Source organism: Streptomyces sp. CA-135486, from assembly GCF_050936555.1.
In the GTDB taxonomy this organism is placed as follows: Bacteria; Actinomycetota; Actinomycetes; order Streptomycetales; family Streptomycetaceae; genus Streptomyces.
The window spans coordinates 4,046,320-4,102,142 of record NZ_JBNJMM010000001.1 but is presented as its reverse complement, the minus strand read 5'-3'; the positions used below and the strand labels follow the sequence as shown (position 1 = coordinate 4,102,142).

The following is a 55,823-nucleotide window of genomic DNA, read 5'->3' as shown; positions in this document are numbered from 1 at the left end:
CGCACGCACCTTCATCTGGGACTCCAAGCAGATCGACGCCAAGCTCGCCGACCGGGAGGTCCCGAAGCTGCCGGAGAAGGAGTCCCCAAAGGACCTGCTGGACCGGGAAGAGGCCCGGCAGGTACTGACCAAGCTCGGTGTCGAACTCAAACCCGAAGCGTGGCGCGCGTACATCAACCACGGCTACGCCCCCAAGCCGGACAAGGAGGTGTGCGGGGTCGCGCACTGGTACCGGAGCACCATCCTCCAGTGGCCCGACCAGCGTCCCGGCGAAGGCGCCGGCGCCGGCCGCCCAGAGGGAACGGGCAAGCCGCTCGACCCTTCCGCCAAGCGGATCGTGCGCAAGGAGGAGCGCAAGGAGCGCATCCGCACGATGCTCAAGGACGCCGACGGCAAGGTGACCGCGAAGCAGATCGCTGACGCCGAGCGCATCACCGAGCGCCAGGTCCAGCGCCTTCTCAGCGAGATCCGCGCCGAGGCCAAGTGACCGGTCGTGGGGCCAGCGGCTCGCATCGCGGTTGTACCGCGTGCCGCAGTGCTGCGACCCTCCGCCGCCAACGGCTCCCCCACACCTCCGAACATCAGGACTTCCCGTAGCGATGCAGACCGAGTGCACATCCTCGAAACGGCTATCCGCGACGAACTCGACCTTCTGTGGAGAGACCTCGACTTGACACAGAACGACGCCATCAACCGATCGATGCGATGCGACTTTCTGGTCGAGAGCATCAAGAAGCTGACACAGCTCGTAGGACCCATTCCACGGGAAGACCTTCCCCCTTCCCTCGTCGAGTCCGGGCTGAACCAGCGCCTCCATGCCGAGACTGGAATCGCTGCCCCGGTGAACGTGGAACAGGTAGCGACGGAGCGGGCCGCCACCGAATCAGCGCGCTGAGGACCCGGGCGCCGTACGCAACTGGCCCCGGCGCTCTGCCCACACGGATCGCCGGGGCTTTCCCCTGTTCCTCGGGCTGGGTGACAGGACGTAGCGGCCTCGCGGGGGGACGCAGCGATTGCGCGAGCCCGGCACACTGGCACCAGCCGTACCGAAGTTGCGTGCGGCGATCGTCGCGCAGAGGGTTCCGGAGGCCGGTCAGGGGATGGCCGGCGCTGGGGACGGTCGCGGCCCCGCTGAGGATCGGGCGACCTCTTGGGCCGCGGTCCCACCTCGCGTTACGCAGTGCGCGGCCGCCGAGCTGGGTGTGCCGTCACGGCCCCAGCGCAATCTCCTTGCCAGAGTGTGCAATCGGGCTGCGCAGTCGGCCGCAGCGGATCGTGCGCACGACCGCGGCTCGCACCGACGCGCAGATGCGCAAAGAAATCCTGCGCAGACGGGACCACGGAGGAGACGGCCCGCGCACAGCGACTCCGTGGTCAAGAACGGTGAACAAAACAGGGCGAGGCCAGTGCCCGGAACCGCCTCCACCGTGGTGAGTTCCGCATTGGGTCGCGGTGAGTTTCCCGAAGCCGCGGCCGGCTGGCGGTGAGTTCTGCTGCGGCTCGCGGTGAGTTTCTGTCCGCGGGCCTCGAGGTGGACCCGATGCCGCGGTGAGTGCACATATTTCTTGGGTTCCGGCCGGGCTGTCGCCTCTTCGTCGTCTCCGGACCCGGGCGAAGGAAAGGGCCTGTGACCTGCTGCGGTGAGTGCCGCAGCCTACTCACCGCCGGGCCGCAGAAACTCACCGTGGAGCCCGTTGCCCAACTGTGATTTCAAGGGGTCTCTGGCGGTGAGCGAATCGGTGAGTGGTGCGGGGTTCCTTTGGGACGACGCCTGATCGCCCCTCTCTCAGGAGCCGCACCATGCCGACTCGAACCCTACGCAGGCCAGCCCCTGTGGCGCCGTCTGCTTCACCGCCCCTGCATAGGGCGAGCGCCTCCGTCGACACCCTGCGCATTGCGCGCCGGCGGGTCTCCGTGACGCGGATCGGGGTGTGGGCGGCGCTCGCGGCCGGCCCGCTGGCTCTGGCCGTGGCGTGCGCAATGCCCCGCACGGTTGTGGCCGCTGCGCAGCCCAAGGCGGCTGCATCGACCGGACTGCGCACCGCCGACCCTGCCGGGGTGGCTGCGTTGTTCTGTGACGTGTGGCTGCGCAGCGATGCCGGTGCGGCCGACAGCGCCACTGCGCAGGCTGTGCACGCGCTGGCGCCCGACGTCGCGTTGCCGGCCCGGTCCGGCGCGGCAACGGTGCAGCCGCCGCAGAGCACCGTGGCCCTGCGCAGTGTGGCGTTGGGCGGCGGCAGTTGGTCGGTCATCGTCGTCGCACTGTTCACCGCCGGTAACGATGCGGGCCGTTCCTCCGGGGCAGCGGATGCGCAGTCGGTCGTGCGGTACTTCGCCGTCCCGGTTGCCGTCGATGAGAGTGCGGGCGGGCCGGGCGCGTTCACGGTGACCGCCGCCCCGGCTCAGGTCGCCGGTCCCGCCAGGGCCAAGGCGGCAGGATCTCCCTTTACTCATCCTGTTCCGTCCGGTGGTGCGCTGGTGTCCTCGCTGGGCGAGTTCTTCAACGCCTACCTGACCGGCATCGGCGAGGTAGGCCGCTACCTGTCGCCGGGGACCAAGCTCACCGCGGTGAGCGGCTCGGGTTACACGAAGGTGAGGGTCGAGGAGGTGGCGTCCGACTCTGAGGCGGCCGCCGGTGCGGTACCGGCTGACGGCACCACCGTGCGGGTCCAGGCCCGCGTTACGGCGTCGGACGCGAGGGCCGGTCGCTGGCCGCTGGTCTACCAGCTGACGTTGACCGCCCGCTCCGGCCGCTGGGAGGTCACCGTCCTGCACGCCGGCGCCCCGGCGAAGACCCCACCGGCCAAGCCCACCACCGGCCATGCGACACCCGGGGGTACACGGTGAACTCCACCCATGTACAGCTGGCCGGAAAGCTCGCCGACCTCGGCGACTCCTGGCTCACCACGCTCGGAAGCTGGGGCGACAAGGGCCTGCAGGTCTCCCTGATCGCGATCGTCGTCATCACTGTCGTGCGCAAGGTCAGCCTCAAGGCCGGGATCGGCGCCCTGATCGGCCTGGTGCTGGCACTGGGCATCTACAACTCCCGCACCACCCTGGCGAATGTTTTCAAGGATGAGGTCAACAACCCGGCCAACGGCGCCGGGAGCGTCACCGTGGTTGTCTCCGGGCAGCCGGAACGGCTGCCGGGTGTGCGGGGTGGTGGGGCGTGAGCGCCCCAGCCGCTGAGCGGCCGCGTATCGCCCGCGTCTACACCGCCGGCCGCCGACACGCCTGGGTGCTGGGCAGGCTGGGCGACTGGGTGATCCCTTTCGGCCCCTACACCCCCGCCCAGCTGGTGGTGATGGGCGGCGGCGCCCTCCTGCTGATCAAGACGTTCGCATGGTGGTCCTGGCTCGGACCGGTGCCGATCGTGCTGTGGCTGGTGTCCGTCTGGGCGGTACGCGGCGCGAAAATCGGCGGCCGCACCCCGTTCACCGCCGCCCTCGGCTGGCTCGCCCTCCTCGCGCGACACCCGGCAGGCCGGATCGGCGGCCGGGCCGCCCGCGACCGCCGACCCAGCTTCCTCTCGGGCACCTTCGTCATCGAACCCGCACCAGCAGCCCGGGGGCTGGCCCGTACCACGGCGCCCTCCCGCCGACGTTGCTCCCCCACCCCGGTTGCCGCGTCGCGCAGCTACTGGCTCACCTCCAGCTCCGAAGGCAGCGCCCTCGTCCACATCACGGACGGATGGACGGAGGGGTGGTGTTCTGCTTCTGGATATTCTTAAGCCCGGTGTTCTTTGTTACCGGCCCAGCCAACACAGGCTCACCCACCACAGGAAAACCCGGCACTGGCAAAGCCCCACCCGCTCAGCCACGCACACAACCCCGAGCCTCACCCAGCCCACCCCCGCCCAACGAGCCATCCACCCGACGCGTGCGGCCCGTTCACCTGACAGCTCGCCGACCACGAGCAGCACCTCGACGCACTCGAACAGGGCCGATGGCCGCTCCCGAGCGTCCCCGCACTGGAGGCCGCTGTCGCATTCGCAGCTCGCGATCCTGAACGCACCGCACCCCCGTGAACGGCCCCGAGGCCCGTGACGGAGCGCCGTTCTGCGTGGTCCGTGTCCCTAGGCTGCGACGACCAGTTCCCGGGCGCGCTCGTTGAAGTCAACGACGAGACGGTCCGGGCCGAACGGCTTCATCCGGCGCTGCAAACCCTGCACAGCCTCGACGCAACGGGAGCTCTTGACCTGCCTCGACAGAGTCAGTGTTCGCACCCCCGCGGCGTGGGCCGCCTCAAGGTCGCCCCGTTGAAGATGGGAAACCGCGAGGGCCGCCTGCGACATCGCGCCCCGTCGTGCCCGGCGCTGCTGACAAGCGTGGTCAATAGACTGGCGTGCGTGCTCCTCCGCGGCCTCCGCCTCGCTGAGGTCGCGGACCTCGCCCGGCGCCTGGGGCCTGCCATCCGTCAGGGCCTGGGCAGCGGCAGGCCGGACATGTGCGGGTGCCGCAGATGCTGCCCGCCGTCGTAGACGTACAGGGTGAACGTCTCCGGCTCCGGCCGGTCGGCCTCGTCGTAAGGCGTCCAGGACGTGCTCGATGCGCTCCCACAGGCGCACCGGGCCGCCCTCGCGCACCCGCCAACCGCCGTTGTGGGGGGTGAGGGTGGCGGCCGAGCCGGTCACCACTCGACCAGGTGCACCACTTCGCCAGCCGTCGTCATCTGCGCGTCCGGCACCGCGCTCTGGGCGAGGAACCGCAGGTGGAACGCTTCCTCGGTGGCGGCGGTGATCCGCTTGGGGCTGTGCCGGGCCAACCTGGGCCTGTCCGGGAGGCCCGCGGCCCAGTGGGCGGGGTTGCCGAATGCCAGCGCCGCGTGCGTACGCGCCGACATGAACGACACTATGCCGGGCAGCAGCGGGCCCTCGGCGGTGCCTTCCTCGGCGACGGTGAGCAGGACGCGGGCGTACCCGTAGAGCCAGCCCGAGACGGTGAGCAGGATCTTCCCGCTTGGCCGGGCCTGGGCCAGCAGGGCGGGCGGTACGGCGCGGAACGAGCAGGCGGCCACGATCCGGTCGAACCGCGCCTCGGGCCAGTACCCGTACAGCCCGTCCGCCACGGCCCGGTGAGGCGGCGGGCCATCAGGTCGGTCATCGCGAGGTGGATCATGGCTTCGGAACGGTGTGGGTGGGTTTCGTAGTCGCGAGCCAGGGATACGGCTTCTCGCATCTGAGCAGAACTCACACTCCCACGAGGCTCAAGCGGTTGTAGCGGTTCGCGGCCTGCTTGTCGCAGATCGTTGAGCGCCCCGTGGTGCGAGGCGGTGCACGCGCCCTTCCGGTTGGCCGCCATCTCCTTGTCGGTGTGGCGAAAGGTCACGTGTGGCAGCGCCAGGCGCTGTACCTGATCAGCTGTGACGACCTTCAGCACGCCCAGCACACGCAGCATGTCCCCGCGCAACGGGTTCGAGGATCCTGCCGCGTTCGTCTCCCTCGTCCCGGCCTCAGCCCCCCATCATCCGTCCGTGCCGCCCCACGGTCGGGCGCAGCCACCCCACCGGCGCTGGGAAGGCATCCGGCGCTCCCGAACCCGATATCCCTGCCCCCACTGACAACAAAGAGAGGAGACGAAAAGGGTTGTGACGAAGCCTCAGCAGCCCGAAAGGCGCGGTGACCAGGGAAATGCGGGCATTCAAAGGGTGGCGGCCGTAACCGCGAGGACGATCGGGTCCTCCTCGAGGAGCTTCACCGCCAGGGACCCCGTTGATCTGTTACAGGTTCCGTCGGTGCCAGCGTCATTCCCAGCCGTGGACGGAGAATGATTCGCCTTTCAGCCAGTGTGAGATTCCGATCGCGTTGTACGGGACGGTGTTGTCTGGAAGCTGGTCAGGAAGGTGCCACGACAGGCCCGCGCACTTGTGCGGCTCCGCGTTGTACGGCTCGCCGTCCCAATGAGAAGCCGTGAAGAACCAACCGATGCGCTGCTCGCCCTCTGGGTTCAGGTATTGCATGACGTGCACAGGCCGCAGCGCTACGAGGTCGACGCGTACTCCGATCTCCTCAAGGACTTCGCGCGCTGCAGCCTGGACGACGTTCTCGCGGTCGTGGTCGACCTTGCCGGAAGGGAGGTTGAGCATTCCGTCGGCGTACCCAGTGTTCTCGCGCTCAGCGAGCAGGATGTGCCCGTTGCGCTTCAAGATCACCATGACGTCGACGATGGGGCGCGATGGCGTAGAGTCCCTTCACTGCTATTTGTGTGGGGCAGGAGGGACCCTAGCGCTGCTTTAAGGGCTGTCCCGCAATGACCGCTGAACCTGGGACGGAACTATGTGGTGGGCTGGAGACTGGCTCAGCCGACGGCTCGAGAAGTGTCCAAGGATCGGGCGAAGTCGCTGAGAGCTTGGAAGTCGTCCTCGCGCAGACCGATCCGCGGGTTGACGTGGTGCAGGAGCCCACGCCCGCGGTGGTGGGCGGTCACATACACCTGGTCCAGATCGCTCTGCTCATCGTCCACCCAGGCGAAGCCACGGCCGTTGGCATAGTCCACCAGGGGACGAGTCTTCCAGTGGACCCCGTCGGGGCGGTCTTGGAACAAGGCGTCGCCGAAGTCGACGAATGGGAGTTCGGGAAGGCCGAGCACCGGGGCGATCCACCGGTTAGCGTCGTCCATCCATGTAGTGGCCCAGCAAAGTTCGAAGTCGAGCCGGAGCAGGGCTTGCCCGTGTTCCGGGTTCAGCCAGACCCGGAGGGGTCGCCGACGGCGCGAGAGTCCTCTCTGTTCCTCCGGGGTTCCGCTGTCTTGGGGCACTCTGATTGTCGTGTAGCCGGCGGGGCGCTTCTCTGGCTTGGCCGCATAGGGGTTGAGGGGCCCGTCCACGTCGAGGAACAGCAGTGGTCGGCTCACGATCTCCCCCGGTCTCGCGCTGTATCAGGTCTGTGGAAGCGTAGCTGCAGCCATCGTCTCGGCTTTGGGCTGCTTTGATGTGATGATCCCGGCGTGGTGGGTGTGATCACGGCCTCGGAGCCGTCCTAATGGCCCCGAACCCGGAGGTGGACATCGCCGATCTCGAATCGGCCGCCGAGGACGTCCAGCGGATGAACCGTCTCTTCGAGTGCCTGGAGCGAGCGTTCGTCCGGCCTCCGGACGATCTGGAACGGCGGCTGGACAGGCTCGTCTCCCTCGGCCTCATCGCCCGCGTCGATCCTCTCGACGACGTTTCGCCCGAGGGCCCCAGGTACATCGTCCACCGGTGGACAGCCGAGGCCACGGCCCGCCCTGAGAAAACGCCCCAGCTGCGAATCGAGGCAGCGCACCGAGCGGCTTCCGAGTACTGGCTGTGGCGCGCCCAGTACTTGGCGCAGAGCGCCGAGCGCGACTTCTCGGATCTTCTAGAAGCGCGGTATCACCTCCGCGAGGCCGCCGAACTCACCCGAGCCCTACAGTTGACCGAGGTAATCGCCGAGCAGTTGCACGTTTGGGGTAACTGGTCGTACGAGGAGAGCCTGTGCGTCGAGTCTCTCGGCTGGCTGCCCGCTAACGACAAGCGCAGTATCGGCTTGGTCTTTCAGTTGGGAAAAATCGCGGAGCTGCGCGGAGACCTCGACGGTGCCCTATTCCGCTACAAGGAAGCTCTGCTGAGCGCTGAGGCGCTCAGCGATCCGGATGCCATGGCTCGCGGACATCACCATCTCGGCAACGTCGCCTACCAGCGTGGAGACTACGAACAAGCCGAACAGTCCTATCGTCGCTCCCTCACGCTCTTCGAAGAGTCCGGCTCCTCGGCAGGCCGGGCCGTCGCCCTGCACCAACTCGGGATGGTCGCGCAGGTACGGGGCGACTACAACGATTCGCGCCAGAGGTACCTGGATGCGCTGGCTAGCTCCGAAGAGTTCGGCGATCGCGCCGGGCAGGCTGCCTCCCTGCATCAGCTCGGCAACCTCGCCTACCTGCGCGGCGCTCTGGAGGAGGCGACAGAGCTGTATCAGCAGGCCCTGCAGATCACCGAGGAACTGGGCGACCGAGCAGCGACCGCGCAGACAGTCCAGAACCTCGCGGTCGTGGCGCAGCGCCAGGGTCTGCTCGACGAAGCACGCTTCGGCTACCAGCATGCGCTGACGGTCTTCGAGGAACTGGGCGACCGGGCGGGCACTGCCGCCGGCCTCCGCAGCCTGGGCGACCTGGCCTGGGAGTACGGAGAGGGCGATACGGCTCTGGAGTACTACCGGAAAGCGTTGACGGCATTCGAGGAGCTCGGCGACCTGGCCGGCCTGGCTTCGGCCTGCCAGGGCCTAGGCATCGTCCTCACGGAACTCAGCAGAACTGCCGAGGCGCTGCCCTTTACCGCTCGTGGCCTGCTGATCCAAGTGGAGCTCCGGTCACCCGGCATGGGCGTGAGCCAGCACTGGCTCGAACGACAACGTGCACCGAACTCGGCCACGAACGTTTCGAGCAGATCCTCCGTGCAGCACTCGCTCACGAAAACCTCGAACCCATCCACCGGTTTCTTGGCTGAGAAGGTCAGTCGGCCTTCTGCAAGCCTTGCAGCGCCTCGCCCGCCAGCGGCCGCTGTCGCGTCTGCCGCTGCCCGCCGAGCGCCGGAGCCCGCCCGTCCAACAGGAAGTCGATGGTGAAGCCCGGCGACTTCCTGATGGTCAGGAGAAGCACCACGAGATAGGCGAAGAATCCGGCCGCTACCCCAATGGAGTACCAGCCGAAGAGCCGCCCCCCATCAGGGAACAAAGACATCATTGCGCCGCCACCAAGCGTACTGATGAGGGTCCCGACGTCTCGCAGCCCGATCTTGTCGTCGCGGTGGCGGTTTACGTAGTAGAGGAACCAGCCCAGCACCACGCCGAAGAGTAACGCGCCGACCTGCTCGACGATCCCCGGCCCGGCAACGCCGGTCGTCGGTGCAGCAAGCGCCATGTTCCAGATCACGCCGGCACTCCCCCTCGTCTCGGCCTCCCTGGCGGAGGCCCCGTAGGCCGCGAGTTTCGCATATGCCGTCGGACAGCAGGGCCGAAATCCCCACAACAGGGTCTGCCGGCTGGTGAGTAGGCCGTCGCCGAATGCCTCGCCCCTGACCTCCGACTTCTCCCACGTCAATCGCGCGGAGGCGATGAGGAGTGTCTCAGCGAGGCCCCACGCCTCCTTCAGGGTCTTGCGCCGCTCCTGTGGGTCTTCGATGACATTGAGGACGTAGGTGAGGAGCACGACTTCCGCCGGCTCCAGCCTCGTATCGGCTTGGAACGGATCTCAGCCGACCGCTTGGCAATCCAGCTGCTGGAGTGCACGCACATCGCCCCCACGGCCACAGTCGTAGTCAAGGACGGAACGCCCGGGGAGCACCTGCTTATCAACCATGGCCTGTCGTGCGGGGACTGAGAGACTTGCTCTGCTGATCGCGGTCAGTCTGCGAATGCTGCTCCATGTCCGCTGCACCGTGATCACGCCCTCACACAACCGAACAACAAGCGGAAGGTAGCGGCGGATACCCCCACGCGAGGCACGAAGGGAAGACGCCGACCGAACTGATTGGATTCTGCGAACCACGGCCTTCCGCGAAACGTCTCCGTCCGATGTTGTCGATCACGGTCAGTGCCTCGCTGCCTCTGCAGTCGACCAAGCACTGACATCTGATGCACATCGCCGGGGCATCGTCGACAGAACCCGCAATGACGTGGAACTTGTGCGTTGCCTGCCTTTCGACATAACCAGTTTCAGCTCTGCCAGCCGTTCCAGCAGCAGATCCAGGATCTTCCCCTCCAGGCCATGGGCCAGGAGCCGGTCACGGAACCCTGCCAGCACGGTGAAGTCAAAGCCGGAATCGGCCAGTTCGAGGCCCAGCAGGTACTTCCAGTCGATCCTGGCCCGTACTGCATGCGCGGCCTGGTGGTCGGTGAGGTTCTCGGCGAACTGCAGCACGCTGACCAGCGCGAGCTGGCCAGGCGAGACGCCAGGACGGCCTCGGACACCGAAGGCGGATCTGAATGTCTCATCGGCAAACAGCGGGCCGAGCTCGTCCCGGACCCGCATCGCCAGGCACCCCTTTTGAAACGCCGCATGGGCGACGACCCGTGTCGCCTCCGGAACCTCCCGGCCCGAGCCCGCCCCCATCGACACGTCGTCACCCCGTCCCGCGACCACATGACGATCACCCAAACTTGGCCGCCGACTCGAAGCCTCCATCCCTCCGACCTCACCCAGGGGCAAGATCGCGCCCATTCACCCAATTGAGCAACAGGGTCATCGAGGGCTGGTACAACTTGCACCGACTACACAGCAGCCTCGGCTACCGCAGTCCCGCCGAATACGAGACCGCACTCGCAGCCTGACCACCACACCGATGGTGTCCGTCAAAGCGGAACAAGCTCACACAACCGTCTTCCGGCAGTCAGGATGGCTGGACCTGGTCGAAGAGGGCGAGGGCTTCGGCGGGGTCCGGGCTCACGAGGCGTTCCAGACCGGCCGTCGTGATCTTCGCCCACCTGCCGGCCCGTGCCCACATCTGTTCCTCGAACGCGCGGACGGCCTCGTCCAGATCTCCAGGGCCGGTGGCGATGGACTCGGCGAGTTCGGCGCCTTCCAGCATCGCGAGGTTCGCGCCCGCCCCCAATGGGGGCATCAGATGGGCGGCATCGCCCAGTAGCGTCACCCCGGGGACGTGGTTCCAGGTGTGGGACACGGGCAGGACGTAGAGGGGGCGGTGGACGAAAGCGGTGCCGTGGCGGAGGAGGTCGAGGACGGGAGCGGCCCAGCCGTCGAACAAAGCCAGCAGACTCGATCGCACGGCCTCGACGTCGGCCAGGTCCAGGTTCGTGTGCCAGTCCAGCGGTGCGCGGAACTGGGCGTACACCTTGACGTGGCCGCCGCTGGTGCGCTGGGCGACGAGAGCTCGGTTTACGCCGTACACAGCCACGGAACCGTCGCCGGTCAACCGGGCGAGGTCGGGGTGGCGGGTGTCGACGTCGTCCAGGGAGCTCTCGACCAAGGTGACGCCGGCGTACTGCGGCGCCGCGGACGAGACCGCCGGGCGGACCCGGGACCAGGCGCCGTCCGCGCCGATCACGAGGTCGAACGTCTCCTGTCGCCCGTCCGCGAAATGGACCAGCACGCCATCCCGACTCTCCGCCACCACCTGCGTCACGCCCCGCCCCCACCGGACGTCGAGAGGGCCGAGCAGCAGGTCACGGAGTTGCCCGCGGTCGATCTCGGGATTGGCCCGGTCGTCTGGACGGGGTCGCCAGTCGCGCAGGACGGTCCCGTCAGCGTCCAGGATGCGCATGGCCTGCCCCTCGGGACGAGACAGCGCCTGGAACTCTGCCAGCAGCCCCGCCTTTTCCAGCGCGAGCTGGCCCAGCCCTTCGTGCAGGTCCAGCGTGCCGCCCGGGGGGCGGGCGTCGCGGGCGGGATCGCGTTCAAGGACGGTGACGGGGTGACCATGACGGTGCAGGACGCGGGCGAAGGTAAGGCCGGCGGGGCCGCATCCGACCACAGCGATACGGTGTCTCATATCGATACACTGTATTTCTCACTACGATGCATCGCAACAGTTCGGAGTGACCATGACCGTGTGGGACCGGCCGGAGCCGCCGACTCGCCCCGTGCCGCTTGACCGGGAGCGGATCGTCGCCGCCGCCATCGCGCTGGCCGACGAGGGCGGCCTTGCGGCGGTGTCGTTGCGCAAGGTCGCCGCCCGGCTGGAGGCCGGCCCGATGCGGCTGTACGGATACATCTCCACCAAGGAGGAGCTGTTCGACCTCATGGTGGACAAGGTCCAGGCCGAGATCCTCCCCGAGGAGCAGCCCGGCGACTGGCGGGAGGCGCTGCGCATCCTCGCCCACCGCACCAGGCAGGCCGCCCTCCGTCACGAATGGCTGGCCGACCTGCTCGGCGGCCGCCCGACCCTGGGCCCGAACGGCCTCGCCGTGGCCGAGTCCACCCTGTCCGCCCTCGACGGCCTCGCCGACATCGACACCGTCATGCGCGCAGTGGAAACTGTCAGCGCCTACTTCACTGGCGCGATCAGGCGCGAGATCACGAATCTGCGGGCCGAGCGCGCCACGGGCCTGTCCAAGCACGAATGGCAGCGCGCCCGCGGCCCGCACCTGACGAGAATGTTGGCCACGGGCCGCTTCCCGGCGCTGACCAAGGCCGTGTACGACGGTACGGACGTGGACGCCGAGACATCCTTCGCGACCGGCCTGGACTGGGTACTCGACGCCGTGGCCGCCAAACTCACCCGGCCGCCGGCGTGACGCTCAGCTCCTGGCGAATGTGAGCGAGGTCTGGGTCGCGCGGACCTGACCAGTGGTGAGCGACCCGGCGACGTGCAAAGCCGCTGCTTTGATGGGCGGCTCGAAACCGTCACGGACATCTACGCGACGCATCGCCTAAGTTCAGAGTCCACCCGCACACATCGAGAGTCGGTAAAGGGGACAACTTCGAGCAGCTGCAGGAGCTCGCTCCGGAGATCCCGTGGATGCCCGTCCTGCAGGGCTCCACCCTGGCCAGCTACCTCGAATGTGCGGAGCTGTACGAAGCCGCGGGGGTGAATCTGGCTGCCGAACCCATCGTCGGTCTCGGATCCGTCTGCCGACGCCAGGCCACCGGCGAGATCGGCGCCATCGTCACCACCTTCGCCGACCGCGGCTTGGCCCTGCATGGCTTCGGGGTCAAGGTCCACGGCATCACCAAGTACGGCCACCTGCTCGCCTCGGCCGACTCGATGGCCTGGTCGACCGGAGCCCGCCGAGCACCTCGCATGGCCAGCTGCACCCATCGCGCCGCCAAGTGCCAGAACTGCCCCCGCTACGCGTACGAACGCACTCGCCGCCTGGGCTCGTGACCAGTCTGCTTATTTGAGTAAGGCGTCGAATTGTTCGTTCCGCTCGCGCGCCATAATGCGCCCCCGCACTGTTGATGATCTTGAGTCACGTTTGTCAACATGGGCTTGCAGGCTATGCCCGGGTCGAGTCGTCCGTGCCAACTATTGGTCAACTGGGCATGCGGCAGCTGGAACTGGCGCCAAGTCAGTTCGGGTGTCCGCCCGGCCGGACCGGGAACGATCTTGTGGCACGTTTGGCAGCCGCGCCTCGCTCAACCCTATCCACGCTCCGCTTACCACGGTTTTCTTGATGTGTTCGCCAACGAGCCGTGTGAGGAGAACCTGATGGTTGAGCTGCATAGCCTCCCAGGAGCGTGGAATGGCGTGGCTCTCACCCGGCGCCGCGTGAAAGACATGCTCGAGTTTGGTCGGGTGCATGGTCAGTGGCCCGGATTATGGCCGTCCACCAAGGCATTACGGAGAGTCCTGACGTGAATCTCCCAACGCCGGCGTGGCCACCGTCGTCGACCGCGGTGTTCCGTGGCGAGGTGGTGATGCATACCTGTTTCGCGGTCAGCCCGTGTGTTGACCGCAGCGGGGTTCCGGAGGAAGACACACGCCGCGTGGCAAGTATGAGGCGCTTGGTCCGGGACCATGTGGCCCGCTGCGGACTCCGCGGCCTTCTCGATGACGCGGAATTGATCGTGAGCGAGCTGCTCACCAACTCCCTGCTGCACAGCCGCGGGACGGAAATCACCCTGGTGCTCTGTGTCGTCGACGACGAGCTGCGTATCCAGGTCGGCGACGGCATCCCCAGGGTGCCCAATTTTCCGAGCCAGCCTGGCGACGACGCGGAGAGCGGTCGAGGGCTCGATCTCGTGGGCTATCTCGTGAACGCTCGGCACGGTGCCTGGGGCGTGAGCTCGGACGGACGGTTCACTTGGTGCATCCTCTCCACCGCGGAGGAGGGTTGATGAGTACCGCGAGTTCCTGCGGCCTGCCGATCCGCCCCCGGGCACCGCTGTTCCCACATCCATGTTGAGGCCGCCCGGGGACCTGGGGTTCCTGCAGCACATCCCGTTGCAAGATGCGCCTGCGGAACCCGGGCTGGGAAGTCGCCTCCGGTGGCCTCTCCACCCTTCTGGGCGGCGAGGTCAGCTACCACGATCACGCCCAGTTCTCTGGCCCGGTCGAGGCTGCGCTCGAGGCGTGTTGGTCTGCCGGCTCGCATCCGGAGGCCGGCCTAACCTCAAACTGCGGCCACCTGGAGTTGCCGTGCATCGCTTGATTGCTGCCCCCTTCCTCGGCGACCGGCTCGTTCTGATCCCGGGGAGTGGGCAGGGGCTCAAGATCTCGCCCCTGCATTTCGCCGAGCTCCGCCACTGGGCCGCGAACGATGGTCTGGTCCCCGACTGGCTGTCCTCAGTGGTGTCTCGGCACTGGGCAGCCGACATCAGCGGCCGCGCGCTGCGCGACGTCGTGCTGGTGCGGGACGTGTCGCCCTACGGCTATGTACGCGCGTCGTACGAGATCAACAAGGGCTGTGACTACGCGTGCCTTCATTAGGCAAGTGGGTTGTCGGAATCAAGGTTGTCGGGCTGTTCCGAGGTCTCGAAAAGTGCCGGGATCTTCTGGGGTACTGGCGGCGACTTTCGTCCGACGGCCTTGTCCTGGCACTCCGCCGCATGGGGTGGGGTCCTCCTGAGAGTCGGTAGCGACGTCTCAGCGAGGCGACGGGGTCAACGTCTGCCCCTGCATCGAGCCTGTGACTGCCTGGATGTAGGAGTGGACGACATCGCTCAGCGGCGTGCCTCCCCGGCTGTCCATGCCGAGCCTTTCGAGGGTGTCCTTCACCCAGCCCGGGCTGACGACGTTCACTCTCAGCCCGCGGGGCATCTCGATGGCCGCAGCGTGGACGAACGCCTCCAGGCCGGCATTGACGAGAGCACCGAACGAGCTGCCTGGCGTCGGCTCCTTGAAGACGCCGCTGGTGAGTGTGATGGAGCCGTCGTCGCGCACATGGTTCACAGCCCGGCGCAGCAGCATCACCTGCCCCAGCAGTTTGCCTTTCAGACCGAGAGTGAATTCGTCGTCGGAAGGGGATGTGATCGGCGTGAGCTGACCGCTGGCCGCGCAGCAAATGACCGCGTCCACCGTGCCGACGGTGTCGAAGAGGGCGTCGATGGAGCCCGGGATTTGCAGGTCGACCCGTGTGCTGCCGTTGCGTGAAGCCCGTATCACCTCATGCTCGGTCTCCAGCACGTCGGCGACCGCGCGGCCGATGGTGCCGGTCGCCCCGATCACTACGATCTTCATGCTGATTCCGCCCGTCATCGGGCGAGACGGCCCGGAAGGGGCGCCAGCGGGAAGTTGGCCCAGACGTAGGTGTCCATCTGGTGCTGGTCACCACTGAGGTTGACCACTCGGTCAACCTGGCCTTCTGTGTCGAAATGCCATACCAGTGCCCACATTGTGTCGACCTGGCCGACGCCTTGGGTCGTCCAGCCGCGGTGGATGTCGACGACGTATTCGCCGTTGCTGCCCAGGAACACGGGCTCGGCCTGGAAGCCGGCCTTGCCGAGCTGGTCGAAGAAGCTGACCACTTCGTCCAGTCCGTGCTTGGTGCCCGAGAGCGGGTGGTGGCCCGGGATGGTCCACTCGATGCCCGGAGCCAGGATCGCGCTCATCGCCTTGACGTCATTGGCGGCGTAGGCAGCGAAGAAGTGGTTGATGGCCTCGACCTTGGAGTCGGGCACGGCGTCATTCGTTGTCACGTGGATGCTCCCCGATGGGTTCGGTACCGGGCTGCCCGGTTGCGTGATCAACGATCCCGTCAGTCCGCCGTAGTCGTCCAATACCTGCTTCCATAACCTGGCGGCATGGATATCGACACCCGTCTGCTGCGCTACTTCTCCGCAGTGGTCGAGGAAGGCAACCTCACCCGGGCCGCTGAACGGCTCTACGTCTCGCAGCCCGCGCTGACGAAGCAGATCCGGCGGCTGGAAGACCAGCTCGGCGTGGGCCTGTTCGTCCGTTCCCGCGCCGGCATGACCCCCACCGAGGCCGGACAGGCCCTGGCCGCACACGCCGACGCCGTACTGACCGCATGGGAACGTACTCTGCGCCTCACGCGAGCCGCCACACCCCGGACCGAACGCACGTTACGGGTCGGCTTCGTCGCCAGCGCCGCCAACGAGCACACCCAGCTGATCATCGCCGACTTCGCACGGCGCCGACCTGGCTGGCGAGTCCAGATGCGGCAGGCCGAATGGACCGACCCCACCGCCGGACTGGCCACCGGCGAGGCCGACGTGGCGCTACTACGTCTGCCGGTGCCCGCGCAGAGCGACTTCAACGTCGAGGTCCTGCTGACCGAACCCCGCTGGATCGCCCTGCCTGCAGGGCATCACCTTGCGTCGGAGGACCACATCAGGTTCCAGGATGTGTACGACGAACCGTTCGTGGCGACCCCCGCCGAATCGGGGGCATGGCGCGACTACTGGCTCGCGACCGATGAGCGCGAGGGCCACCCGGTACGCATCGGCGCCGTCGCGCACCACCCCGACGAATGGCTCAATGCGATCGCCCACGGCCGATGCGTCAGCCTCACCCCCGAAGCGACCGCCCGCTTCTACCAGCGCCCCGACGTCGTCTACCGACCCGTGACGGGCGTCATTCCCAGCCAGATCGGTGTCGCCTGGCCCCGCAGCCAACCGGTCGACGACACCGTCGACGCCTTCGTCCGCAGCTGCCGCGCCGTATGCAACGACGGCCGCGTCACAGACACCAGCCTGACCACGGACAGATGATCGCGACCAAGCGGCTCCGACTGGAGTCCAAGGGATTTTGGAAGTCGGCGTGAGGGCGGGTTGAGTCCGCCCTCACCGCTCTGATCTCGACCCAGCGGCAAGCGTGGAAAGCGTCAACCACGCATACCGCTTGACGTACGGCAGCTTTTCCAGCATGGCGGTCGACTTCTTCACGAAGGCCGCCTGCCTGGCCTTGGTCGGATACCTTGGCGTACCGCTGGAGAAGTCGATCAAGGCGTACTCGGTCAGCCCAATGGGTTTCTTGTAGCGCTGGTACACGGCACGAAGGTAGTTCTTCAAGTGACCGGTCGCGGCCTGGGCGTTGAAGTCCGAGCCGTACCAATGCAAGGGAATGAAGTCGACCCGTAGCCGCGGGCGGCGGCGCCTTTCATGAAGCGGTCGAGCCAGCCGCCGGCCAAGTCACCGCCGGTGGCCACCGCGGTACCCCCAGGCGCATTCCGGTCGACTGCAGCCGGGGCCACAGGTCGAGCGCCTCCTTAACGGACATCTACGCCTGGTCCGCCAGGTCGGGTTCGTTGAACCTAGCAGGTTCTTGCCCTGTCCCTTGGCCCGTTCGAGATGAGCGTCGGTCACGAAGTCGCGGCCCCAGATCATGGGCACGAACTCGACGCCCGGCGGGGCTTGATCTTCTGCTTGTCCGAGGCCCAGGTGTAGAACCAGCCGACCTTCGCGTCGGCCATCGCCCCGGTTACCCCATTGAATTTCCAGGCGCTGATGCCCTTCTTCTTGACCGCGACGGCGGATGCGCTCGCGTCGGCCTGGTTGCTCCCGGTGGAGGTGAGCATGGTCAGGACGGCCAGCAGCACCAGGAGTAAGCGCAGCTTCCGCATGGCTTCCACGCTCCCGTGTCAGAACTTGGCGCCGAAGTCCTGCGTCGCCGACGACGTGAAGGCTGGGCGCGCCGGGCGTCGTACGCAAGTCCCGTACGGGGTACCCGGCTTCTTCACGTAGCCGACGCCCAGGTGCTTGAGCGAGCAGTTGAGAATGTTGGCCCGATGCCCCGGGGACTTCATCCAACTCTCGACGACCGCGGCGGCGCTCTTCTGACCGGCGGCGACGTTCTCCGCCAGCGAACTGAAGCCGGTGTAGCCCGCCGCCCTGGCCCTGGTCACCATCGTGCTGCCGTTGGAGCCGTCGTGGCCGACGAAGTTGTGCCGGGCCATGTCGGCGGAGTGCCGCTGGGCGGCCTTGGCGAGCGCGGAGTTCTTCTTCAGCCTGGGGCAACCGGCCTTGACCCGTTCGGCGTTCGTCAGCTTGAGCACGCCGGCTCGCAGCGATTCGGCGGACGGTGCCGCCGATGCCGAGGCGGCGAAGGTGGCCGACAACGCGGTGGTGGCCGCGGTGACCGTAAGCCCGAGCGCTATTCGACTCATCTGAGCTTTCCATTCCAGATTGAATGCGTTCAATTTAATCCGGTCCTGCCCGCCCTTAATTCGCGCGAAGGCCCGACATCCTGACCGCCGCCAAGGTCCTTTCCGACGGAATGCGAAGGAGCCCTGCCGGGCTGCCTAAGGAGTGACGCGGCCCCGAGAGCGGCGGCGTAGTCGCCCAACTTCGCGGGACGGAGTAGCAGCGATGGTCGCGAGCCGCACCGCACGACGTTCGCCAGCAGTTCACGCCGCACCGACTCCATAAGGGTCGGGCCGGCCGTGACGAGTTCACCGCCCACGACGACGATGCCGGGTTCGAGCGCGTTGACCAGACCGGCCAGCACCCTTCCCACGTGGGTGCCGGCCCGGCGTAGCACCGCGTGGGCGGCCGGATCTCCGGAACCCAACGCGGCCACCAAGTCCGGTAAGTCCGCCCCGGGTCGGAACGAGTTCAGCATGGCCGTGGTCGACGCGACGGTCTGCAGGCAGCCCTGGCCACCGCAGGGGCATGGCGCGCCTCCGGGCTCCGCGGTGATGTGCCCGAACTCCCCCGACCGGCCGTGTGCGCCACGGTGCAGCACGCCACCGCTCACCAGCGCCCCACCGACAGGGTCCGAGAGTTCCAGGTAGAGCACGTCTCGCTGTCCCTGGGCCGCGCCCCAGACCGTCTCGGCCATGGCCGCGAGCCGCGCGGCGTTGTCGAACCGCACCCGTGTGCCGAAGCTGCGGCCCATCATCACCGCCATGGCCCGCTGGTCGACCGCGGCGGGCGAGTCGGTTGCCGGGCCCGTCACCGCGACTCCCACACTTTTCAGGGCGTCGAGTCGCAGTCGTCCACCGGTCAGGGTGCCGACGAGCCGACGCGCGATGACGATACGGTCCGGCCACTGGGCCATGGGGGAATGCGCTTCACTCGCCGTACTGATGACGTCGTGCTCCAGGCCGTGGCGCTCCAGGCCGTCCTGGTCCCCCGCCACCGCGACCACGCGAACGGCCCGCCGCCCGAAGTCGATGCCCAGGACACGGCCGGCCTCCGGGTTCAGAACCAGCTTCTCCGCCGGGCGCCCCCGCCTGCGCGGAGTGCTGTCCGGCACCGCGGCGATCACCTGGCCACTGTCCACGAGCCTGCTGACCACCTCGTACAGCGTGGTGCGCGACAGCCCGGACAACTGCCCCAGCTCGCTCCGTGTCAGGGGGCCGAACTGGCGCAGCAAGCGCAGCATCTGATCCCCGTACTGTCCCCGTGCCCATGTGGTGTTGCGTGTCGCGTTCGGCACTTCCGCCCCCTCCTTGTGGCAGACCCGGCCTGCCGCAAGGAGGAAAGTAGGGACCGCTCTTGTGGAATCTTTGTGATCGGGACCGCCGCCCCTCCTGAACCGCCCCTCCTGGCGCAGTGAACGGGCGGTCAGGCCTGGCCGTCCACGCGCAGAACGAATCCGACACGGCGCACGGTGTGCAGGATGCGGGGACGCCCGTCTGCCTCCGTCTTTCGCCTCGGACAGCTGACGAACGTGTCCACGGAGTCCGTACGGACGCGGGCGTCGTAACCCCAGACGTGTTCGAGCAGCTGGCCGCGGGTCAGGACCAGGCCCGCGTTCCGGGCCAGCATCTCCAGCAGATGGAACTGGCGGGGCGTCAGGTGCAGGAGCTGTCCGTCCAGCCATGCCTGGCGGGCGGACGGTTCCACGACCAGGCCGCCGACCCGGACCCGGTCCGTCGCGGTGGGAGGGCGGCGCCGCAGGAGGGCGTGCAGGCGCAGCGTCAGTTCCTGGAGCGCGAAGGGCTTGACCAAGTAGTCGTCGCCGCCGGCCTGCAACCCGGCGATCGTGTCGGCCACTTCGTCCAGTCCGGAGAACATGAGAACGGGCAGGTCGTCCCCGTTCTCGCGCAGTGTCCGGCACACGTCGATGCCGCTCAGGTCGGGCATGCAGACATCGAGGACCACAATGTCCGGACGGAGTCTGATCATCGACTCCAGCGCGGAACGGCCGTCACCGGCCAGCGTCACCTCGAAGCCCCCAGCCGGAGTCCGCGTTCCAGCGAACGCCGCGCGCTCACGTCGTCGTCGGCACGAGAACTCGTCCGGCCCTGCCGGCCATGCTTCGCTCCTCTCAAGGCGTTGCCTACGCCCGCGGGCGCGATGTACGCGTGGGCCAACCGCCTCCGGGGCATGCCCCGTTGGTCCGAGGCCGCTCGCCACTCAGCCCGCGGACCGGCGGAACGCCGTATCACCGCGGCTGTCGTAGACCGCCCGCGCCTCCATGACGTCACTCATATGACTGATCGACCAGTTCTTCAACGCCATCAGCGGCTCGCGCAGAGTGGCGCCCAGTTCGGTGATCTCGTACTCGACGCGGGGTGGGATCTCCGGGTGGATGGTCCGGCGGACCAGACCGTCCCGCTCCAGCGCGCGGAGTGTCTGCGTGAGCATCTTCTCGCTCACGCCCTCAAGCTTCCTGCGCAGAACGGTGTAGCGCTTGGCTCCGGATTCCGCCAGCTCCCCGAGGACGAGCACAGTCCACTTGTCGCCGATGCGGTGCAGGACATCGCGGGACGGACAGCCGCCGGCGTACGGGTCCCACTCGGTGCGCGATTCCTTCGTCATGCCCCCACCCGTCATGCCCTCATCCCTCGTCGCGTGCACGTCCCGCTGCCGCAGTAAGCGTATCCAGCGGAGGAAACTCTCCGGAGCGACGAGCACTCTACTCCGGAGAGTGCCTGGCCGCGGGCGACTCTGGCCGCATCGTGCGGTACTGCGACGGTGTGCAGCCCATGACCCGGCGGAAGCTCCGGGAGAAGTGCTCGGAGCCCGAGAAGCCGCAGCGCTGGCCTATGGCCGCGATGGTCTCGGTGCCGTTCTCCAGGTGCGTTCGCGCCGACGCGATCCTCAACTCGGTGAGATACCGGTAGGGCGTGGCGCCCGTGGCGTTCTTGAAGCAGCGCAGGAAGTGGAAGCGGCTGAAGGAGACCAGGGCGGCGAGATCGTCCAGGGTGATGGGCTGCGCAAAGTTGGCTCTCACATACGAGGTGATGGTCTCCAGTTGCTGCTGGGTGAGACCGCCCGCCGGCTCCTTCGGGGCGGCGGCGCGCGACCGCGGAATACGAAGGTGGGCGAGGATGAAACGCGCGGCCGAGTCCGCGTACACGTCGTCGGCACCGAGTTCACTGGCGGCCACCACCGCCTTCACCATTTCGGCGAGCACCGGGTCGGATGTGACAGCCGGACAGGGGTGCGGGGACTGGCGCTCCCCCATCCGGAATTCCTCTCCGACGAGCCGGCGCACCATGGCCTCGGGAATGGCGAGGGACGCGATCACGGCGGGCCTGTTCCCTCTCGGGGACACGATCAGCGGCCGGTTCGGTTCAGCGGGGGTGACGCAGACGTGCTCCGGCAGCAGGATCGTCTCCCGCGTGTTCCCGCGGCCCCCGTGGACGGCGAGGATGCCGCTCACGTGCACACTCAGCCCGATTCCCGTCGACGGCGGCACCAAAAGCGTGTGCACGCCATGGCCCAGCGTCCGCTTCCACACGTGCAGCGCGCGCCACATCGTGTGGGCCACCGCAGTGGTTCCATCCAACGTCGGCGTCCTCTCTTCCTCGGGTCCGACAGCTCTCTCCGGAACCATGACAAGAAGGAGGTGCTGTTCTCAAGGAATCCCTGCGGGAATAATCGACGCGGGGCGGGATTAATTCAGCACAGGAATTGCCGACCCCTGAATCGCCGACCCCGGGTGGGGTGAATTCGAGCCAGAAGGAATCAGCCTCGGGCTGGATTGATTCCGGACGCCTCCGCCGTGCCGCTCAGCCAGTCGCGGCGCAGCAACGGCAGTGTGTGCTCGAACTCCCGCACGCCGGTCAGCGGCAGCCGTACCTCGCAGCGTGTGCCGCGCTGCCCGTCCGGGCGGTCCGACATCGAGACCTGCCCCTGGTGCAGGGTGACCTGCTGGGCTACGAGGGTGAGGCCCAGCCCGGAGCCGGGGCTGTCCGGACCGCGCCAGAACCGCTCGAAGATCTTCTCCCGGCGTTCGGGCGGGACGCCGGGGCCGTCGTCGTCCACGGTGAGTACCGCGATCCGCTCGCCCGGCCGGTCGGACTGCCGCAGGGTCACCGCGATGGTGGCGGCACGTTCGCCGACCCTGCCGTGCACCCGGGCGTTGGTCAGCAGGTTGTCCACCGCCGAGCGCAGCCCCTCCGCCCAGCCGTGCGCGATCAGTCCCGAAGCCGCCCGCACGCACACCTCGGTCTCGGGGTGGGCGCGGCGCAGTCCGGCGACGCAGGAGTGCACCAGCTCCCCCAGGTCCAGCGCCGCGAACGCCTCCGCCTCGACCAGATCGCCCTGCGCCAGAGTCCGCAGCATCGTGAGCAGGCCGACCAGCCTCTCCTGCTCGGCCACCAACTCGGCCAGTACCTCCTCCCGTTCCGCCGTGTCGAGCTCGAACGGGCCTGCCAGGACGTCCAGGTTGGCGCGGATGCTCGTCAGTGGCGAACGCAGCTCGTGGGAGGCCGCCGCCGCGAACGACCGGGCCGTGGCCAAAGCCTCCCCGGTCCGTGCCACCTGCTCGTCGTAGCGGTTGAGCACTGTCTGCAGGGTGAGCGCGAGGTCGTCGACCTCGGCGATGCGGGTGGGGCGGTGCTCCAGCCGGGCGGAGCTGGTGCGCGGGTCGAGTTCGCTGGTACGACGTTGCAGCCGGCGCAGCGGCAACACCGCCCGGTTCGCGATGGCCCAGGCCGCCGCTCCCGCCAGCGGCAGGGCCAGCGCGGCCCCGGCGTACACACGTTGGCGCACCAGCGCCAGCTCCTCCTCGACGGTGTCCGGTGAGAACAGCCAGAGGTTGGGCCGGTCCCGCTTCCGGTCGATCGCGACGGGCAACGACAGGACCAGCCAGTCTCGGCCTTCGACGGTCACCTTCAGCGGTTTCGGGGCGCTGTACGGCAGCTGCGCGGGTGGGAGTTGGGGACCGGCTTGCAGCGTGCTCGTGGGTCCGGTGACCCGCACGCCCATGCCGCTGGTGGACTTGATGAGCCGCTGCCGGCGGGCCTCCTCGACAACCGGCTGGCCGGTCCCGGCCGCGTCCAGATAGTTCTTGGTGTTCTTGGCCACGACGGTGGCACGGGCCTGCAGTTGAGCGTCCTGCTGCTGGCGAAGGTCATCGGTTATCAGGCTCAGCAGCAGCCATCCGCAGGCCACGATCAGCACGGGTACGCCGCCGCCGACCGTGAGGGCGAGCCGGGTGGAGAGCTTCACCGGCCGCCACCGGTCGTCCGCTCACCGGCATCCGTACGCAGGACGAGTCCTTCGTCGACCATCAGCACTCGTCACCCGCATTCCGCCGACCCCGGCCCGTCCAGCGCGGACGGCCCCCGCCAACAGTACGCGGCGGGGGCGTCCCCGGGAGAGGAGCTACGGATTCCCGGCGCTCCAACAGCCGTCGCCACGGCAGTTCTTGAGTCGCTTGAGTGCGTCCTGCAGGTTCTCCAGCCGGGCTCCGCCGAGCTCCCCCACGGTGTTGTGCAGCTGGTAGGGGTCGGTGCGGAGGTCGTAGTACTCCTTCGCTCCGCTGCCGTACTCGACGTAGGTGTAGGAGTTGGTGCGCAGGGCGTGGTAGTTCGGCGGGCTGATGCTCTCCCCGCCGTTGTTGTCGGGGTCGCCCGGAGACTTGTCGGCGTGGCGGTGCTCGATCAGGTTGGTCGTACGCCAGTTGGCGTCGGAGCCGCCGTCCAGGAGCGGAAGCAGGCTGTGCCCGTCCACCCGGGACGACACCGGGGCGCCGCCGATCCGCTGGAAGGTGGGCGCGAGGTCGATGTTCGACACCTGGGCGTTGCTCGTCCTGCCTGCCGCTACGCCGGGTCCGGCGATCACCAGAGGTACCCGGACGTCGGTGTCGAAGGCGGTCTGCTTGCCCGCCTTGAGGCGGTACTCGCCCAGGTGGAAGCCGTTGTCGGAGCCGAAGACGATGTAGGTGTTGTCGGCGACTCCGGCCCTGGTCAGGGCGTTGCGCAGCTTCCTGATCATCCCATCGACCGACTGGAGCGCCTGGGCGCGCTTGCGGAACTTCCGGTCGATCGTGTTCTTTTCGCGCTGGGTGAGCCGGTCCTGCCGGGCCAGCCACGGCGGGGCGTCGGTCGGCAGCTTGTCGAACGCGGGGCTGCGCGGGGCCTCAAGGCCGGGGAAGGCGTTCTCGTGGCGGGGCGCCGGCGTGGAGGGGCCGTGCGGCGTGAAGAGCGCGATCTCCAGCAGGAACGGCTTGTTCGCCGCCGCGGACTTCCTGACGAACGCCGTGCCCTTCTTGCTCAGCACGTCGGTCAGATAGTCCTTGGGCTTGTGGCCGTGCGACTCGATCTTGTGGTTGTGGGCGAGCTTGTAGTCGTAGCCCTGGTAGCCGCCGCCGACGACGTCCCACTGGTTCCAGCCCGGCGGTACGTGCGGCTTCTGGCCCGCGACGGTGTCGTTGGGGCTGTAGCCGTTCAGGTACTTGCCCATCATGGCGGTGCGGTAGCCCTTGGCCTGCAGGGCCGTGGCGAAGGTGTCCCGCTCCTCTCCGCCGCCGTGGAAGGCGCCGAACCCGCCGTTCGGCCCCTCGTTGCTGAGGACTCCGGTGTTGTGGGGGTACCGGCCGGTGAAGATGGACGCCCGGGACGGGCAGCAGAGCGAGTTGCTGACCACGAAGTCGCTGAACGTCATGCCCTGCGACTGGAGTTTCTGAACCTCCGGCATGTACGGCAGGAGGTTCGAGGACATGTCGTCGGTGAGGACGAAGACAATGTTCGGCTTTTGGGCCGCGGCCGCGACCGGCTGTGTGGTGACGGCGGGACTGTTCATTGCCCCGCCCATTCCACTCGGAGCCGCCAGAGCCAGTGCCACTCCGCCGACTATCAGGGTCAGTAATTGACGAGTACGAATCATATCGAAAGCGTGGCAGCCGGATTCCGTGCCGGTCAACACCCATAAGTGCTGGGGGATTTATTCCGGCTCTGGCGGCCAATTAATCCGGCACGCAAAAAGGGACACCGGGCGCCGGCACGAAAGCCCGTGACGGCGCCCGGTGTTCCGGGGAGCCCAGAGGCGGGGGAAGGGAGGGGAACGCCACCCCCGGGCGGGGATCAGGCCCTGCTCGCGGCCTTGTAGAGCCTGCGGGCGCGGTCGCCGAGACGAGGGTGGTACTCGCTGGCGTCCGTGCCGACGGCGATGTTGCCGACCAGAACACCGACACCCTTGTCGGCCTTGAACTCGGCGAGGAAGGCACCGCCGCTGGATCCGCCGGTCTGCACGCAGTCGATGCCCCACATGGTGGAGCCGGGGCGCCCGAGGTCGCGGTGTTCCTTGCCCTGGCAGTGGTTCAGCCGCTCGCCGTTGCCCTCGGTGCGCGAACCGCCGTAGCCGAAGGAATGGACGTAACGCCCGTTCGGGGCATTGAACTTGATGCCCTGCGCACCACCCACGACCTTGGCCAACGGGCGGCCGTCATGCCCCCGCAGGGTCGCGAAGGCGACATCCCAGTTGGCATGCCCTGGCTGGACACGTACGACTTCAGGTGGAAGAGCTTCTTCGCGGTAAAGGTGCCGTGCGGGCGCTTGCCCTTGTGGTAGCCCGGGATGAAGATCCACTTGCGGAAGACCTCGCCGGTGCGGGCGTCAACCACACAGTGCCCGGCGGTGAGGACGACCGACTTGTTCTTGCTGTTGGCGACGGTCGCCGAGCAGGCGAACAGGCCGCCGGCGGCGTTCTCGAAGAACACCTTGCCCGCGGTCCTGCTGATCAGCCCGCCCCGCTTCCAGGCCTCCGGCTTGGAAGCGAGCGTGGACAGCGGCGTCTCATCGGCGGCGGACACAGTGGTCTCCGCGTCCGGGAAGACCACCGACGGGACTGACAGTCGCGGCCCGCCGTCATCGATGACGGAGGACGTGACGGACGACATGGCGGACGACGTGACGGCCGGCGCCTCCGGTGTGGCGGCGGGCGCGGCTATCGCCTTGGCGGCGTTCAGCCGGGCGTCGGTCCAGAACTCCAGGGCGGTGTCCTGCTCCTGGTCGGAGAAGGCGGTGGCGCGGGTCTCACTGTGGGCGGGTGCGGGCCCCGCCTGCGCCGGCCCGACGGTGGCGCCCAGTGCGGCGAGGCTGAGGGCGCTGACCAGCATCGCGGTACGTCTCATGGATCCGGCTCCGAAGAAGGGGGGTGGTGCTACGGCATGGGCGTCGCATTGGGGTGCCGGACGCTCGGGGAGTTCACGGGCGTCCGGCACCGGCTCAGCGGGTCAGCAGCTGAGGTTCTTGCCCGGCTTGACGTCGAGGATCTTGGTGAACTTCTTGTACGTCTTCACCCGGCTCTGCACCTGGGCCGGGTTGCCGCCGTTGCACTCGATGGCGCCGTTGATGCTGCGGATCGTCTGGCCGAAGCCCTTGCCCTTGACCATGGCGTTGTGCGGGGTCATGGTGCCCGCACCGGACTGGGTCATCCAGAACCACAGTCCCGTCTTCCACGCCACGACGGGGTTCTTCTGCACCAGCCCCGGCTTGTGGAGCAGGTCGATGCCGAGCGCGTCACCGGCGGCCTTGTAGTTGAAGTTCCAGCTGAGCTGGATCGGTCCGCGACCGTGGTACGCGGACTGCCCCGCCGGGCAGCCGTACGGCTGCGAGGTGTCGCAGTACGACGGCCAGTTGGCCTCGTTCTGCTCGACGATGTAGCGCCCGCCGCCGGTCTCGTGGTGGACGTTGGCGAGGAAGGCGGCCGCCTCACGCTTCTTGGTCCCCGCGTTGCCCTTGCCCGCGAAGGCCGGGTACTTCTTCATCGCCTTGACCAGAGCTTCGTAGTTGTAGAAGGGCTTGTGGTTGGGGAACATCTTGTTGTACTCCGCCTTGCTGACGACGAAGTCACCCTGGGCGGCGGGCGCGGCAGGTGCGGCGGACGCGGTCGCCGCGGTGAGGCCGGCCCCTGTCGTCGCCAGCAGCACGGCGGTCAGAAGGGCATGAGCGGTACGCATCTTCGGCATGGTGGAAACTCCTCGATTGAAGATGGAATGAATCGGTGGGTCAGCGGACAAGGAACGGGCTGGTCAACGGACGAACTTCCAGGTGACCTTGTGTATGACGCCCTTGGAGGGATTGGCCAGCTTCGCGAAAGCCGGCTGGCTGAGGTCGATGTGCTTGGGCCCGCATTCCATGCACTTGTCCCTGACCGGGACGGTGATGGTCTTGCCGCGGAAGGTCAGCCGGACCTTGAGCTTGCAGAGCGGGTCGTTGTTGGGATTGGCGGGCTTCCACCACTTCGGCGAGACCGCCACGAGCATCTGTGTCGCGGCGTCGAGCGGCTTTCCGCAGGCGCCGGTGCCGGCCTCGTTGTAGTAGGTCGCCTTGCCCTGGCGGACCTTGCCGATCGGGACGGCGGAGGCGGGCGACGCCTGGGCGACACCGAGAATGGCCGCCGCCAGGGTGACGGCGAGGACCGACTGCGTACGACGGGAAACGGGCATGACAGATCGCCTTTCGTCGGAGGATCGGAAGAGGAGAGAGGCCGTACCGGCCCGTCAGAACGGGGTCAGCGTCAGATGCATGGTCTTCGGCTGGGTGTCCTGGATGTACGACGCCCCCTCGGCCACATCGTCGAAGGCGAAGCCGTACGCCTTGCCGTTGCTCATCTGGGCGTGGATGGCCCGCGCGTAGTGGTTGGTGATCTCCGGCTTGTAGAAGGCCGCCGCGCGGGTGGTGGGCTGCTTCGGATGGCTGAGCAGCGTGGAGCGGTTGAAGCCGGCGCCCAGGATCGCGGCCACGGGACCGGTGACCCCGTCGTTGGGGGCGGCGAGCGCGCCGTCGCAGAACAGCACGTCGCGGGTGGAGGGCTTGGCGAAGGAGACCGTCGCCGGGCCGTGGAAGGTGAGCTTGCCGTTGTCGACCCGGCCGCTGAACGCGCCCGCGACGGTACGGACATGGAGCGGCTGCTGCCGGTAGGCCTGCCAGACCTTGTCGATGTACGGGTCGAAGTAGTGCTTGCCGAACCGGCCCGCGTCGAGTCCGTGACTCGGCGCGACGACCCGCCGTCCGCCGACGACCAGCCTTCCGAAGCCGGGGGTGTTCTCCATGGCCCGGAAGATCCGGGCCCGGCCGCCCTGCCGCATCCTGCCGGTGGTCTGGTCCCGGTTCCCGGACAGCCGGATCATCAGCGGCACGCTGAACATGTCCACCATGGTGGTGTTGCAGAACATGCCGGACGCGTTGTGCGTGAACTCCACGAAGTCGTGCAGCACGGGGAAGTTGGGGTCGGACTTCACCCAGCCCGCCGGGTGCTGGAGCGCGGGCCGCCCGGCCCCGTCCCGGACGGCCTTGAGCTTGAGCTTGCCGCCCAGGGAGACGTAGATCCGGCCGGACATGTGCGGCAGCCGGATCCGCGTGGGGCCGCGGGCGTCGAGCGGGATGACGTAGTCGGTGAAGCCGTTGTCCTTGTTGTCGGAGACCTTGACCGGCTCGACCGTGCCGCGGGGTGTGACCCGCACGTGACGGTCGCCCCGGGTGCCGACGATGTACAGGTGGACGTTGCGGTTGGCGTACTCACCGCTGTTGTTGTGGATGACCAGAGGCAGGCCGCCGGCGCGCTCCTCCGGGAGGGCCGGGCCGTCCTCGTCCGCGGCGAGGGCCGGACGCGCACCCGCGGCGAGCGCGGCGCCGGCCACGGCGGCACCGGCCAGCGAGGTGAGCGCCCTGCGGCGGGAGAACACCGGTGAATCAAGCGGCACCATGCGGGAATTCCCTTTCTTTACCACGGGGCATGTCCGTTCCTTTCTCGAACGCTCCTTGCGTGAACGCGGTCAAACCTAGCCAGCGGTGACGCGCGACGGTCATCAAAAGTTGCTGCGGGACGGACAGTTGTTGCGCGGACAGTTGTTGCGCGGACCGCGAACGGAAAAGAGGGCTGTGCCTGCCCGACGTTTTCGACGAAAGCGTCGGGCAGGCACAGCCTAGGGAAATGCGCGTGAAAAGGGTGGACCGGGATCAGCGCAGGGTCGCCTCGATGAACGAGAACGGCGTGGGGGTGGCGACGATTCGGTCCAGGGTGAATCCGGCCGCGTCCAGCAGCGCCTCGTACTCCTCGGCGGTGCGCTCCCGTCCGGTCAGCATGGCCAGCATGGTCAGGTCGACGAACTTGGCGGGGTGCGGGGCGTCGCCGGGCGGGATTCACGGACTCGACGAGCACGACACGCGCGCCACGAGCGGCCGCCGCCTTGACCGTCCACAGGATCCGCAGGCAGGCCCCGTCGTCCCAGTCGTGGAGGATGTAGGAAAGCACGTACACGTCCGCCTGGGGCACGGACTCGAAGAAGTCCCCGGCGACGACGTCCACCCTGTCCGCGAGCCCGTGTTCGGCGAGCACCTTCCGCGCCGCGGGCACCACCTCGGGCCGGTCGAAGACGATGCCCCGCCGGTCCGGCTCACCGGCCAGGAACTGGCAGATCATGGCTCCGTCAGCCCTCCGACGTCGGCGACGACACCTTCTTCCGGCAGCGAATAGTCATCAAACATCCCGGCTCGCAGGCCCTTGGTGACACCGGCCATGGCACGGTTCTGCGTCTCGACCTGAGCCGGGAACCTGGAGATCCAGTCGAAGAACGGCTCACCGTAGTAATGGCCGGCGGCGTTCTCACGGTCACGGCCGTGTGCAGGAGTTCACCGAAGGGCGCGTAGTGGGTTTCCACCAGAACAGCCCCAGGTCACGGACCGAGCCGGGCTGTCCGTCGGCGAGGGTCGCGCCGAGATCGGTGACCTCGACCAGACCGTCTTCGGTCCGGAAAACCCCGAGCGGCGCGAGCGCACGGACGATACGCCGGAGCACATCGGCGTTCGTGCCCGTCGCGGCAGCGAGCTGCTCGACCGTGAGCGGACCGTCCGCGAGGGCGGTGGACAGGCCCTGTTTGGCCACGACATACAGCGCCATGCGATATCTGCCTGCTCGGGGAGCACTACCTGCCGGAGCCGGGCTGACGCTGCGTCAGAACTTGGGCGCTCCGGTGAGCACATCGGCGAGACCGACCGCGGGCCGACCGATCAACCGACGCAGATCCCCACTGCTGGTGAACAACTCGCCGCGCTTGAGCCCGAGGTCGGAGTCGGCGAGGACTTCGGCGAGTTCGGCGGGCAGCCCGGCGTCGAGGAGCGCGGCACGGTACTGCTCGGCGGGAAGGTCGCTGTAGATGACATGCCTGCCTGAGGCGTCGGACAGCGCGGAGGCCAACTCGGCGAGCGTGAAGGCGTTTTCCCCGCCCAGTTCGTACACGGACCCCGCATGCCCCTCGCCGGCGAGAACGGCCGCCGCGACCTCCGCGTAGTCACGCCGGGAGGCGGCGCTGACCCGGCCGCCACCGGCACTGCCCGGCACGACGCCGGTCTCCAGGTAGAGCGGGAACTGTGACGTGTAGTTCTCCAGGTACCAGCCGTTGCGCAGGACGACGAAGGGAACGCCACTGTCGCGCAGATACTGCTCGGTCTTCGCATGAGCGTCGGCGAGCATCATGCCGGCGGTACGGGCGTTGAGCGTGCTGGTGTAGACGATGAGTTCGGCACCGGCGTCCTTGGCGGCGTCGATGGCCCGCACATGGTTGTCGTACCGCTCACCGACGGTCGTCGTCGACACGATCAGCACCTTCCGCACCCCCTGGAAGGCCTGGACGACACTCCCAGAATCGGCGAAGTCGGCCCGCCGCACGTGAACGCCCCGCTCGGCCAGATCGGCCAGCCGGTCGGTGTTCCGCCCGGTGGCGACGATGTCCTGCGACGCCACTCCACGCCGCAGCAACTCCTCCACAACGAGCCGGCCAAGCTGCCCGGTCGCTCCGGTAACCGCGATCGACATGTCTCACTCCTGGTACGTAGGTCTGGGAGGGCTCGAGCGCCCCGCCAGCAGTACACAGAAGTAACTCCCCATCGGGAAGTGACCACTTTTTGGTTAGTCGACTCCCCAAAGGAGAGTAAGCAGGTCAGGGAGATGTCGGGCAGCAAGATAGGAGCGTGAAGGCAGACGAGTCGGGCTGTACGCCGGGTTCTGCGCTCCAGCACCTCGCGGCCTCTGGGGTGACGGCCATCCATCTGGGACCGGCATTGCCGCCGGTCGCGTGCGGTCTACCCGCGGACTCGGGCGGGCAGCCCTCGAACGTCCGCGCAGAGCCGCCTTTGGCAGCGGCTCCTCTTGACCTTGCTCCGGGTGGGGTTTACCTAGCTGCCCAGGTCACCCTGGGCACTGGTGGTCCCTTACACGCCGTTTCACCCTTACCGAGGACCGAAGTCCCCGGCGGTTTGTGTTTCTGTGGCAACTGTCCCGCGGGTCACCCCGGGTGGCCGTTAGCCACCACCCTGCCCTGTGGAGCCCGGACACGTTCTCGGGGAGATCCGCAAGGATCTCCACGCGCACTTCGGAGAGCATTGCCCCACAGTACTTCGGGCGACCGCCTCCAGGAGGCCCGGGAGCAGGGCTGGCTTGGCAAGGTCGCCGCCATCGAGACCACCATGCTCGCCGCAGCGCAGAAGCTGGAGGTCATGCTCGAGCGTGCAGCGCAACCGTCCACCGTCAGCCTGGGCATGCCCGACTTCCGCCGGAACGCCGGACGAAGCAGCGCCGAGCCCGAAGCCCCACCAACCGCGGCAGGCCCGTTGTGAGTCGACCGCCCATTCGGGACGGTTGCCGCCGCGAGATCAAGTCTTGGGAAGGAAGTCCCGCCAGAACGAGACGGTCGCCTGCGGGCGCCAGTCGTCGGGGGTGTGGTCGTCGAAATCGTCGAACTCGTGGTTGACGTAGTCGACTAGGTCAGTGCCGTAACAGATGATGTCGGTGCCCCACACTGAGAGAACCGGGTGACCGTGGGAGCCATGGCCGGCGGGCAGGAACCGATGCCCGTAGATGGGAACGAGCTTGGGGACCCGAGCAAGCAGCGCCTGAGCTTGCTGAAGGACCTCGTCGGCATCCTCCGGCCGTTGTCCCCAGCTCGGATGCCAGTAGCCGCGTCGGACCGACAGGGCAATGCCCTCCACGGGCCACTCAAGCCTCTCTCGGAGTCCTTTGGGGTCGCCGTTGCGCCAGTCCGGCCACGGGTTCTCCCACGTGTCCCCCTCTTCGGGCGGCTGACTGACCGGCAAGCCCGACGCCAGGAAAGCCCGGTGGTCGTCGGCAAACTCGATGCCGTACTCCTGCTCAATACACTGGAACTCGATCTCGCTCAGCCCCGGCGCTATCTCGCAGCAGTCCGCAACGGCGAGAAGGCGCGCTGCTTTGATACCCAGCTTCATCCCATCCGGCTGCATCACGTTGGAACAGTACTGGCCGCGCCATCTGGGCTCGGACAGTTTTCGAAGATCACCTGGCTTCAGCCGGAGCCCGCCTGACGCGAGATGAGCTCAGGCGCGCGGCGGCAGGACCTCGATCAAGGTGGCCGTTCCGGCAACAGGTCGGGCTTCGTACATGGTGATCACATCGCCGCACTTCAGGTGCCTCCACTGCTCGGGGCTCAGTAGCTGTTGTCGTTCCGATCTTGAGGGGTGCGCGTCGAACGGGAGTCCCGATCGGGTGGTTGCCGCCGGCTGCGGGCATGAAGGCAGACACCTCACGATGCCAGCGCGTCAAGCTGCGGCGGCGAGTTTGGTGGGGAATGCCGTGTGTTCGTCGAACAGCTTGCGGTGCTGTAGGCAGTGGTAGAGCTGGCCGATCATGCGGTTGAAGAGGTTGCGCTGGGCGGCGGCGTGCTCGCGTCGTCGCCGGTAGTGGGCGTTGGCTCCGGCGGATGGTCGGAGTGAGGCGAAGGCCCATAGGTAGCCGGCATGGTTGAGCCGGTCGTTCTTCACCCACCGCCGTGTGATGGCCGACTTCTTGCCGGAGGCCCTGGTGATGGGTGAAGAGCCGGCGTATGCCTTCAGGCCGCGGGCGTCGGCGAAGCGGGTGCGGTCGTCCCCGATTTCAGCCAGGATCCGGGCGGCGAGCTGGATGCCGAGCCCGGGGAAGCTCAGCAGGATCTCGGCGTCCGGGTGCTCAGGGAACGCCTCTTCCACCGCCTCGGCGAGCTGGTCGTCTGCGGTGCAGGCGGCTTCCAGTTGGATGAGGAGGGCGAGCATCTGCTTTCCGAACGCCTCCTCGACCAGCGGCGGCTGGTGGGCCCACGCGGCGCGGAAGACGTCGCGGACGCGGTCGGCCTCCGCCTCGATGCCGCGCTTGCGGCAAGCTCGCTTGAGGGCGGCCTGGAGCTGGGTGCGGGTCAGCCGCGCGGCCCGAGAGGGAGTCGGTGCGGCCTTGAGAAGTTCGCGGGCCTCGGGGCGGCACAAGCCGTTGGTCCACGTGGCGAAAGCTTCCAGGGCGGCCGGGTAGTACTCGCGCAGCAGGGAGCGTAACTGGTTGGCGATCTGCTGCCGGTTCCACAGCGCGTCCTGCTGGGCGCGGGCCAGAACAGCGATGGCGCGGCCGAGGTCGGAGTCGCCCGGCAGCGGCCGGTGGGCGTGCATGTCGGTGCGCAGGACGTTCGCGAGCACGAGTGCGTCGCCGGGATCGGACTTCTTGCGCGAGACGGAGTGCCGGTCGCGGTAGCGGGCGGCGGCCAGTGGGTTGATCGCGAACACCTTCCGCTTCCCGGTGCGCAACACGGCAACCAGCAGGCCGCGCGAGGTCTCGATCGCCACGGGGATCGGGTTCTCCTCGGTGTCGCCGTGCTCGGCAAGCAACTCCAGCAGCAGTTTGTAGCCGGCCGCGTCGTCGGTGATGTGCCGCTTGGCCACCAGCGCCCCGGCATCGTCGACCAGGGCGACGTCGTGGGTTCGTTCCGCCCAGTCGATTCCGCAGTAGATCAAGGTAGTTCCCTCCCCGATGCGTAGGTGTTTGCGCTGGTCACGAGCGTATGCGGGCCACGCGAGCGACCTAATCCCAGGCATCAGCCGTCTTGCGGATGTGCCTCCACCTCACTAGCCGTTCGTGGCACCAGCGCACCCCACGGGCCTCGGTCTGCGCGGGAGCTCGGACGGCTCGGGCGTATCAAGAGGTCACCGTGCGGCGGGCTCGCACCACCAAGCCAACGAGTGATCAAGCGGCGGGTGTTGACGCTCGACGGCTCTGGACGGCGCCGCTCTGGCTGGAGGCATCAAGGCCCAGACCTGCACAGGTGTCCGTCCAGTGCCGACGAGCACCAACAGCCGTCGACAGGGGTGGCGGCCACGCTGCACCGCATGTCGCCGCTCTGCCTTGAGGCATCACACGCCAGGGCCTCTTGGGGCATCCGTACGGCGCTCACGTGACCGCCACCACCATGAGCACCAGGACCGTGCACGCTGTCTAAAGCGAGGCGTTGCCCGCCCGGCAGCCACGAGGTGTCACGGTCCGGCACTCGAACATCCCGGGAACCAACCGCTTCCTCGGAACGCCCTTAGCAACGGATTAGGGCCTCTTGGTAGCTCGGGGTTGCGAAGCCAACCGAGATCCAGGAGACCCTGTTGCCGCAGTTGTACGTGCTCCCGCCGGTAAAGTTCAACTCGGTTGCACCGTCGTGTGATTGTGTCGCTCACCGGTTCGGGAATGCGGCCGATCACCCGGGGCGGATTCGCATGGTCGTCGCAACGTTGCAGGCTCAGAGTGCCAGAGCTGCGGCGAATGCTTGAGCTGGGGTCTGCCAACTCAGTGTCTTGCGGGGCCGGTTGTTCAGCCGGTGCTCGATGGCGCGGAGGTCGTCAGCGGTGTGGAGGGACAGGTTCGTGCGCTTGGGCAGGTACTGCCGGATCAGGCCGTTGGTGTTTTCGTTCGTCCCCCGCTCCCAGGGACTGCCGGGGCGGGCGAAGAAGATCCCGTCGGTGAAGTAGTGCGCGAGTTCATGATGGCGGGCCATCTCGGAGCCTTGGTCCCAGGTGAGACTCCGGCGGGCCTGCTCCGGCAGATTGCTGAGGCTGGCGATGAGGGCATCACGCAGCTGGCCGGCGGAGTGTCCCTCAGGCAGGGGGACCAGGCGGAGATAGCGGGTGCGGCGGTCGACGAGGGCGGCGACGGCGGACTGGCTGCGGGCGCCCACGACGAGGTCGCCTTCCCAGTCGCCGAGACGCTCGCGCAGCTCGATGATCGCTGGTCGGCGCTCGATGAGGACGGCGGGTGCGACAAATCTGGGCATGCGCTGGTCAGCGCGGCGGCGCTTCTTTCGTAGCGGCCGGCCAGTGCGGAGTTTCCTTGTCAAGGTCCTGCTCAGGCCACCCTTGACGCCTTGGTAGAGGGCTCGGTAGATGGTCTCGTGGCAAAGGTGCCGATCGGGGTGCTCGGGCCAGCGGGCCCTCAGATGGGCGGCGATCTGCTCCGGACTCCACTCCAGATCGAGCTTGGACTGAACCTCCACTTTCAGCTCGGGATCCGTGGCCAGCTTGGCGCGTCTGGGACGTCCGGCCCGTTCGCGGCAGCGGTGGTGAGCCAGGTCGGCGTCATATCTGCCGTAGTCATGTGGGCGGATGTTGCGCCGCAACTCCCGGCTCACAGTCGACGGTGCACGTCCGAGCAGGCCCGCTATCTCCCGGATCGTCAGACCGCGTTCGCGCAATGAGGCGATCCTGCGGCGTTCCAACAGCGACAGGTACCGGCCTGACCGGGATGTCTCTGGCAGATAGTCGGGTTTCAGGCCGCCGTTCTCCGCCCGCCACCGGTAGCCCGTTTTCCGTCCGATCCCCAGTCGCCTGCACGCCTCGACACTGCCCACCCGGCCCCAAGAAGGCGCCAGTTCTCGGCTTCGAGCTCCAGCCTGCGCTTACGTCCCCGCCTCGCCACCAACAAGAGGACCCTGAGTCAGTCAGGCGGTGGGTCAGACCCCGCCAGGGAACGCTCACGGACATCCTCACTGTCAGGCGGCACAGCCGCGCCCAGCCGGCCCTGTTCTCGGCGAGCAGCACGATGCGCAGCGGCCGCTCCAGCACGTGGTGTCGGAGTACATGTGAAGGTGCTCAGCCACGTACGGATGAACGTGCTCAGTTCGTACGGTGCTGAGTGCCATGATTACGATTTGGGCCCTGGGGGCGACCCGCCGCCGTCGTGCGTGGATGGGCGGGGTAAGCCTCGGTGCCCCGCCCATCGACGCTCAGAAGTGCCGCTTGCTACTTCGGGCTGCCCCTTTCCAGGAAACCCGGGGCTGTTGTTTCGCGGAACCCGTGTGGCCCCTCCTCGTGAGGACGGTGCCGTCGTTTGATGGTCACGGTCACTGGTTCGCTCTGGGTGATGGCCCCGGTCGGGTCGGTGGCGATGGCGATGAAGGTGTGCTTACCGCTAGTCCTCGCTGTTCGCCCCGTGCATCTCCAACTCCCGGCATCGTTCACAGTGGCCGAACAGATCTGCCTCTTGCCTTCGGTGATGGTGATGGTGTCGCCAGCTCCACCAGTACCAGTGAATGCCAACCCGCAGCCGCCTCGTCCTGTCCGGTTGCCGGCCTCGTGCCCGTGCTCGCTGCACCGCCTGATGGTGTTGCCGTCGGCAGGTGTGGTGATCACCGGTGCGGCAGGGCCGGTCGTGTCGATGGTGATCGTAATCGGCTCGCCCTGGGTGGTGTTCCCCGCCGCGTCGGTGGCGGTGGGGGTGATGGTGCGTTGACCGTCTGTCAGGGCGGTGGTGGGGGTGCAAGACCAGTTGCCGGCCGCGTCGACCGTCGCGGTGCAGACCGGGCTGCCCGCATCCGTCAGCGTCACCGTCGTCCTGGCCTCACCGGTCCCGGCGAAGTCCGGAGTGCTGTCGTTGATGGTGCTGCCGTCGGCAGGTGTGGTGATCACCGGTGCGGCAGGGCCGGTCGTGTCGATGGTGATCGTAATCGGCTCGCCCTGGGTGGTGTTCCCCGCCGCGTCGGTGGCGGTGGGGGTGATGGTGCGTTGACCGTCTGTCAGGGCGGTGGTGGGGGTGCAAGACCAGTTGCCGGCCGCGTCGACCGTCGCGGTGCAGACCGGGCTGCCCGCATCCGTCAGCGTCACCGTCGTCCTGGCCTCACCGGTCCCGGCGAAGTCCGGAGTGCTGTCGTTGATGGTGCTGCCGTCGGCAGGTGTGGTGATCACCGGTGCGGCAGGGCCGGTCGTGGTGAGGAAGACCGACACCGATCCGCCGGTGTTGGCGCTGGTCAGGTCCAGGTTGCCGTCACCGTCCAGATCACCCACAGCCACCGAGATCGGCCCGTCCCCGGCGGGGTAGGCGACCTGGGGTGCGAAGGTGCCGTCCCCGTTGCCCGGCAGCACCGACACCGTGTCCGTGCCGAAGTTGGCGGTGGTCAGGTCCAGGTTGCCGTCACCGTCCAGATCACCCACAGCCACCGACCGGGGCCCGTCTCCGGCGGGGTAGGCGACCGGGGGCGCCAGGGTGCCGTCCCCGTTGCCCGGCAGCACCGACACCGTGTTCGCGTTGCGGTTGGCGGTGGTCAGGTCCAGGTTGCCGTCACCGTCCAGATCACCCACAGCGACCCACTGCGGCGCGTCTCCGGCGGGGTAGGCGACCTGGGGTGCGAAGGTGCCGTCCCCGTTGCCCGGCAGCACCGACACCGTGTCCGCGTCGAAGTTGGCGATGGTCAGGTCCAGGTCCCCGTCACCGTCCAGATCACCCACAGCCACCGAGAACGGCCCGCTCCCGGTGGGGTAGGCGACCTGGGGTGCGAAGGTGCCGTCCCCGTTGCCCAGCAGCACCGACACCGTGTCCGCGAAGCGGTTGGCGGCGGTCAGGTCCAGGTCGCCGTCACCGTCCAGATCACCCACAGCCACCGAGAACGGCCCGTCCCCGGCGGGGTAGGCGACCTGGGGTGCGAAGGTGCCGTCCCCGTTGCCCAGCAGCACCGACACCGTGTCCGCGCCGATGCTGGCGGCGGTGAGGTCCAGGTCGCCGTCACCGTCCAGATCACCCACAGCCACCGACCGCGGCTCGTCTCCGGCGGGGTAGGCGACCTGGGGTGCGAAGGTGCCGTCCCCGTTGCCCAGCAGCACCGACACCGTGTCCGCGTTGAAGTTGGCGGTGGTCAGGTCCAGGTCCCCGTCACCGTCCAGATCACCCGCAGCCACCCACTCCGGCCCGGCCCCCGTGGGGTACTCGACATGGGGTGCGAAGCTCGGGGCCGCGGCCCATGCCGTCCCGGCTTGAGGGAACAACCCCAGGGCCAGCCCCGTCATCATCAGGGCCACAATCAGAGTCAATGTGCCGCGTGTAGCTTTTGTCACTGCACTGTCCCGGTCACAGGCTCTGACATCGTCGTCTCTCCGTTTCCCTGCCACGCCCGACACGCCCTTCGTGGCGAAGGCGGCATCCCGAGCTTGCCAACCCGGCACCGCCCCCCTGCCCCACACCCGTCCAACGCGAGCCGAGAGCACCCGATAAGACCAGTGCGAGCAGTCTGCCGAGGACCTGGCTGAGGACTGTCCGTGGCCTGCTGCTGGTTGTGGCTGTCACGGCGGCGAGTGTGCAGGACCGCATGCGGCCGTGCCGTTGCTGGTAGCACCCGTATCAAGGCACCGGAGGATTTCGCCGGTGCGGGCCGACGGTGGCATTGGGGGAATCGAGACGCCGGCTCGCGCGGGACTACGAGGCCCTGCCCGCCACCAGCGAGGTACTGATCCAGCGGTCGCCCTGCTGACGGAGGTCGCCACCCGTCTCCACGTCCGCGACGCCGCCGCTCAGCCCGGCCTCGACCCCACCGAACCCTCACCCCCGAAGACGACGACGCCCGCCTCACCCGACAAACAGCCCGCCCACACTCTCACCCGCAACCGCTCACCGACTGGCCGCGATCCAGCGCAGACGGCACCCCGGAAAACCGTCACAGCACCTCGCTGATCAGCAGTCACAGCATCAGGAACTGAGCACGTTCGCTCGTACGTGGCTGAGCACGTTCACTTGTACGCCGACACGTGGGCGCCACCGCGTACCGGGGTGCGGCGGCGCTGCGCACGCACGGCAGCAAGGGGGGCGACGGCCAGGTCGATGCCGAAGACGGGGCGGATGCCGTGCTCTATGGCGGCCTTGGCGAAGCGCACCGCGCCGGTGACGGTGTCGCGGTCGGTCAGCGCCAGCGCGCTCATGCCGCGCTCGGCCGCCCGCACGACCAGGTCCTCGGGGTGGGAGGCCTCGTCCCGGGCGGAGTAACCGGACGCCACGTGCACGTGGGTAAAACCCAAGACCGGGAAGTTAGGGCGGTCTTGCTGGTTGACGTGGGAACGGAGCCCGGCGCGAACTGTGAGTGTCGAGGTCACGGTTCGAGGGGGCTCCGTTGTCTGTTCAGTGTGCCACCGCCGGCGTGGTTGCGGACCGGTCACGGGTGTGGATGCCGGGTCAACTAGGGGTGCTGACGCGGTGGGTGCCGCCGTCGTTGGTGGACGAAGTCATTGAGACGGCGGGCCGCAGGGAGCGTCGGGTGCGGCTGTTGCCGGCCCGGGTGGTGGTCTACTTCCTGCTGGCCATGGCGCTGTTCACGGACTGTGGGTATCGCGGCGTGTGGGCGGCACTGACCGCCGGACTGCCGGGCCCATCGGTGCCCGATCCGTCTACGGCCGCGTTGCGGCAGGCCAGGCGCCGGCTGGGGACAGCCCCGTTGGCCCTGCTGTTCGACCGGCTGCGCGGGCCCCTCGGCACGGCCGACACGCTCGGAGTGTTCTGGCGGGGGTTGCGGCTGGTGGCCTGGGACGGCACTTGCCTGGAAGTCGCTGACAGCCCCGCGAACGTCGCCCATTTCACCCGGCATGGCGTCCGCACCACGCGCCCGGCCGGCTACCCGCAGGTGCGGCTGACAGCCCTGGTCGAATGCGGCACCCGTGCAGTGATCGATGCAGTCTTCGGGCCGTTGCGGCACAAGGAACTCCCGCAGGCCCACGACCTGCTGCCCGCCTTGAAGCCAGGGATGCTGCTGCTGGCCGACCGCGGATACGACGGTTTCGAAGCGATCCGGGATGCCGCAGCCACCGGCACCGATTTGCTCTGGCGCGTGCAGGCCGGACGCCTGCTGCCGGTCATCCACCCACTGCCGGACGGCACCCACCTCACCCTGATCACAGACCGCCGATCCGGCGACCGGCTCGCCCGATGGCTGCACCGCGGCCGCATCACCCCACCGCCCTCACGTCGATCACCATGCGCGTGATCAGCTACCAGATCACCGTCACCGCGGCGGACGGCACCACCCGCACCAGCACCGTGCGCCTGGTCACCACCCTGCTGGACCCCCACACGCACCCGGCCTGCGAGCTGGCTGCCCTCTACCACCAGCGCTGGGAGATCGAGACCGCCTACTTCGGGCTGAAAGTGACCCTGCGCGGCCCCGATCGCGTCCTGCGCTCACACACAGTCGAGGGTGTTGAGCAGGAGCTCTACGCGCTGCTGGCCGTCTTCCAGATCACCCGCATGGCCATCACCCACGCGGCCACCGCCACCGGCATCGACCCCGACCGGCTGTCATTCACCATCGCCCTGAGAACCGCCCGCCACAGTGTGATCACCGCCGACGCCACCGGACCGCCGGCCCGCCTGGCCGCCATCCTGACCCACACCCGCAACCTCGCACCCGCACGGCGTCGCTCCCGCACCAGCCCGCGGTGTGTCAAGCGCACCCTGTCGCCCTACGCCTACAACAAGACGGCCGGCAGCGTCGGACACAAAGCACACGTGACCACCAACGTCACGCTCCTGACCAGCGCCAGACCCTAACTTCCCGGTCTTGGGGTAAAACCCGCCCTGCCGCGCCTCCGAACACCACTGACCCCACCTGTCTATTTTCGTGCGAATTACACCGGAAAGTGCTTTCGAACCTCTGTTCGAGACGAGTAACGCGTGATGCCCCCTGCGGCGACCGTGACGCACGTGAGACCCCACGGACGGGCAAAGCACTGGCAAGCGACGTTGAGGCAGCCGGGCGTCATTCCGCTGCCGGCCGGTCCGGGTCGACGGAGGGCCGTTTTGCGCCATAGGGCGGGACGTCGTCGGGGGTGAGGTCGATACGGAGCCGGTGGAGATTGACGGGGTGGCGCCAGCGGCCGCGATCGACAGCGGTGTCGCCGTGGAACTCGGCCACGAGCTGGGGCGCGCCGGGGCTGAAGGCGAGCGGTTCGCGGCTGCCCCAGTGCGACGTGAAGTGCACGTCATGCCAGGGATGGTCGGCCCCTGCGGGGGTGAGCAGGCCGCCGCCGAGCTCCGCACGAAGCCGCGGCGCCAGCGGCGTGCTCCGGGCGACCAGGAGGAAGTGCCCGTCGGTGCTGTAGCGGCCGAGCAGAACGGTCTCCGGCCGGATGACGCTGCCTGTGACCGCGCCGATGACCGCTTCAGCGGTGTTGCGGGTGCGGTACTTCAGCCAGCCGCGCCGGCCGGGCTGATAGGTCTGTTCGAGGCCCTTGATGACCAGGCCCTCCACCCCGACCGCGGTCCACTCCGTCAGCCGCCAGCACTCCTCGGCCAGGGCGCGATCGGTCGTCGACGGTGTGAGCGCCCACGGAGCCTGAAGGCCGTGGCCTTGGAACAGCGACTCCAGTGCGGCGCGGCGCTCGGCGTAGGACCAGGTGAGAAGCTCGGTGCCGGCGTGCTGCAGCAGGTCGAACGCGACCAGATGGGCCGGCTGCTCACGCGCCAGCAGCGCGACCGTTCGCGGACGGCGGTTCATCCGCTGCTGCAGCGCGGAGAAGTCGAGCCTGCCGCCCGTGCAGATCACGGCCTCGCCGTCGATGACAACGTCCTCGCCCAGCGCCGCGGCGGCGTCAGCGATCTCAGGGAAGGCTCCCGTGAGATCACGTCCGTTGCGGGACTGCAAGAACACTTCGCCATCGGCGCCGGCGAACACCAGCAGCCGGAACCCGTCGTACTTCGGCTCCAGCACCGTGCCGCCCGGCAGGGCTGCGGGCCCCGGCAGACGCGGCACCGCTCGGGCCAGCATCGGCTCCACCGGAGGAGCAAGACTCATGTAAGGGAATTACCCGGGCAAAGACTGCAAACTCGTCTCTGTCGGATTGAAGGGCTGGGTGAGCTGTGGATCTGGAGAGCATCGCGGACGAGTTGTACGGGCTGGCGCCCGAGGACTTCATCGACGCCCGCAGTCAGCATGTGGCTGCTGCCGCAAAGCCGGAGACCGGGACCTGGCCAGGCGGATTGGCACGCTGAGGCGCCCGACGCTGTCCGCGTGGGCGAGCAAGAGGGCCGGGCAGCAGGCTCGCGAGCGGGAGGACGAGCTCCGGCAAGCCGAAGCAGCGCAGCACCACGCCGAGAAGCAGCTCCGGGAGGCAGAGGAGCGGATCGCCGCCCTGACCCAGGAGGTGAAAGCCGCCCAGGAACAGAAACGCCAGGGACGCAGCGCACTGGACCAGGCGCGGCGTGGCGTCTCGGATGCCGTCCGCAAGGCCCGCGAAGCACGCAGCGGCGCCCAGAGCGCGCGCGCCCGCGCCCAGCGAATCGAGGACGCGAAGTGATCGACGTGGTCCTGGACCCCAGGGGCATGCGAACCCCTCCCCCAATGTGCTAGCAATTGCTAGGCTGCGGGTATGGAGACCGAGAAGAAACAGCTGAACGTCCGGGTCGGGGCCCGCACGCACGAGCTCCTCACCGCACGGGCCAAGCGCCGCGGCGTCACCATCCAGGCGTACGTCTCCGGCATCGTCGAGAGCGAGGTCGACCCGCAGTGCGACGCCTTCGTGTCCGGACTGGTCGACGACATGACCGAGCTGCTCGGTGAGTTCGAGGAGACCTTCGAGGCGGGCAAGCGTTGATTCTCCGCGTGGATGCCCGCTGGATCGAGGAATCCCTCCAGCAGTTCGAGGACAACACCGGGCGCGAAGTCGGCATCGACGACTGGGGCGCCCTCGCCGCCGCCGTGTACCGCCACGCGTACGAACTGCACGCCGGCGAACCCTTCTACGTCGAAACCCCGGTCCGCGCCGCGGTCCTGCTGCAGATGTTCGTCGCCAGCGCGCCGCTGACCGACTACAACGGTCTTGTCGGTTGCGCCCTCGCCATCCGCTACCTGCGTGAGTCCGGCCAGCCCGTCAAGCCACCCACCGGAGGCATGAGCCGACTGGTTACAGGCCTTCGAAACGGCACCCTCACCCTGCGCGAGGTAGCCGCCCAGCTGCGCGCCTGGGCCAACTGACCCGCCCCACGGCACTGAAGAAGCAGCCCGGGCCGCGGCCAGACCCCGGCGAGCGAGAGACCGCCCGGGTGCCGCAACCTCGCCGGCGGCCAATGCCTCCCCTGACTCCCCGGCAGATTCAGCCGGAGCAGACAATTGGTGCTGCCCGGCGGGCCGGCTTCGAGGTCGGGCGCGCGCCGGGCAGCACCGTCCAGGATCGCATTGGTCCCAGGCTGGAGCCGGGATGCCGTGGAGCGAATTGGGGAGCTGGGCGGTCCGGGTGCGTCAGGTGGCGACGGCGACGGCTGTCGGCCCGCGGTGGTGATGCGGAAGCGGTGTGGGTAGGACCGGTGTTCGCCATCGAGGTCGGCGCCGCCCTGGACGGGGGCGCAGTCGTCGATCGAGGCACCGAGGCCGAACTCAGCTGCGATCGCCTGGCAGGCGGTCAAGTCGGGTGAGCCGCTCACGGTCCTTTCGCTGGAACCCGAGTTGTACGCGGGAACGGGCATCACCCCGCTCAATCCCACCTGATCACGTCGCATCCAGACGCCGGCACACCTCGCAGGAACGGCGGCCGTTTCCACCGGAAGCGGCCGCCGACTGCATTCTCAGCGCGCGTTGCGCAGGTACGTGCGTCATCGCGGCGAAGAGTTCGTCCCACGTCGTGTCGGGGATCGCGCGCGGATCGGTCCAGAAAGGCTGGCAACCGCACGCTGGCAGGGCAGATCCCGGCCCTGCGGCGCCCGACCCCCTCGGCCTGGGCCGGGAGGCGACGAAATGCGAAGCTCTGATTGACGTCGCCGTTACGACGGGGCGACCGCAACTGCCGAGAGTAGTTGCAAGCCGACGTCGAGGTCGGCCGCGACGCTTCGGCCGGTGACGGCGCCCTCGCGCGCGGTGTGGTCTGCTGCGGCCACGCACGCGCTACATCCACACCGGTCGATCTACGCGGTTGACGATCTCCAACGACTCTTCCATAACGGTGGGATGGCCCGGGGGAATCTCACCCCCGGGCCATCCCACAGAGTGACAGTCTCCCGCACTCGGCTCATCTCATAAAGTAGGACCGCGCTGCGACTCACGGGATCCTGATCCGCCGTCAAGGCACTATCGCTCGGTGCGGCGGGTGTTCAGGGTTGCGGGCCGGTTAGGAGAGCTTCGCTGCCAAGACGTCGACGGGCAGGATCTCGGGGGCCTGGGCAAGCAGCTTGGGGGCGTTGTCCATGAGTGCCGCCGCGATCTGACCCTGAAGGTGCGCGGTGCGGTCCTCCTCGGTACCGAAGGCGTCGAAGATGCCGAACGTTGTGGGGCCAAGGCGCAGCGCGAACCACAGGGTGGTGCCAGCCTCTCCCCGGGCCAGGGCAAGGGCTCCGGTGAGCAGTTCCTCGACCTCGCGGACGTACTCCGGCTTGGCCTCGATACGGGCGAGCAGGCCGATGCGGGTGGTGTCGGGGACAAGGGCGTTGGTCATGGAGTGCTCCTCGGTGCGTGGTAAGTGCGGTGTCGTGGCGCGCCGTTGTGCGATGTGATCACCGTATGGGCTGCCTTGAGGCGCCAGTCAGTGGCGGATGCGCCCAATGCTTTACCGTTTGCGACATGAGGATTTCGGTACTGGTGATGGACGACCTCTTCGATTCCGGGCTGGCCACGGTCTTCGACGTCCTGCAGATGGCCAATGAGCTGCGGGAGGAACTGCCCCACCCCCCACCGCGCTGGGAGTTGACCCGCGTCAGCGGGCGGGGTGCCGTCCGTACAGCTTCCGGGCATGTGATCGAGGCCCAGGCTGCTGGGGGCGCCCCGCAGCCCGATCTCCTCATCGTGCCCGGAGCCGGCCCCAAACAGCCCGCACCCCTGCTGGAATGGGTGGCCGCCCCGGAACGCGGACCTGAACGCGAGGCGGTCCGGCGGGCCCGGGCCGAGGGCGTCCCCCTGGCCGCAGCATGCACCAGTACGTTCCTCCTCGCAGATGCGGGGGTGCTGGACGGGCTCGCCGCCACGACCAGCTGGTGGCTGGCCCCGGCCTTCCGGCAGGCGTACCCCCAAGTCGCCCTGGAAGAAAGCCACATGCTCGCCCATGACGCGGGTGTTACCACGGCCGGGGCCGCCATGGCGCACCTCGATCTCGCCCTTGACCTAGTACGCCAGGCCAGCCCGGCGCTCGCGGACCTTACGGCTCGCTACCTCGTGGTCGACCACCGCCCCACCCAGGCCGGTTATGCCATTCCCAGTCACCTCGCCCGCACCGATGCGACCGTCAGCGCCTTCGAGAGCTGGGTGCGCGCGCACATCGACCAGCCCCTGCGGATGGCCGAAGCGGCACGGGCAGTCGGGGCAAGCGAACGGACCCTTCAGCGCGCCGTGGACAAGGCGCTGGGCGTCTCACCACTGCGGTTCGCCCAGAGCATCCGGCTCGAACAAGCAGCCCACCTGCTGCGCACCACGGACCTCCCTACCGACACCGTCGCCCGCCGCGTCGGATACGAGAACGCCTCCTCACTCACCACACTGCTGCGTCAGCGCCTGGGCACCACCCCCGGCCGCCTGCGTAGCGGAGCCGGGCCGACCGGTTCGTAGCCCAGATCCACAGCTTCGTTGTGCTGGCGGCATGGCAGAACTGGTCGACCGCCGCGTGCACTTGTAGTCCCCCAGAGCAGACGGCGGGGCCAAGGTACTGACGGTCAGCGGGGCGATGTCGGCCGAGGCCGACTCGATCGACGACACTTCCCGCTCCGGGCGGGTGCGGCCGGTCAGATCTTCGATGCCACCGGAGCCCTCCACCGTGGCTACCAGGCTCCGATCGATCCGCTGGTCCAACAAGCGCCTCAGGGCCACAGGGCATGCTGAGCTGACTGGCCCACAGACCCTCGACCTGGACTTCCCGCTGTCCCGGTGAACGGAGCGGCCAAATAGGACCAGCCTTCGGGTACGCCAAGGCCCGCCCACCGGCCGCCTTGGCCCAAAGCGGGCAGTCCTCTTCTTCCTGCGCGGCAGAAATGCCGGTCTCCGCCCACGGCATCCTTTTTGAGGCGATCGCGCGGTTGTTGGACGCAGCGGTACGCGCACGACTTGCCCCGTCCACCGTGAGCAGCCCCGTCCGGTCATCACGTACGGTGCCAAGGCCAGGGACGGGATCATGAGGGACAGGCGCAAAACACGCACATGGGAGCCACCGATACCAGCGGTGGCTCCCAGTGCCTCACGTAGAAGAAAGCCGGCCCACCCAGACGAGTCGATTTTTTCTGTAATCACGATTCAGCATTCCCTGGGCCGTTTAGGCACGAGCCCCGACAGATGGGAAGAGCGAATTCGACCCGGCAGCGCGCATTACCCATTGATGGGGAAAGCCGCTCCTACTCGAAGTGCACCGCTCAAGCTTTGAAGCGCACAAGCTCGAAGCGGAACAGCTGAGGCGCCATGGTCAGCACAGATCCGTCGCGCACCACCAGCCGACTACCATTACCCTGATAGGTGACGTACTGAAACTCAGAGCGACTCTGCAGGATAACCCCGCCACCTCCCCCAATTGAACCCTCGATTGCATAGAACTGCTGGTTCCGGCCCGTCCCTTGACGCCACTGAATCAGATCAGCGTCCCGATCTCCGTTGCGGACGTCGAGGAATAGTCCACTGTTGAGGTTACGGAAGGTATAGACCCAACGCAGTTGGTCGTCGAGTTCAGCGCTGGCCACTTCCCAGCGCTGGTTGGCTTGGTTGTTGTCCCGGTATGCGTAGACACCGGCTCCGCTGCTGCGGGATTCCCCGCGAACATCGAGGACGTAGTCGCCCTCGTAGGAAGGGTGTATCTCGTAGACCGCTCCCACGTAAAGTAGTCGATCTACAGCATGGGCGGGGGTGGACAGCAGGGTCATGGACAGGGCGGGAGCCATGATGACACTGAAGAGCCCGAGGATTCGTCGCGACAAGCGTTGCGGAACCCTCACATCCAGCTCTGCCATATTTTTGATCCTTAGTTAGATGAATTGAGCACGAAGGAAGACCATTCATTCCTATCCGGAGGGCTCGCGCGGTACCTAAGGACCCCTCAAGGGCCCCTAGGACTCTCCGAAAGATGTCGCAGACGTCAAGGGGATGTAGCCAAAGACGCCGAACGTGCGCAGCTCCTTCCCGAGTCGTAGGACGCGTTGTAACGTGGGGACTCCCTCGTGACTGGCTGTGCTTCAGCGTATGGACCACAGGTCGAGTCAAGGCAGCAGCAGATGCGACACATCTTGCGCCGTTTCCGTCACTACCGTGACGTTCCTCCATCTCGCGGCGACCACGGTCATGGCGGCGGGGGCATAGCACGTGCGGAATACGGTCATGCGAAGGGGCTTATCCAGCCGAATCCGGGCCGGGCCACCGCGCCGCACCAGAACCAGGCATTGATCGACCTGGCTCCCAAAACCATTACGGCACTTGTCCCCCAGACGTGCGTGGCCCTTACGGGAATGCGCCGGACTCAACCCAGGAATGGCCTGCGGATCCCGCCCCACCGCGAACGCCGTCGCACTGTCCCTGGCCGATTTCGACGCCACTGTCCGAGATGCCGTGCACGCCTGGCACCACCAACCCTCCCTCTTGGCACACCTCCTGTGGTCTGGGTGAGCCGGACGAACGACTGGCGATTTCACGATCGCCGGTGAACCTGTGGGCGTGGCGTACCACCAGCAAGACGTCATCGAGTTCCTTCGCCGCGCCGGGATGTCCGAAACCGAGGCAGCGATCGACGATCCGGAGCTGGTCGAGTGGCGCGGCGGCGGCCCGGATGAGTGGCCCGAGCTGCGGCAGTGACCCTCAGGCCGCGATCACGCTCCGCTTTGTGCACAGGGCTCCGCAGCCCTGGCAGCGAGCTACGGGGGTCTTTATAGCCCCGCCGTACACCTCGATCGTTCCGCCATGCGCAGTGTGGTCCTTGCTCAGTTCCCTTCGGCCTTACGCCGAGGTCGAACACGGCCTCGATCCGGGCGACCGACCGGCTATCTAATGGCGAATGACCTTTCACCTGCGACGCAAGTAGAACGACGGGTCACCACCCCGGCCGCGGGCAGCACCCTCCCGGGCCCCTGACCGAGATCGCCAGCCAGTCGGCAGGGTAACTGTCCTTGCTCCGGCGGATAGGCCTGGTCATTCTCCCTTCGCGGCGGCGACCAGGCGGCCCATCCGGGCGGCGGTGTGGCCGGCGTATCCGGCGGTCACTTCCTGCTGACGAGCTCGATGTGGCTCGGTAGTCATCTCCCAGGTGGCGAGCGGGAGATCGACCGAACCGGGCGGCGGGTTGGTCCGCGTGTTGTGGCCGATGCGGACCAGGTCGACGGCCAGGCGCACGCGGTAGTCGGCTGCGCTGTCGGCCTTGAGCTGCTCGTCCAAGGCGGCGGCCCACCGCATCAGCGGCCGCTTCTCGCTGGCCTGCGGCCCGTACGGCCGGGGGTGTTGGAGCGCCCAGGCCGGGTCGGTGTCCTCGGGGCGGGAGGCGGCGATGATCGCCTCCACTCCCCCGCCGGGCACCAGCCGGGTGGTGTAGAGCAGCGCGTACGTGCCGAAGCCGGCGCCGCCGCCGGTGCGGGACAGGGTCACCCGTCCCGCACCGCCGAGCACCGGCCCGCCCAGTGGGGCGAACCCACCTGGAGCGGCGAGCGGATCCTGCCCGTACGCATCGACTGGCCCGCTCCGCACACACGGATTTCGAGCAGCTCGTGCTGACGATCCGGGCCGCGCTCGCGCAACTCGGCCGCCCGCTGCCAGCCTTCGACCTGGCGCTAAGGCGCTACTGGGAGCAGCAGCACCCTGGGGAGTCGCTGGAGGAGTACCTTCGCCGCGGCGGCCTGGTCGGCCGGTTCGGTAAGGCGATGCCGCAGCAGATGCAGGCCGCTCTCGCGGACGTGGCCCAGGCACTGCTGCTGCCGGGCAGCGTTGGCTCGGCGGTTGGTTCGGTGGCCGGCTCCCTCACGAGGGCGCTGCGGGAGCGGCGGCAGACTGTCCGCGCGCTCTCGGGGTGTGCGAGGCTCGCCGATCTGCTGGAGGCCGAGCCCGATCTGGAGGCGCTGTCCTTCTATCCGCACTTGCTGGCGTGGGAGCTTGCCCAGCTCCCTGCGGACAAGCGCGTGACGCCGGTGATCCTGCTGGACACCTTCGAGGACGTCGGCGACCGGACCCACCGTGACCTGGAGCGCCTCATCCAGCGGGTGGTGTGGCTGATGCCCAACGCGTTCTTCATCGTCACCGGCCGCTCCCGGCTGCAGTGGGCCGAGCCTGCGTTGCAGGGCCGGCTCGACTACACCGGACCGGCGGCCTGGCCTGGTTTGGCCGCCTCCGCCGTCGTGCCGAACGCCCGTACTGCGGCGACCGGGGCCGCGCGGATCGACGGCAGGCAGGTGCTGGTTGGGGACTTCTCCCCCGAGGACTGCGACGACTACCTCGCCCGCCGGCTCGCCCGCGAGGGCCAGCCCCTCATCAACGCTGAGATCCGCCAGGTCATCACCGACCGCTCCCACGGCCTGCCGCTCTACCTCGACCTGTCGGTGATGCGATTCCTGGAGACCCGCCGTACGGGCCGCGAGCCGGTCCCAGCCGACTTCGACCATGACTTCGGCGCCCTGATCGCCCGCACCCTGTCCGATCTCACCCCCGAGGAGCGGCACGTCCTGCGATCGGTCGCTCTGCTGGACGCCTTCGACCTCGCTCTGGCGACCCGCGCCGCGGGCATGCTGCACGAAGCGTCCGCGATGCGGCTGATCGAGCGGCCCTTCGTACGCGAAAACGCCTTCGGGCTGTGGCCCTACCACTTGCACGGCCTGATCCGCTCCACCGTTCGCAACGCCGACGACCAGGCCGATGACCGCTGGTCCCCGCGCGACTGGCACCAGGCCGCCGAACGTGCCCTCGCCGCACTCGGCGAGCAGTGGACCACCGATACCGGGCGAAACCGGATGCTGCTCGTCAGCTGCCTACGCCAAGGCCTGCTGCTCGCCCGCGACTTTAGGCTCGGCCTGGGGTGGCTGGCGGAGGCGGGGTGGAGCTACGTGAGCGACTCCGTGTGGGAGCCTCTCGCCCCACCCACCCGGCCCGAGTCGGCCAGCACGCTGGAGACAGCGGCCGACGCCCTGGTCGAGCTGCTCAGCACGCTCGCCCGACGGCAGCACGAGCACCGGGAACACACCGCCGCCCGACTCGCCGCAGTCGCCGGCACGGGCCTGCTCCCCACCGACCTGCACGAGATGGCCATCTATTACCTGGCCAAAGCCCAGCGCGATCTCGGGCGCACCGAGGAGTCACGCCGCGGCATGGAGCAGGTCATTGCCGGTGGCGGTCGGATGGCACCGGCCGCCGAGCGTGGACTTGCCCACCTCAGCCCCCTCCTCGGGGACTTCCCTACCGCCATCGAAGCTGCCCAGACCCTCGGCTGGGAGGGCCGCCACCAACGTGTCCTGGGCGAAGTGTGGTGGGTGCAAGGAGAGATGGCGCGAGCGGCTGCCGCCTATCAGGCCGCGCGCATCGAAGCGGAGCAGCACTCGATAGCCGGCGAGGCGGCCACCTCTCAGTCGATGCGTGCCCTTGCCCTCGCCTTCATCCATCCCGACGAGGCGGACGAACTTGAACTGGCAGAACAGCTTCTGTCCAGAGTCAACATCCGCGCGTCGCGCATCAACGCCGAGATCGCCGCCCTCGTACGCGACGCCGGAACGAGCGGGGACCTCGAGGACCGCGCAGCGCACCTACGCACCGAGATCAGCGTCTCCGGCTTGGCCTCCGTGGAAACCACCCTGGAGCTGGCCATGTGCTTCCACCACGCCGTACTGGACGCACACGCCGAACTGGAAGCCTCTATCTCCCGACTGCGCGAGCTGACCCAATCCGGCAACTACACCTACTACGTCGACATCGCCCACTTCATGGCCGACCGCTCTCTCGGAGGCGCTTCCGCGGCGCGGTGGCTGGACGGCGAGCAGCCCCCCCGCAGCCGCTGGCGCACGCTGGTCACCGAACGGCGCGAGTACCTGGGCAACGCGCGCTGAGAATGCAGTCGGCGGCCGTTTCCAGTGGAATCGGCCGCCGTTCCTGCGAGGTGCGCCGGCATCTGGATGCGACGCGATCAGGTGGGATTCAGCGGGGTGATGCCCGTTCGGGCGTACAACTCGGGTTCCAGCGAAAGGACCGTGAGCGGCTCACCCGCCTTGACCGCCTGCCAGGCGATCGCAGCTGTGTGAGCCACCGGCCAGTCCAACGGGCGAACGCTGTGCTCGGCACGAACTACACGCTGCACGACACCCGGCACACTGCGCCCACGCGGATGGCGCGGGACCCCTCGCTGACGCTGGTGGAGGTGCAGACGACCCTGCGGCACGCGCATCTCAGCACTACCGCCGCTACACCACGGTCGGCCTGGAGGACCTGATGGACAAGCTCGCCGAGCCCATGGGCCCGACAACCTGCCGCATCCAGCGCAATCCCTTGCGGGAGCAGGCACCGGCGGACCGGGTGAACACCAGAATCATCCAGCCCGGCCCACCGGCCGAACCCGAGAACCTGCCCCGACCGGCGGGCGACCTCCCCCGCGCCCCGGTGAACAAGGTGGCCGCTGCCGCCGTGGACGCCTGGGCCGATGAAAACCCCGAGCGGCGCGGGGTGCGCCACCTCAGTACGGTGACGATCCTCGAAAAGCCCGGGCCGAACCTGGCAGCAGCGATGGGTGGCGGCCGGACTGGACGAGTACGGCACCAACCCCGGCGACCTGGGCGGAGACAACAAGAAACTGCGGAAGTTGTTCATCTCGGGCACCCGACAGCTGTTCTGCCTGCGAGTGATCCGTCCGAGCCTGGACTCCTTCCGCGGCCACGCCTACCCGAACTACGCCCTCGACTTCCGCCTCGTGGCCAAGGACCCGCAGCTGGCCAAGTCCACGCCGCGGTCGAAGCATCCGACGCTTCCCCCTCGGCCCAACGCACCGCGCTGTTCGACGTCGCGTGCGCGCTGACCGTGTTCGGGATCTCCCTGGCCGACCTGACACCGGAGGCGCTGCTGCACTACTCGCTGGAATCGAGGCGCAAGCAGCTCACCCGCGGGGCCACCAAGCGCGTCCAGGAGTACAACTACGCGGGCATGGCGGCCTGGCACCTCCTTTACGAGACGGGCCACTTCCCGCCGTCGGCTCCGCATCTGCTGCGGGCCGCGCTCGTCGGCGGACAGAAGACCGTCGAGGAACTCGTCGACCCGGCAGCAGCTGCGCAACGCCAACGTGCGCAACCTGCTGGTGGAATACCTCCGCCGCCGGGCCGCCGACTTGGACCACTCCCCGCTGCGCCAGCTGGCCCGCGTCCTGCCCGGCACCTTCGCCCGCACCCTCGGCATCGACATCACCGTCGCCGTCAAGTGGCAGCGAGCCTCCGCCGGAGACTGGGGCGCCTACGCAGCCGAGATCAGCCGAAGGCAAGGCTCCTGAGATGCGCCTTCCAGTCAGCTCTCGCTGACGGCACCGTTGCGGACATAGCCAAGGTCGATGGGCGTCGCCGGGGCACCGTCTTTCCACACGTCGGCGAGCAATGCGGGCAGCTGCGGCGGCCACAACGGCTCGGAATCACCGGCCAGATCCTCGGGCGACCACCACCTCCATCGGAGGATTTTGTCTGCGGCATGCGAAGCAGCCAGATCGCCGACTGGATCTCGGCGGGGACCACGCGCGAGGAAGATCTGCTCGTGCTGACGAACCGGCACCCCGGCCCTGGTGAAGTCGTGTTCCCACAGGCACAGCACGGTGCCGTCGACCTCGATGTCGGTCCACCCGGTCTCTTCGCGCAACTCGCGCTCAGCCGCCTGCAGCGGTGACTCTCCCGGATCCAGCCCGCCGCCGGGCATCGCCCAGTGGACGCCGACTTCCTCGTTGTCATACCGGAACATGAAGATCGACCCCGCTGGGTCCAGGACCGCGACTCTGGCTGCTTGTCTGGGTATCCGCATCGCGCCAGCCTGCCAGCCCCGAAGAACGCTGTCGATCATGACAGCGGCCGGGCATTCGGGCAGTTCCAATACCCGACTCCACCATTAGCGATCTACCCGGACGACGTGATCTCCCATCACCGGGCCTTCATCGCCCGCCGCAGAACCGAGCGGCCCAGCGAGGAATACCGCGAGCTCACCGCCACCCAGTGGGACGAGTTCCTCTCCCACTTCGAACTCCGCAAGGTCGCCTTGGGAACCTGCGGCCGCGACTACGCGACGCCTTGCCAGCATGAAAACGCCTGTGTCAGATGTCCCCTACTTCTCGTTGACCCGGCCCAGATGCCTCGTCTTCAGGAGATCCACGCCAACCTCATCGACCGCCTCCAGGAGGCCAAGGACCAGGGCTGGCTCGGCGAGGTCGCCGCCATCGAGACCACCATGGCCGGCGCCGCACAGAAGCTGGAGGAAATGCGCGACCGTGCAGGGCAGCGCTCCACCGTTCATCTCGGCATCCCCGACTTCCGCCGCGATGCTGGGCGAAGCAGCGCCGAGTTCAAGGACTGATCGCCGATAGGAGCCCGATCTTCGGCTCGCGAAGGGCGGGCCCGCTGCCGCTTGGCGAACCTGCTCATCGACTCGGGACTATCAGGTTGAGCCGTTATCGTGCGGAGGTGACCGATTCTGCACAGCCTCCACTGCTCTTCCTCGATGTCGACGGACCCCTCATTCCTTTCGGAGCGTCGCCGCGGCAGTACCCAACCGGCTATCCGACCTACCCGGCCCCCGAACTGCAGGGGGCCAACGCGAATCCGTTGCTGGCCAGGATCAATCCAGCGCACGGGCCCCGGTTGACGACGCTGCCGTGCGATCTGGTCTGGGCCACGACATGGATGGCGGATGCGAACGAACACATAGCCCCGCGGATCGGCCTGCCGCAGTTGGCAGTTGTGCTTTGGCCGGAGTCGTCCGACCAAGAAGAGCAGGACGAGCGAGACGGACTGCACTGGAAAACCCGCGCCCTCGTCGACTGGGCTGCCGGACGCTCATTCACATGGGTCGACGACGAGATCACCGACACCGATCGCGCCTGGGTATCCACTCACCATCCAGGACATGCTCTGCTCCATCGCGTCGACCCCCGCCTGGGCCTCACCGAATCGGACTTCGTCACCCTCGACGACTGGTTGCGCAGGACTCACCAGCCACCCACGTCGCTCGGCGCGGCTTGAACCTTCCCGAGTCAGCCCGTCCGCGACACGCCGAACCTCCGAACTTCACAAGACTTTTCATCACCTTCTGTGAGCGGACCGGCGCTCGACCTTCCCGAGAACTGTTTCAAGATCATTTCGGTTAAGCTTGCGTCAGATGCTCACTCCTTTGACCCGATCCAGCCCAACGGGCACGGCTCGCCGACATCCGCGATAGTCTCATCGCCCGCATCGCCGAGGCCGAGCGTGAAGGCTGGCTCGGCGAGGTGGAGGGCCTGCGGGTCAGCCTCGCCGGCGCCCAGGACAAGCTCGCCCAGCTCGACACCGAGGCGGCCCGCCGATCCAATGGGGTCAGCCTCGGTATGCCGAGCTTCGGCCAGATCGCCCTCCGCACACGGGAGTCGAAAATGCCCTCTCCGGCTTCTGACTAGGCCGGGGCCGGTACTTCAGAGATCGGTCCCTGGCCTCACTTGGCGCGCTGTCCGACACGGAGGACGCTCAGGTAACGGCGTGATGCTCGGTCGCCCATTCGCGTGCGGATGCGCTCGGCGATGGCGTCGAGCAGGGGCTCACGGACGACGCGGTCGAGCCTCCGGTACAGCGACAACGAGCGAAGGTGATCGGCAAAGCCGTTCCCGTTGAACCACTGAACGGTTGGATACCAGCGCACGATCGTTGGGCCGAATAATCCTCTGGGATCGTCGACCAGGCCCCAGCCCTCGTCGGTGGTGCGCACATCGTCCTCCAGTGGAGGATGGCCCCAGCCGGGGTTCCCGGGGCAGAACCGCTCGTGGAGATCGGCGGTCTCGGCGTACACTTCCTGCTCTCCCGGTCGGCGGACAACGACGTTGCCGAGCAGCGCTATCCAGCCTGCGGGATGGAGCACGTCGTGCGCTCCCTGCCAGCCAAGCGACGGGTCGACCCAGTGCCACGACGACGCAGCGACGAGAACGTCGAAGTGCCGGCCGCGGTCGTCCCACTCCTCAAACGTCGACGTCTCGACTTCGACGTTGCGGAAGGTGTCGAGCCGCTGGCGAGCGAGTGCGGCCATGTCTGCGCCCGGCTCGATTGCGGTCACTGAGCATCCGAGCGCTGCCAGCGAGCGCGTCGCCTGACCGGTACCGCAGCCCACCTCCAGCACCGATGACCGTTCGTCCATGCCGGTGATGGCGCCAAGGTCCGCGAACAACTCGTCGGGGTATCCGGGCCGGACCCGGTCGTAGAGCTCCGGTACCTCGTTGAACACTCGGCCGAGGTCGTGTCGATTCGGGGGCATCTTCGGATCGTCGGTCACGAACGCACAAGCTATGGGGCCGTCCATGGAGACGCCACTGGTTTACCGCCAGCCGCTGACGCGCTGCCGCGGGTAGTTCAGAGAAGCCTGCATCCGATGTCCCATGCTCTCGGTCAATCCGACGATGCTGCCCCGGCTGGATGAGCTGGAGGACGACCTGATCGCCCGCCGCCAGCACGCACTCGCCCAGGGCTGGAAGGGCGAGGTCGAAGGCATCGAGCTGACCCTGACATTCCTGCGCGCGAAGCAGTCCCAGGTCCACAGATCCCAGCAGCTTCCCCCCGTAGACCTGGGCATTCCCTCTATCCCGCCTCAACGACATTGACATCCCTGGGATAGTCGACGAATGGATCGAACGCCCCAGCACAACGACGGGATGC

57 protein-coding genes, 1 other RNA gene and 6 pseudogenes (1 of these 64 running past the window's edge) are annotated in these 55,823 nt (G+C 67.9%); 25 read left to right on the top strand and 39 right to left on the bottom strand.

The features are described 5' to 3' along the window. From ACQEVG_RS18620 to ACQEVG_RS18600, 5 genes are all read left to right on the top strand, one after another. Positions 1-487 carry the 3' portion of a hypothetical protein gene (locus ACQEVG_RS18620; protein ID WP_432984690.1) on the top strand. It extends 116 nt beyond the left edge of the window, so 487 of the gene's 603 nt are visible here — the last part of the coding sequence; its start codon lies beyond the left edge, outside the window; its stop codon occupies positions 485-487. A 123-nt stretch (positions 488-610) separates the two neighbouring features. Then, on the top strand, positions 611-895 hold the full coding sequence (locus ACQEVG_RS18615; RefSeq protein ID WP_432984687.1) for a hypothetical protein: 285 nt from the start codon (positions 611-613) through the stop codon (positions 893-895). A gap of 905 nt (positions 896-1,800) precedes the next feature. Further along, entirely contained in the window at positions 1,801-2,847 is a 1,047-nt protein-coding gene (locus ACQEVG_RS18610; RefSeq protein ID WP_432984684.1) for a conjugal transfer protein, read from the top strand. Beyond that, complete coding sequence (locus ACQEVG_RS18605; protein WP_432984681.1) at positions 2,844-3,173, top strand: hypothetical protein; 330 nt, start codon at positions 2,844-2,846, stop codon at positions 3,171-3,173. The genes ACQEVG_RS18610 and ACQEVG_RS18605 overlap by 4 nt, the downstream gene beginning before the upstream one ends. Next, complete coding sequence (locus ACQEVG_RS18600) at positions 3,170-3,730, top strand: hypothetical protein (protein WP_432984678.1); 561 nt, start codon at positions 3,170-3,172, stop codon at positions 3,728-3,730. The genes ACQEVG_RS18605 and ACQEVG_RS18600 overlap by 4 nt, the downstream gene beginning before the upstream one ends. A 345-nt stretch (positions 3,731-4,075) precedes the next feature. On the opposite strand, the pseudogene ACQEVG_RS18595 reads toward ACQEVG_RS18600, so the two are convergent. The 5 genes and pseudogenes from ACQEVG_RS18595 to ACQEVG_RS18575 form a co-directional block, all read right to left on the bottom strand. Beyond that, positions 4,076-4,384, bottom strand: a pseudogene (locus ACQEVG_RS18595) (transcriptional regulator); the annotation flags it as partial. A gap of 32 nt (positions 4,385-4,416) precedes the next feature. Further along, positions 4,417-5,088, bottom strand: a pseudogene (locus ACQEVG_RS18590) (ATP-grasp peptide maturase system methyltransferase); the annotation flags it as partial. Then, positions 5,073-5,159: pseudogene (locus tag ACQEVG_RS18585) on the bottom strand (IS5 family transposase); the annotation flags it as partial. The pseudogenes ACQEVG_RS18590 and ACQEVG_RS18585, both read right to left, overlap by 16 nt. A gap of 583 nt (positions 5,160-5,742) precedes the next feature. Then, positions 5,743-6,165, bottom strand: coding sequence for an NUDIX hydrolase (locus ACQEVG_RS18580; RefSeq protein ID WP_432985489.1), 423 nt, complete (start codon positions 6,163-6,165; stop codon positions 5,743-5,745). A 131-nt stretch (positions 6,166-6,296) separates the two neighbouring features. After that, the gene (locus ACQEVG_RS18575; RefSeq protein ID WP_432984675.1) at positions 6,297-6,851 is read right to left on the bottom strand and encodes a hypothetical protein; all 555 of its coding nucleotides are present in this window, start codon (positions 6,849-6,851) and stop codon (positions 6,297-6,299) included. Positions 6,852-6,979: 128 nt separating this feature from the next. Here ACQEVG_RS18575 and ACQEVG_RS18570 point away from each other — a divergent pair, with 128 nt between their 5' ends. After that, positions 6,980-8,578 (top strand): tetratricopeptide repeat protein, encoded by a 1,599-nt coding sequence (locus ACQEVG_RS18570; protein WP_432984672.1) that lies wholly within the window; start codon positions 6,980-6,982, stop codon positions 8,576-8,578. On the opposite strand, the gene ACQEVG_RS18565 is transcribed toward ACQEVG_RS18570, so the two are convergent. From ACQEVG_RS18565 to ACQEVG_RS18555, 3 genes and pseudogenes are all read right to left on the bottom strand, one after another. Then, complete coding sequence (locus tag ACQEVG_RS18565; RefSeq protein WP_432984669.1) at positions 8,466-9,161, bottom strand: hypothetical protein; 696 nt, start codon at positions 9,159-9,161, stop codon at positions 8,466-8,468. The two genes, ACQEVG_RS18570 and ACQEVG_RS18565, sit on opposite strands and share 113 nt — an antisense overlap. A gap of 563 nt (positions 9,162-9,724) precedes the next feature. Then, a pseudogene (locus ACQEVG_RS18560) lies at positions 9,725-10,064 on the bottom strand (transposase); the annotation flags it as partial. A gap of 277 nt (positions 10,065-10,341) precedes the next feature. Then, entirely contained in the window at positions 10,342-11,460 is a 1,119-nt protein-coding gene (locus tag ACQEVG_RS18555; protein ID WP_432984666.1) for an FAD-dependent oxidoreductase, read from the bottom strand. A 52-nt stretch (positions 11,461-11,512) separates the two neighbouring features. Between ACQEVG_RS18555 and ACQEVG_RS18550 the strand changes: the two genes are divergently transcribed. The 4 genes from ACQEVG_RS18550 to ACQEVG_RS18535 all read left to right on the top strand — a co-directional run bounded on the left by ACQEVG_RS18550 (position 11,513) and on the right by ACQEVG_RS18535 (position 14,340). Continuing rightward, the gene (locus tag ACQEVG_RS18550) at positions 11,513-12,205 is read left to right on the top strand and encodes a TetR/AcrR family transcriptional regulator (RefSeq protein ID WP_432984663.1); all 693 of its coding nucleotides are present in this window, start codon (positions 11,513-11,515) and stop codon (positions 12,203-12,205) included. Between the two features lie 194 nt (positions 12,206-12,399). Next, on the top strand, positions 12,400-12,795 hold the full coding sequence (locus tag ACQEVG_RS18545; protein ID WP_432985486.1) for a DUF7221 family queuine tRNA-ribosyltransferase-like protein: 396 nt from the start codon (positions 12,400-12,402) through the stop codon (positions 12,793-12,795). 533 nt (positions 12,796-13,328) lie between these two features. Continuing rightward, positions 13,329-13,748, top strand: a complete 420-nt coding sequence (locus ACQEVG_RS18540) for an ATP-binding protein (protein ID WP_432985483.1) — start codon at positions 13,329-13,331, stop codon at positions 13,746-13,748. Positions 13,749-14,049: 301 nt separating this feature from the next. Continuing rightward, positions 14,050-14,340, top strand: a complete 291-nt coding sequence (locus ACQEVG_RS18535; protein WP_432984660.1) for a hypothetical protein — start codon at positions 14,050-14,052, stop codon at positions 14,338-14,340. Between the two features lie 156 nt (positions 14,341-14,496). Here the strand turns inward: ACQEVG_RS18535 and ACQEVG_RS18530 are convergent, their stop codons facing one another. Next, positions 14,497-15,090 carry a short chain dehydrogenase gene (locus ACQEVG_RS18530; RefSeq protein WP_432984657.1) on the bottom strand — a complete coding sequence of 198 codons (594 nt, stop codon included), beginning with the start codon at positions 15,088-15,090 and terminating at the stop codon, positions 14,497-14,499. Between the two features lie 14 nt (positions 15,091-15,104). Next, positions 15,105-15,548 carry a nuclear transport factor 2 family protein gene (locus ACQEVG_RS18525; RefSeq protein WP_432984654.1) on the bottom strand — a complete coding sequence of 148 codons (444 nt, stop codon included), beginning with the start codon at positions 15,546-15,548 and terminating at the stop codon, positions 15,105-15,107. A gap of 105 nt (positions 15,549-15,653) precedes the next feature. Between ACQEVG_RS18525 and ACQEVG_RS18520 the strand changes: the two genes are divergently transcribed. Further along, the gene (locus ACQEVG_RS18520) at positions 15,654-16,583 is read left to right on the top strand and encodes a LysR family transcriptional regulator (protein ID WP_432984651.1); all 930 of its coding nucleotides are present in this window, start codon (positions 15,654-15,656) and stop codon (positions 16,581-16,583) included. 72 nt (positions 16,584-16,655) lie between these two features. On the opposite strand, the gene ACQEVG_RS18515 is transcribed toward ACQEVG_RS18520, so the two are convergent. From ACQEVG_RS18515 to rnpB, 18 genes and pseudogenes are all read right to left on the bottom strand, one after another. After that, a complete protein-coding gene (locus ACQEVG_RS18515; protein ID WP_432984648.1) occupies positions 16,656-16,931 on the bottom strand; it encodes a glycosyl hydrolase in 276 nt (91 codons plus the stop codon). Positions 16,932-17,194: 263 nt separating this feature from the next. After that, on the bottom strand, positions 17,195-17,434 hold the full coding sequence (locus ACQEVG_RS18510) for a hypothetical protein (protein ID WP_432984645.1): 240 nt from the start codon (positions 17,432-17,434) through the stop codon (positions 17,195-17,197). A gap of 18 nt (positions 17,435-17,452) precedes the next feature. Then, positions 17,453-17,977 (bottom strand): CAP domain-containing protein, encoded by a 525-nt coding sequence (locus tag ACQEVG_RS18505; RefSeq protein ID WP_432984642.1) that lies wholly within the window; start codon positions 17,975-17,977, stop codon positions 17,453-17,455. 29 nt (positions 17,978-18,006) lie between these two features. After that, positions 18,007-19,251: an ROK family protein gene (locus ACQEVG_RS18500; protein ID WP_432984639.1), complete on the bottom strand. Its 1,245-nt coding sequence runs from the start codon at positions 19,249-19,251 to the stop codon at positions 18,007-18,009. Between the two features lie 128 nt (positions 19,252-19,379). Further along, positions 19,380-19,982 (bottom strand): response regulator transcription factor, encoded by a 603-nt coding sequence (locus ACQEVG_RS18495; protein WP_432984636.1) that lies wholly within the window; start codon positions 19,980-19,982, stop codon positions 19,380-19,382. Positions 19,983-20,174: 192 nt separating this feature from the next. Next, positions 20,175-20,579: a winged helix-turn-helix transcriptional regulator gene (locus tag ACQEVG_RS18490; protein WP_432984633.1), complete on the bottom strand. Its 405-nt coding sequence runs from the start codon at positions 20,577-20,579 to the stop codon at positions 20,175-20,177. Positions 20,580-20,676: 97 nt separating this feature from the next. Next, complete coding sequence (locus tag ACQEVG_RS18485; protein WP_432984630.1) at positions 20,677-21,552, bottom strand: helix-turn-helix domain-containing protein; 876 nt, start codon at positions 21,550-21,552, stop codon at positions 20,677-20,679. 179 nt (positions 21,553-21,731) lie between these two features. After that, entirely contained in the window at positions 21,732-23,219 is a 1,488-nt protein-coding gene (locus tag ACQEVG_RS18480; protein WP_432984627.1) for a sensor histidine kinase, read from the bottom strand. 156 nt (positions 23,220-23,375) lie between these two features. Beyond that, entirely contained in the window at positions 23,376-24,794 is a 1,419-nt protein-coding gene (locus ACQEVG_RS18475; protein ID WP_432984624.1) for a sulfatase family protein, read from the bottom strand. A gap of 281 nt (positions 24,795-25,075) precedes the next feature. Further along, positions 25,076-25,261 carry a hypothetical protein gene (locus tag ACQEVG_RS18470; protein WP_432984621.1) on the bottom strand — a complete coding sequence of 62 codons (186 nt, stop codon included), beginning with the start codon at positions 25,259-25,261 and terminating at the stop codon, positions 25,076-25,078. A 50-nt stretch (positions 25,262-25,311) separates the two neighbouring features. Beyond that, positions 25,312-26,124, bottom strand: coding sequence for a trypsin-like serine peptidase (locus ACQEVG_RS18465; protein WP_432984618.1), 813 nt, complete (start codon positions 26,122-26,124; stop codon positions 25,312-25,314). Between the two features lie 102 nt (positions 26,125-26,226). Continuing rightward, positions 26,227-26,961 (bottom strand): chitinase, encoded by a 735-nt coding sequence (locus ACQEVG_RS18460; RefSeq protein WP_432984615.1) that lies wholly within the window; start codon positions 26,959-26,961, stop codon positions 26,227-26,229. 63 nt (positions 26,962-27,024) lie between these two features. Continuing rightward, positions 27,025-27,441 (bottom strand): cysteine/serine endopeptidase inhibitor, encoded by a 417-nt coding sequence (locus ACQEVG_RS18455; protein WP_432984612.1) that lies wholly within the window; start codon positions 27,439-27,441, stop codon positions 27,025-27,027. A 54-nt stretch (positions 27,442-27,495) separates the two neighbouring features. After that, the gene (locus ACQEVG_RS18450) at positions 27,496-28,701 is read right to left on the bottom strand and encodes a beta-1,3-glucanase family protein (RefSeq protein ID WP_432984609.1); all 1,206 of its coding nucleotides are present in this window, start codon (positions 28,699-28,701) and stop codon (positions 27,496-27,498) included. Positions 28,702-28,954: 253 nt separating this feature from the next. Then, positions 28,955-29,417, bottom strand: a pseudogene (locus tag ACQEVG_RS18445) (methyltransferase). Positions 29,418-29,606: 189 nt separating this feature from the next. Continuing rightward, complete coding sequence (locus ACQEVG_RS18440; protein WP_432984606.1) at positions 29,607-29,894, bottom strand: methyltransferase family protein; 288 nt, start codon at positions 29,892-29,894, stop codon at positions 29,607-29,609. 54 nt (positions 29,895-29,948) lie between these two features. After that, the gene (locus ACQEVG_RS18435; RefSeq protein ID WP_432984603.1) at positions 29,949-30,809 is read right to left on the bottom strand and encodes an SDR family oxidoreductase; all 861 of its coding nucleotides are present in this window, start codon (positions 30,807-30,809) and stop codon (positions 29,949-29,951) included. A gap of 162 nt (positions 30,810-30,971) precedes the next feature. After that, positions 30,972-31,368: RNase P RNA component class A (rnpB, locus tag ACQEVG_RS18430), an RNA gene on the bottom strand. A gap of 7 nt (positions 31,369-31,375) precedes the next feature. Between rnpB and ACQEVG_RS18425 the strand changes: the two genes are divergently transcribed. After that, positions 31,376-31,609 (top strand): hypothetical protein, encoded by a 234-nt coding sequence (locus tag ACQEVG_RS18425; protein WP_432984600.1) that lies wholly within the window; start codon positions 31,376-31,378, stop codon positions 31,607-31,609. Between the two features lie 36 nt (positions 31,610-31,645). Here the strand turns inward: ACQEVG_RS18425 and ACQEVG_RS18420 are convergent, their stop codons facing one another. From ACQEVG_RS18420 to ACQEVG_RS18400, 5 genes and pseudogenes are all read right to left on the bottom strand, one after another. Beyond that, on the bottom strand, positions 31,646-32,251 hold the full coding sequence (locus ACQEVG_RS18420; RefSeq protein ID WP_432985480.1) for a hypothetical protein: 606 nt from the start codon (positions 32,249-32,251) through the stop codon (positions 31,646-31,648). 315 nt (positions 32,252-32,566) lie between these two features. Then, complete coding sequence (locus ACQEVG_RS18415) at positions 32,567-33,799, bottom strand: IS110 family transposase (protein WP_432985477.1); 1,233 nt, start codon at positions 33,797-33,799, stop codon at positions 32,567-32,569. A 752-nt stretch (positions 33,800-34,551) separates the two neighbouring features. Beyond that, positions 34,552-35,499, bottom strand: a complete 948-nt coding sequence (locus ACQEVG_RS18410; RefSeq protein WP_432984597.1) for an IS30 family transposase — start codon at positions 35,497-35,499, stop codon at positions 34,552-34,554. Between the two features lie 547 nt (positions 35,500-36,046). Continuing rightward, positions 36,047-38,107, bottom strand: coding sequence for an FG-GAP-like repeat-containing protein (locus tag ACQEVG_RS18405; RefSeq protein WP_432984594.1), 2,061 nt, complete (start codon positions 38,105-38,107; stop codon positions 36,047-36,049). A gap of 708 nt (positions 38,108-38,815) precedes the next feature. Next, positions 38,816-39,085, bottom strand: a pseudogene (locus tag ACQEVG_RS18400) (PHP domain-containing protein); the annotation flags it as partial. 194 nt (positions 39,086-39,279) lie between these two features. Here ACQEVG_RS18400 and ACQEVG_RS18395 point away from each other — a divergent pair. Together ACQEVG_RS18395 and ACQEVG_RS18390 are read left to right on the top strand one after the other, a co-directional pair. Beyond that, positions 39,280-40,044: an IS4 family transposase gene (locus ACQEVG_RS18395; protein WP_432984591.1), complete on the top strand. Its 765-nt coding sequence runs from the start codon at positions 39,280-39,282 to the stop codon at positions 40,042-40,044. Continuing rightward, a complete protein-coding gene (locus ACQEVG_RS18390; protein ID WP_432984588.1) occupies positions 40,035-40,607 on the top strand; it encodes a hypothetical protein in 573 nt (190 codons plus the stop codon). Before ACQEVG_RS18395 ends, ACQEVG_RS18390 begins: the two co-directional genes overlap by 10 nt. Before the next feature lie 208 nt (positions 40,608-40,815). Here the strand turns inward: ACQEVG_RS18390 and ACQEVG_RS18385 are convergent, their stop codons facing one another. Beyond that, positions 40,816-41,850 carry an ATP-dependent DNA ligase gene (locus ACQEVG_RS18385; RefSeq protein WP_432984585.1) on the bottom strand — a complete coding sequence of 345 codons (1,035 nt, stop codon included), beginning with the start codon at positions 41,848-41,850 and terminating at the stop codon, positions 40,816-40,818. A 65-nt stretch (positions 41,851-41,915) separates the two neighbouring features. Between ACQEVG_RS18385 and ACQEVG_RS18380 the strand changes: the two genes are divergently transcribed. From ACQEVG_RS18380 to ACQEVG_RS18370, 3 genes are all read left to right on the top strand, one after another. Next, the gene (locus tag ACQEVG_RS18380; protein WP_432984582.1) at positions 41,916-42,047 is read left to right on the top strand and encodes a hypothetical protein; all 132 of its coding nucleotides are present in this window, start codon (positions 41,916-41,918) and stop codon (positions 42,045-42,047) included. Between the two features lie 377 nt (positions 42,048-42,424). Beyond that, complete coding sequence (locus ACQEVG_RS18375; RefSeq protein ID WP_432984579.1) at positions 42,425-42,649, top strand: hypothetical protein; 225 nt, start codon at positions 42,425-42,427, stop codon at positions 42,647-42,649. Positions 42,650-42,657: 8 nt separating this feature from the next. Continuing rightward, positions 42,658-43,029, top strand: a complete 372-nt coding sequence (locus ACQEVG_RS18370) for a hypothetical protein (protein ID WP_432984576.1) — start codon at positions 42,658-42,660, stop codon at positions 43,027-43,029. A 1,126-nt stretch (positions 43,030-44,155) separates the two neighbouring features. On the opposite strand, the gene ACQEVG_RS18365 is transcribed toward ACQEVG_RS18370, so the two are convergent. Next, the gene (locus ACQEVG_RS18365; RefSeq protein ID WP_432984573.1) at positions 44,156-44,479 is read right to left on the bottom strand and encodes a putative quinol monooxygenase; all 324 of its coding nucleotides are present in this window, start codon (positions 44,477-44,479) and stop codon (positions 44,156-44,158) included. Between the two features lie 125 nt (positions 44,480-44,604). On the opposite strand from ACQEVG_RS18365, the gene ACQEVG_RS18360 reads away from it, so the two are divergent. Next, positions 44,605-45,582 (top strand): GlxA family transcriptional regulator, encoded by a 978-nt coding sequence (locus ACQEVG_RS18360; RefSeq protein ID WP_432984570.1) that lies wholly within the window; start codon positions 44,605-44,607, stop codon positions 45,580-45,582. 794 nt (positions 45,583-46,376) lie between these two features. On the opposite strand, the gene ACQEVG_RS18355 is transcribed toward ACQEVG_RS18360, so the two are convergent. Then, positions 46,377-46,964, bottom strand: a complete 588-nt coding sequence (locus ACQEVG_RS18355) for an RICIN domain-containing protein (protein WP_432984567.1) — start codon at positions 46,962-46,964, stop codon at positions 46,377-46,379. A gap of 697 nt (positions 46,965-47,661) precedes the next feature. On the opposite strand from ACQEVG_RS18355, the gene ACQEVG_RS18350 reads away from it, so the two are divergent. After that, positions 47,662-47,799, top strand: coding sequence for a hypothetical protein (locus tag ACQEVG_RS18350; RefSeq protein WP_432984564.1), 138 nt, complete (start codon positions 47,662-47,664; stop codon positions 47,797-47,799). A 333-nt stretch (positions 47,800-48,132) separates the two neighbouring features. Here the strand turns inward: ACQEVG_RS18350 and ACQEVG_RS18345 are convergent, their stop codons facing one another. Continuing rightward, complete coding sequence (locus ACQEVG_RS18345) at positions 48,133-48,681, bottom strand: hypothetical protein (protein ID WP_432984561.1); 549 nt, start codon at positions 48,679-48,681, stop codon at positions 48,133-48,135. Positions 48,682-48,701: 20 nt separating this feature from the next. On the opposite strand from ACQEVG_RS18345, the gene ACQEVG_RS18340 reads away from it, so the two are divergent. From ACQEVG_RS18340 to ACQEVG_RS18330, 3 genes are all read left to right on the top strand, one after another. Beyond that, the gene (locus tag ACQEVG_RS18340) at positions 48,702-51,020 is read left to right on the top strand and encodes an ATP/GTP-binding protein (protein ID WP_432984558.1); all 2,319 of its coding nucleotides are present in this window, start codon (positions 48,702-48,704) and stop codon (positions 51,018-51,020) included. Between the two features lie 674 nt (positions 51,021-51,694). After that, complete coding sequence (locus tag ACQEVG_RS18335; protein WP_432984555.1) at positions 51,695-51,979, top strand: hypothetical protein; 285 nt, start codon at positions 51,695-51,697, stop codon at positions 51,977-51,979. 261 nt (positions 51,980-52,240) lie between these two features. Next, complete coding sequence (locus tag ACQEVG_RS18330) at positions 52,241-52,444, top strand: hypothetical protein (protein WP_432984552.1); 204 nt, start codon at positions 52,241-52,243, stop codon at positions 52,442-52,444. Between the two features lie 14 nt (positions 52,445-52,458). Here the strand turns inward: ACQEVG_RS18330 and ACQEVG_RS18325 are convergent, their stop codons facing one another. Then, complete coding sequence (locus tag ACQEVG_RS18325; RefSeq protein WP_432984549.1) at positions 52,459-53,028, bottom strand: NUDIX hydrolase; 570 nt, start codon at positions 53,026-53,028, stop codon at positions 52,459-52,461. A gap of 36 nt (positions 53,029-53,064) precedes the next feature. Here ACQEVG_RS18325 and ACQEVG_RS18320 point away from each other — a divergent pair, with 36 nt between their 5' ends. Together ACQEVG_RS18320 and ACQEVG_RS18315 are read left to right on the top strand one after the other, a co-directional pair. Beyond that, positions 53,065-53,505, top strand: a complete 441-nt coding sequence (locus ACQEVG_RS18320; protein WP_432984546.1) for an integrase — start codon at positions 53,065-53,067, stop codon at positions 53,503-53,505. Between the two features lie 107 nt (positions 53,506-53,612). Next, a complete protein-coding gene (locus ACQEVG_RS18315) occupies positions 53,613-54,170 on the top strand; it encodes an HAD domain-containing protein (protein ID WP_432984543.1) in 558 nt (185 codons plus the stop codon). A gap of 445 nt (positions 54,171-54,615) precedes the next feature. On the opposite strand, the gene ACQEVG_RS18310 is transcribed toward ACQEVG_RS18315, so the two are convergent. Beyond that, positions 54,616-55,443, bottom strand: coding sequence for a class I SAM-dependent methyltransferase (locus ACQEVG_RS18310; RefSeq protein WP_432984540.1), 828 nt, complete (start codon positions 55,441-55,443; stop codon positions 54,616-54,618). A gap of 103 nt (positions 55,444-55,546) precedes the next feature. On the opposite strand from ACQEVG_RS18310, the gene ACQEVG_RS18305 reads away from it, so the two are divergent. Further along, positions 55,547-55,768, top strand: a complete 222-nt coding sequence (locus ACQEVG_RS18305) for a recombinase (protein WP_432984537.1) — start codon at positions 55,547-55,549, stop codon at positions 55,766-55,768. Positions 55,769-55,823: the final 55 nt, after the last annotated feature.

Bases quoted from the DNA above. Each gene is read 5' to 3' on its own strand.
- ACQEVG_RS18610 (WP_432984684.1), top strand. From the start codon at position 1,801: ATGCCGACTCGAACCCTACGCAGGCCAGCCCCTGTGGCGCCGTCTGCT.
- ACQEVG_RS18570 (WP_432984672.1), top strand. From the start codon at position 6,980: ATGGCCCCGAACCCGGAGGTGGACATCGCCGATCTCGAATCGGCCGCC.
- ACQEVG_RS18555 (WP_432984666.1), bottom strand. From the start codon at position 11,460: ATGAGACACCGTATCGCTGTGGTCGGATGCGGCCCCGCCGGCCTTACC.
- ACQEVG_RS18550 (WP_432984663.1), top strand. From the start codon at position 11,513: ATGACCGTGTGGGACCGGCCGGAGCCGCCGACTCGCCCCGTGCCGCTT.
- ACQEVG_RS18540 (WP_432985483.1), top strand. From the start codon at position 13,329: ATGCATACCTGTTTCGCGGTCAGCCCGTGTGTTGACCGCAGCGGGGTT.
- ACQEVG_RS18530 (WP_432984657.1), bottom strand. From the start codon at position 15,090: ATGAAGATCGTAGTGATCGGGGCGACCGGCACCATCGGCCGCGCGGTC.
- ACQEVG_RS18520 (WP_432984651.1), top strand. From the start codon at position 15,654: ATGGATATCGACACCCGTCTGCTGCGCTACTTCTCCGCAGTGGTCGAG.
- ACQEVG_RS18510 (WP_432984645.1), bottom strand. From the start codon at position 17,434: ATGCGGAAGCTGCGCTTACTCCTGGTGCTGCTGGCCGTCCTGACCATG.
- ACQEVG_RS18505 (WP_432984642.1), bottom strand. From the start codon at position 17,977: ATGAGTCGAATAGCGCTCGGGCTTACGGTCACCGCGGCCACCACCGCG.
- ACQEVG_RS18490 (WP_432984633.1), bottom strand. From the start codon at position 20,579: ATGACGAAGGAATCGCGCACCGAGTGGGACCCGTACGCCGGCGGCTGT.
- ACQEVG_RS18475 (WP_432984624.1), bottom strand. From the start codon at position 24,794: ATGAACAGTCCCGCCGTCACCACACAGCCGGTCGCGGCCGCGGCCCAA.
- ACQEVG_RS18470 (WP_432984621.1), bottom strand. From the start codon at position 25,261: ATGTGGGGCATCGACTGCGTGCAGACCGGCGGATCCAGCGGCGGTGCC.
- ACQEVG_RS18465 (WP_432984618.1), bottom strand. From the start codon at position 26,124: ATGAGACGTACCGCGATGCTGGTCAGCGCCCTCAGCCTCGCCGCACTG.
- ACQEVG_RS18460 (WP_432984615.1), bottom strand. From the start codon at position 26,961: ATGCCGAAGATGCGTACCGCTCATGCCCTTCTGACCGCCGTGCTGCTG.
- ACQEVG_RS18455 (WP_432984612.1), bottom strand. From the start codon at position 27,441: ATGCCCGTTTCCCGTCGTACGCAGTCGGTCCTCGCCGTCACCCTGGCG.
- ACQEVG_RS18450 (WP_432984609.1), bottom strand. From the start codon at position 28,701: ATGGTGCCGCTTGATTCACCGGTGTTCTCCCGCCGCAGGGCGCTCACC.
- ACQEVG_RS18440 (WP_432984606.1), bottom strand. From the start codon at position 29,894: ATGGCGCTGTATGTCGTGGCCAAACAGGGCCTGTCCACCGCCCTCGCG.
- ACQEVG_RS18435 (WP_432984603.1), bottom strand. From the start codon at position 30,809: ATGTCGATCGCGGTTACCGGAGCGACCGGGCAGCTTGGCCGGCTCGTT.
- ACQEVG_RS18420 (WP_432985480.1), bottom strand. From the start codon at position 32,251: ATGCAGCCGGATGGGATGAAGCTGGGTATCAAAGCAGCGCGCCTTCTC.
- ACQEVG_RS18390 (WP_432984588.1), top strand. From the start codon at position 40,035: ATGCGCGTGATCAGCTACCAGATCACCGTCACCGCGGCGGACGGCACC.
- ACQEVG_RS18385 (WP_432984585.1), bottom strand. From the start codon at position 41,850: ATGAGTCTTGCTCCTCCGGTGGAGCCGATGCTGGCCCGAGCGGTGCCG.
- ACQEVG_RS18375 (WP_432984579.1), top strand. From the start codon at position 42,425: ATGGAGACCGAGAAGAAACAGCTGAACGTCCGGGTCGGGGCCCGCACG.
- ACQEVG_RS18365 (WP_432984573.1), bottom strand. From the start codon at position 44,479: ATGACCAACGCCCTTGTCCCCGACACCACCCGCATCGGCCTGCTCGCC.
- ACQEVG_RS18360 (WP_432984570.1), top strand. From the start codon at position 44,605: ATGAGGATTTCGGTACTGGTGATGGACGACCTCTTCGATTCCGGGCTG.
- ACQEVG_RS18355 (WP_432984567.1), bottom strand. From the start codon at position 46,964: ATGGCAGAGCTGGATGTGAGGGTTCCGCAACGCTTGTCGCGACGAATC.
- ACQEVG_RS18305 (WP_432984537.1), top strand. From the start codon at position 55,547: ATGCTCTCGGTCAATCCGACGATGCTGCCCCGGCTGGATGAGCTGGAG.